Below are 57,135 nucleotides of genomic sequence, written 5' to 3'. Positions count from 1 at the left end.
ACGATGATCGGAAATGCAGCAGGCGGTGTAATGGCCGTCTACTTATTAATGAAGGGATTGCCGAAAAAAGAGTTTGTTGGAACAGGGGCATGGTTCTTCATGTTCGTGAATTTGATTAAAGTACCGTTTTATATCAGTTTAGGTTTGATTACCTTTGATTCCATTACGTTTAATATGTGGTTGATTCCTACTATATTAATAGGAGCTGTGATTGGAATAAAAGTGGTACCACTTATCCCGCAAAAAGCCTTCCAAACTCTTATTCTTGGATTTGCCTTAATCGGAGCCCTGAGACTTATATTAGTTTAATCGTTTAAAAAAGTAACCAATCCTTCGGTTGGTTACTTTTTTTCTAAGTATTTTTCCATTCATAAAGTATATCAGGTAAATCTTCTTCGTTTTCATACCCTCTGCCAATGATAATAAATCCATGTTTTTCATAGAAGCGTTGTGCTTTCTTATTGACTTCAAATGTATATAGTATTAATCGCCCAGCTGATTGTTCTTTCGCTCTAGCTAATAAAGTTTGGCCAATACCGTTTCCTTGAAAGTCTATATGAATGTAAAGCTGGCTTATTTCCCCTTCGTTATAAGCAATCATTCCGACTATCATCTCATCCATTAATACTAGATCTACTTGATATTGTTTTGCTAGGATTTGATTTAGAAAATCAACGTGACTATCAAAGCTGTGTATTTCCTTCTGACCAAGTGCCGCTTCCTTACTATTCCGCCACATTTCAACTGTTTGTTTCGCATAGTTGGGTTGATACTTAATGATTTTTACTTTACTATCACTCACAACAACAACCCCTGCCTGGTTACTGGTAATAGTTCTTCACCATTTCACCCATAACCCAATTCGTTCTGGCACCTGACATTCCGGTGCTAGGACACGCGCTACTTTCACTGGTTAGGTCTAAAACAATCGTTTCCACTAAGGGTTGATGAACATGCTGAGGCCGTTCGAAACTCCACTCTTCTGTACCCTGTTCTGTGGTCAATCGTATTGGTTCGTTCCCAAAGGTGGAGAAGGTAATCTTCCCTTCGCTACCGATAATTTCATTAATATCCTCATTTTCAAAGGCAGTAAAACACCATTTCCCTACACCATGAACGCCCGATTCAAACAAAAATGTACCTGAAACAATATCTTCAGCCGAATAATAGCCTGCTTGGTTTGAAGCAATTCCTTGAACAGACTTAATCGGCCCCAACAAGAAGTCGAAAATATCGAGAGTATGACTGGCTAAGTCAAAAAACAAACCTCCACCCGCTAATTCAGGTTGAACACGCCAAGAGAGCTGCTCAGGTTGTTTACCCGCTTCAAAATCCTTTTGATACTGCGTGGCAGATACGAATCGAACCTCGCCGATTGCCCCTTTTTCTAACAACTCTTTTATTTTAATAAATCGAGCTTGTGCTCTGCGATAATAAGCCACATATAATGGAACTCCTGCTTTTTCGCATGCAGCAATCATTTCTTGGCACTCCGTGTAAGTGCGTGCCATCGGCTTTTCTACATAAACAAGCTTCCCTGCCTTAGCTGCCTTTAAGGTATACTCCTTATGTGAACCAGGAGGTGTAGCAATATAGATAGCATTTACATCTGGATCGTTTATGAGTTGGTCTGCATCGTCATACCATCTGGGAACTTGATGGCGTTCCGCATAGTCCTTCGCAAGCTTCCCTGTTCTCCTCATTACCGCAACAAGCTTGGAGTTATTAATTTTTTGAAATGCCGGGCCGCTTTTTACTTCTGTTACATCCCCGCAGCCGATGATGCCCCAACGAACTTTATCCAACTTCATGATGTTCCCCCTTCCACGAAACTACTCTACTTCTCTATAAATGTTAACTTCTGTGCTTTCTCGTAGTTTCCTAAGCTCAGGGACAATTCTGTTAACATGGTCCGTTTTATTGTGTTGATTCAAAGCCTCTTCATCCACCCATTCTTCAAGCATAGTAATGATAGAAGGATCATTAATATCTTGATGAAGAGCATATGTAATGCACCCTTCTTCTTTTCTTGTTTCTGCCACTAATTCCCTAGCATCACGTAAATATTCTTCTACCTTTACATCTGATTTCAATTTGCATTTTGCCACTACTTTTATCATTTCATTAACCCCCATTTAGTTTTTGGCATTTCACATTACTTCCAAAAAATCTTATTGCGAGCAATTACCTACAATCTTATTTTACCATTTTAACACTATTAACAACATATTCCATCTTTGGACCAGACTCTGTTTTCCTGCTTTCTACATAAAAGATTAATAGATTTGCCTAAAGTGGTCCTTCAGTTCTTTTTCAGAAAGTATAATTTTTCCGTCTAAATTCTTGGTTTGTAGAACGAACTCTTTTACACCAATAAATTCTGATTCGGATATAACAAAGAAAGTAGTACCCTTCTTATATATACCTTTATAATCTTTCATTAATCGATATCTTTTCATATACCTACCTCGGTCTGTGTGATTGATAAATATTTTACAGACCGTTATCGATTGATACAAGAAAAGAGCAGTAGCCACCGCTCTTTTCTAAGAAATCTTTCTCATTTCGCAGCTTCAAATTGAGGAGGCTGCTCCAGCCATTTTCTTTCAATCATTAAATTCATTCCATCTTCCCCAAAAGTTCCGGTTTTGGTAATAAAATTTGCATACATGGCGCTAATATCTCTGCGCATGGTAGTTCCTAAACCAGCACCGTATGCTGCCATTCCTAGATTTGACAGGACCCCAATGACATATAGCATTAATTGTTCCGAAAACGGAGCAACCGTTGAATCGGTGACGCCGTAATCCCATGAGTTGGCCGCGGGGACTTCACTTTCCTGTAATACATCATGAATGGAGCCTAAGATGTGTTTGCACAAGTTCTTTCCCCGAAGGAAATATTCACGAAGTTCACGATCCTGTGATACTTGTGAAAACGCGGTGCACATTTGCATCCCCATTTCATTTTGGATAGCATTTATCAATAAATGTGTGCACTCAATTCCTAATAGCGGACGTCTGCGTCCTAGCCAGCCTGTCAGAAAAATTTCTTTGTTAACGAAATCAATTTCTGTTGGGTAATTCATGTAAGGCATTCGCACATAAATTCCTTTTTCCTGCATTTTGCTTACTGCATTATGGTATAACTGAGCCACATCATCCATGAGGGTATTAAATAACTTTCGCACATCTTCCCTCGCGGAAACGGTTAAACCCGCAGCATGAGAAGCAAGCCCAAATTTGCTCATTTGAAGGATGCACTGTATGTAATAGAGATCAGAAAAAAGTTTGACTGCATTTGGGACAACATGTTTCTCCACCTTGAAACCTTCAGGGATAACAATTTTTTCTTGTATAAATAACTGTTCAATCTGATTCTTATGTGTCTCAGCCAAATGCTTTGATTCTTCTAAAAGTGTTAGAATCTCAGGATCTTTACAGGTTTCTATAAAGTGAGTCACCATGCAGAAAACTACACTGATATTTACACTGGCTGTCCAAAGAGCTGATATCTCAGCACTCGTTAATTTAACAATCTCTACTTTATTATTCATGACATATCCCTCCATAACTTTTAGAATTCCCAAATTAGAGTTAGGATATTTAATGTTCCATTTTATAATTACAATATGAATCCCACTGTCCGCCTGAGGTGGACAGTGTCCATGAGCGGTGCCTGTCACCATTTTTGTGTCACCAATATTGTCATCACTAATTATATCACCTAGCTCTTCCTCGCCTATTTTCCGCCCCTTTTACTGGATTTGTAAAACATGCTTTTCACCCCCTGCATAGTATGTTATTGAACTACCATAGTGAGGGGGTGAATTACATGAGTAATGGTCATTCTTCCTGTGGCATTTTGGGACTTTTCCTAGGATTTTTAACAGGTGTTATTTGGTTGCTGCTTGTCACTTTAAATGTTTTTACCACTTTGCTTGGTCTCCTGACTTTAGGTGCCCTTGCCCCTATTTTAAACTTCGTATTTGGATTAATCGGCTTCCTGGTTATCATTGTTTTTGGTTTACTCATCTTTAAGAAAGTTTGGCGCCACTATAAAAAGTAAAGTGTGTCTGTTTTATAAACCAAACTTTATTTTACGAACAGTCTCTTTAAAGGGACTGTTTTTTATTAATTTTTTACCTTTCTCTAAACCTTTCAACAATAATTGATATTCATGCTATTTCTGTTGATATATGGTAAAATAGAACTAATATCTTCCAATAGATAAAGGGGCTTGTCCTCTTTATTGTACAGGAATACAGATAACCCCACTTTTACGGTGGTTATCTTATTTTCTGTAAGGAAGGTTTATTTTTTATATTTAGGAGGAGTTATTAATGAAACAATCAATGAAGTTTTGCAAAAAGTTCAATCCAAGTTTGGGGGTTATCTACTATGAACCATAGTCTACACCTCACTAAGAATTACTATGTTCAACAGTTAAATTATATAGACGAAAACATCAAGGAATTAACAAATCTCTATCTTTCTTCCACTCCTGTCCAAGAACGATTAAAACACTTTTTTAATTTATATGTCATGGAAGTTGAGGAGTTATTAAAAACAAATAAACGAAATGAAATCATTTCACATTTCCCAAAGGTTTTTATCGGAACAAAGGCTACAGTTTTATATGATGATGAAAATGAAACAGAGGATTATGTAATTTGTTACCCAGAACAGTCAGATCCAGATTTCGGCTATATATCCTTTTTATCTCCAGTAGGCAGGCAGCTGCTTTTTAAGAATCTCGGTGATAAGGTATCCATAAAAATCCCAACCGGAGAACTACTGGTAACCATTAAAGAAATTTCATTTGTCGGCGAACTAATAGAATATGTAAATAAGTCAAAAGAGGCCTAAGAAATGAAAACAGACCTTCCCCCAATGGTGGAAGGTCTTTCGTTTATTTACGTTCCGCTAAGAGTAGCCTCAAACATTTCTATGATTTCTATAAATCTTGAAGCTTCCCTAAATGTATGGTCAGCTAAGAGAGGATGTATAATGCTCTTAATTCGGCATTCTTCGATTAAGTCTCTTGCTGTTTTCTTAAAATCCCTTAATGAAACTACGGATACTTTATTTTGGTTTAAAAACTGACCGAGCAATGGTTTGGTTTCAGATTGTGGCCGCATATAGTCTAGATCTACTGCCTGAAACAACAATTTATCAAAATCATTACTAAACTCTCTAGCCTGATCTACTAATTTTCTTTCTGAAGGATCTAAAAGGTGTCCGATAAACTTTGCGTGGTCAGCCATGATTTTTAAGAAAAATACATTTTCTTGAATAACCGTATCTGGTGTCGGGGCTAATATCCCTTCATTTAATTCTTTTAACCGATTTGCAAAATACGCTGCTTCTCTGCTAATATGGTCAACTAATAAAGGGAAATTATTGTGTCTGATTTGACAGCGCAGCGTTAAATCTAATATCTTTCTTTTATACGCATAAATCGCTGCAGCTGCTTGATATACCTCAGTATTAAAAGCTTGAACTTGACGAAGATCCGAATTTACTGTAAATCTAGAAAGCTTCTCCTCAATCCGCTCGAATAAATCCATAAACTGCTGGGCTTCTTCAATCAATTGTTTCTGTTCATACGTGAAGCCAAGACTTAAGAATAAAGAATGCTCTTTCATGATCCGAGACCAAAATTTAATTTCGTCTAATGACCGAGCAACAATCGGGTTTGCCATGTTGTCCCTCCTTAACTATACACTTCCCTCCTAAATATATGTATGGATTGTTAGTCCCTATTACCTAATTTTCTTTATCCATATTTTTGGGTGTACAAAAAAAGCTAAGGCATTCACCTTAGCTTAAGAAAATCAATTATTAATAGCTTAATCCATGACCAAGCTTGTAGACATTTCCATCACTATCTTTATAAGAATAAGAAAGTCCTTCAGGCATATATTTGTCCTTGTCATAGCCTGGTACATCGTTTGGCGACACACAATCACCATTTTCATCGACAGCAATTACTTCTTCACTTGCTGGCAAAGATATCGGCAGGACGCCCACTGGTTGGAACTGGCCAGCGATTACCTCAAATTGCGGCTTAAAGATGGTATCGTAACCAGCAATCACTGCATCCGCTAATGGTTCAGCATTTCCAAGAATCCATGGCAATGTCACATTTATACTGATTACAACTTTACCACCACGATTACGAATCGTATTACACACTTCTTTTAGGTGTTCAATTTCACTCAAAGTCGTTTCTTGATACTCCGAGCCATCTAAAGCTTTAATCGTTTTATTCTCGCATAATTCAAGTTCTAACAGTCCAGGTGTCGCATTGAAATAAGATCCGGATTTTGGCTGCAAGAACAAAATCGCTACATCTGCTTCCTCATGATTCTCCGTTAAAGTAAAAACTCCAATTTCCTTACATTCTTTCCTAGCTTGGTCTGTATAAGTAGCTGCAAGTTTTGGATCCTTATGGAAAACTTCGACATAAACATTCTTATTCGTAAGCTTTTCAACTGTTAACGGTAATGTCTCATTTGAATTTTTAAGAACCGTTACGGATTTCTTGTGTGCTTCGTATGCAGCCTCCCAGTGCGCTGGAGTACCAACCACTTCAGTTGCATTTTCAGGTGAAACGTAGGTACGATCATCAAAAATTCCTAATGTAAACATTTCAGTAAGAAGTCGTACATTGGCTTCGTTAATACGCTTTTCACTAATCCAGCCTTTTTCAATTGCAATTTTCAAATTTTCGATGTCATTGGTATCGGCAACAAGATCGGTCCCGGCATTGATTGCTTTTGCAAAACGTTCTGCTTCGCTCTTATCTTCAACGCCCCAGCTCATTTTATTTGTGATGCCGCTATCACTGTTGATATAGCCCTTAAAACCTAGTCCTTCTCGAAGGATACGTTGTAAGAAATAATGATTAAATGTAAAGCCGACCTCTTCAAACGGAATGTCTTCACCCTCGAATTCTTGGACGACACTCTTGCTGATACTTGGTATTGAGTAATATGGCATAATGGAGGAAGTTCCATGTTCGACCGCTGCTCTAAATGGCGGTAAGTGATACTTTTCTAAACTTCCTGGAGTTGGGTACAGATTCCATTTTCCTTCTGCATAGTGAGGATCAAATCCATTTTCCCTTGCACCACCGCCTGGAAAATGCTTCGTTGTCATGGCAATACTGTGTTTCCCTAACTCTTTTCCTTGGAATCCGTCTATGATACGGCCAATTGCATCTGAAATAAATTCAGGATCTTCCCCAAATGTACCATAGGTACGCTGCCATCTAGGATCTGTGGCCGTATCAGCCATATACATGTAACCTTTTCTTATCCCTGTAGCTTCCCACTCATCGTGTGCAATTTTTGCAAATTCGCTAATCAGCGTGGCATCGCCGCCATTTTTGATCTCTCCCATAGCTGCAGCAGCAAGCCCTAACGTTCCTGGCCATGTTGAAAAAATCCCAACTGCATCATTCATCCCAAAGATGGATTCACCATTTTCGTTTCGTGAATTGGAGGCGATTAAACAAGGAATACCAAGACGAGTACCCTCGGCTACTTCATTCATTTTATTGATCCACTCTGCCATTTCAGCTGGACTATGGTTGTCTCTATGAATAAAGTGACGTAAATGCATATTTTCAATTGTGTGAGTAGTTCCATATATTTTTGCTACCGCAAATATGTTTTCACCTTTTTCAACGATTGCTTCATCAAGTACTCCATCATGACTTGTCTTAGTCTTATCTTCTTGAGAAAGACCCATTTTACGAGTATTAATCAGCATCATACCGATCTTTTCATCGATATTCATCAAGGAGACTAGGTTCTCAGCCCGTTCCTTGGGACTTAAGCGCCAATCTTTATACGGTTCTAGTTTTCCGCTATTATTTAAATCTTTAAATTTTAACCCATCGACCTCGATGATATTTTTAACTCTGACCTCTAAATTCGGTTGTTTCTGGTTACTTTCCAATGTAATGCCTCCTAAACTTGTTTAAATCTCCTACTGTTAATATTAGCAATTTGACGAAGCATCCACACCCAATATTGTTGTCTTTTATACGATATTGCGACTATCTTAAAAATAAATTTATATTTTGCAAAAAAAATCATTTCTTTTTAACATTGAAAAGAGGCAATGCCTTATGCATCTGCCTCTAATTCTACTTGTTTGTTGCGTTTATACTCGGAAGCTGTCATACCTGTTATTTCTTTAAACACTTTACAAAAATAATTATAACTACTAAAACCGACCTGCAATCCAACTTCTGTTGTCGATAACCGACCTAATTCAATTAAAAACTTTGCTTCGTCGATTCGCTTTCTCTGGATGTAATCAATCACTGAAAGATTCATTTCTGATTTAAATTTTTTCGCGAGATAAGTCCGATTAAATCCTATTACATCTGCTACGGTTTGCAAATTAATCGATTCATGAAAATGAAGATTTATATACATTAACGCTTTCTTTACAACAGAGCTATACCCTTTGATTGCGTAATTTTTTACTGCTTCACAGTATTCATCAATCATGCTTACGTCGATTTTATTTAATTCGGACATTGTCACTGCGGATTCAATCTTAAGCGCAAATTTTTCCGAAATTGCATGTAAATATTGTGGTTCTACACCGCCGTTTCCAGCAGCAATTCTGTACATGGTATTACCTGAAAAGGTAATATTTTTTCTCGCTCGTAATGGATTACCAGGCACTCGATATAAAAAATCTCCAGTATGATGATCAAGCATCGCTTTCATTGCATTTTCTACATCACCGTTTTCAATGTAATGTAATAATTTCTTTTCTGCCTCATACCTTTTTTTTATCTCCACCCCACTCTGGTCATAGTCGTTAGGCTCGACATCTAGACGGTATTCCTCACTACTATGTTTAGAGGCAATGATTTGGGCTTTAACATGTGGGTTCATTACTATATTGACTACTAAATCACCTATTGCCAAGTAGGACTGTGCTAATAGTGGTAATGATCTATAATAGGTTTCTAATTTTTTTAACCAATTATTCTCAAGATTGTTTTCCTTTATTACGTTCCAGATCATATGATCAGAAACCCGTTCATTTAAAAATGGACCAACAACAACCATACCCATATAACGTTTATCCTTGTTTATAGGTACAGCCAAATACGACAATTGAAAAGTATCGGTTTGATAACAAAAACTACCTTTATTTGCTGGAACTAACTCTTTTTGAATCTCCCCTAACATACTTTTTCGGGATTCGATCACCATTAAGGGTTCATTATCATCCGCAATATGTATGATTGTCTTCATTTCTTCATCTAGTGCTTGTACACCTATTTGAAACGCTTTATTAATTTGCCAACACTTACTAATCAGTTCTTCCAAATTAATCACCTAAACAAATGATATCAAATCAGTATCTCCGCTAACAAGTTGAAGGTCGTCAAAACAAAAAAGTTGGTTCCTACCATTAGTAGTGAACCAACTTTCCTGTCACAAAACCACTTACATTATTTCTGATTCTAAGGTGAATCCTTCCACGACTACATCATCTTCAATTTCCAGCATTAAGCACCGTTTTCCTTGGAACATAATATATTTTACATGTTTCAGGTCTTTCGGACTTAGTGATAGATTTGCAACCTTTGTTTCAATTTTTATTGTTTTAGGAAGTAAACTACTCGCTTTAAGTTCATGTTTTTCATCATCCAAGATAGCTTTGAAAGCATGTTCCACTTTGGCGGTATCTACATTTTCAACCCCGCTGACCGTTAAAATTCGTTCGATATCACGAGAATCCAATTTCGGGGCTTCACTTTCTTCATTTTCTTTGCTCTCCTGGACTACCCTGTCAATTTCCTCATAGACATTCGAAATAACCTGGGATTCTACTTTGTCACCGATTACTTTATTAAGAATGATTTCGAAGCTGTCCTTTTCTTCTAATGCCGTAATAATTTCCTCGCAATTGAGTACCTCTTCCATAAATGTCTCATCTGGTTGATTCGCTTTACCTGCACAATAAAGAATGTGGTTCACATCGGCAGCATTGTCATTGAAAGCAGGAAACAAAAATCCTGACATCGGAGAAGCTAAATTAATGATGGGATCAAAGGCGTTACTCGATCTAAATTCTCTTTCCACATAATCGAAAACCAAGGCTCTTTTCGGCTGATCCGTTCTATTCAGACTGCACAGGATAAACTGGTTTGAATAAACTTCATCATCCCCGCCTTCTTCGGATTCTGGGTCCCGTTTCTTAGTCGCTTTTCGATATTCACCTCGTATGAACGTCACCACTGTATCAAACTCATAAACAGTATGAGCAAACATCTTACCGACAATTTGATGCATGCTGTCGATCCAATCATCGGTGGTTGCTGCCTGTAACCCGTCGAAGAGGATGATTTGAGTGCTGTCTTCCACATCCCGTTTAAATTTCAGTTCAAATAGTTTTGCATCGAGCTGTCCCGTTAACACCTTTTTGAAATTCATCAAAAATAATTCTTGGGACTCTTGGTCTAACATTTCAAATGGTGAAATGACGGAATGGTAGATTTCACCTGATTCTTTCTGAACATACACATTTAAAATCTCTCGTATTTGCATGAGATTGTTGTTTAACTTAAATTGTTTCCGGATATTAGCTATGTCTTTAGCATTCATTTATCTCAACTCCCATCCCTGATTATACTGTTCAAAAAGAAAAATAGTAATACTTGACAATTTATCCTCTTTATATCAGAAAAAACATAGCGGGCGCAAAATCGACATTATTTTTTATTAGAGAACAGTGTTTTATTTGTGTTAAGCTAGTGTTAAATATAGATGTATGCGATTACAACATGAAGAGAGGGACTTAAACATGCAGGTAAGAGACTTCATGATCAGAAAAGTTTTTACTGTGAAACCATCGAATACTGTCAAAGAATTGCTAGATATCCTCAATTCCAATCGAATCGGCGGTGTTCCGGTTGTCGATGATAAAGGTCAATTGGTCGGAATGGTATCTGATGGTGACGTATTACGCTACCTAGCTCCAAAACCCCTTGGAATTGCGGGTCTTGTTTATATTATAGAAGATGGAGAAATTGAGGATGTATTACAAGAAAAATTGGATACATCCGTAAAAGATATCATGACAAAAAGAAATCTTCTATTCGTATCTCCTGATGAAGAGTTTGATAAGACCATCCGTTTATTATCCCGTCATCATTTCAAAAAACTACCTGTCGTGAATGGTGCGGGCCGCGTTATTGGTGTGTTAAGCAGAGGAGACATAATCCATAATATATCGAAAAAAATTATTTCATCAAAAAAGTAACCATTCGCTATGAAAAGACGAATGGTTTCTTGATATTTTCATAGATTTTGGGAATTTGCTACTACCTGCGGACAGGTTCTGCTGTTTGCACCATAGCTGGTGACTTTTCTGTTACTGCACTAGGTTTTTTTACAAAGAATGAAACTATTAATCCAACTACAGAAATCCCTGTAATAAAGTAGAATGCATATTTCACTCCAGCAGCTAAAACTTCAGGCTGAGTGGCATTCGGAAAGTCCATTACATAACTGTTTTGTCCACTTGTAAATACCGTGATTGCAATCGCAGTACCAGCTGCCCCAGCAACTTGATTTAATGTGTTCATTGCTGCTGATCCATCACCATATAATTCACGTGGTAATTGATTCATTGCATTTGTTTGGGCTGGCATCATCACCATCGTTAAGCCAAAGAATAAAATCATAAACGCTACGACTACTTGCCATGCTGGTGTTTGACTTGAGATAGTGGTAAGAAAAACGATATTCCCAATTAAAACTAAGATAAAGCCAGCAATAGTGAAACTACGCGCTCCAACTTTATCGAAAAGCGCCCCTACAATCGGTGACAAAATGAAGTTAACTGCATTTCCAGGCAGTAATAATAAACCAGCCATCGCAGCACTAAATAATAAAGCACCTTTTAAATAAAGTGGCAGTAAAATACCCGTGGATAAAATGATTAAAATACCAAGGAACATCGTTAATGTTCCTAATGTGAACATTGGGTATCTAAAGACTCGTAAATTTACCATGGGTTGAGCCATTTTATTTTGACGAAGACCAAAAGACAGAAGTGCGATTATACCTACTAGTAAAGGTACCCATACTTTAGGTGATGTAATAGCTACTTCAGCCATTGTACTCAAGGCAAAAATTAATCCACCAAATCCGATTGTTGATAAAAGAATGGACGAAACATCGATTTTAGGTTTCGTAATTTCTGAAACATTTTCGATTTTAGCTACTGCAACGAGGATCAATAACACATAGGCAATAGCGCTAAACCAGAAAATATATGGCCAGCTTAACGTACTAATAATAACACCTGAAAGTGTTGGTCCTAAGGCTGGAGCTAGTGTAATAACAAGACCCATAAGCCCCATTACCACTCCACGTTTCTGAATGGGGAAAATAAGCAGCATTACACTAAGCATGACCGGTAATATTAGACCGGTTCCGACTGCTTGTACGACACGGCCAAGCAGCAAAACGCTAAAACTGAAGTTTAACGCTGCTAATATTGCCCCTAGCATTGAAATAACAAGTCCTCCAATTACTAGTTGTCTTGTCGTAAACCATTTCATTAATAGTGCTGAAATCGGAACTAAAATCGCTAATACTAATAAATATCCTGTTGTAAGCCACTGTGCGGTTGCTGCTGTGACTGAAAATTGTTCCATAATATTTGATAATGCCATGTTTAATGCCGTTTCACCAAATAACCCGGCAAAAGCGCCTAACATTAAAATAAATGCCATTGTCTTAGGATTCTTAACTTTGATTTGTGTACTCATATAAATCTCCTTTTATATTAATCTATAGTGCTGAAATGATTGTCGTAATTTCAATGATCAGCCATTATCCAATCCCCGTTGTACACCCCCACTTACGAACGAACCAGTTAACTATATCAAAAAATTTTCCTCAACGTCAACCTAGTTGACAAAATATTTTCCCTGAGTTATTATCAACTAAGTTGACGATAAATATAGGAATAGTATATGTATAATATGAGGTGCCTTGTTGTATATTCCGCTCATGGTATATGTAAAATAATATCAAAACCCCCGCCTTGTGCGAACAAAGCGAGGGTTTTGATTTCATTGATTTATATCCCAATCTAATTTTAATAAATCTTTAAGAATTTTTACATTCTCTGTACCTATTTTTCCGGCGATTTTATTCTCAAGTTTAGCTTTAAGCGCCTCGTTTTTTTCATAGCATTCTTCACCGAAAGCTGTTAACTGGATACACTTTTCCTTCTTGTTGTTTTCAACATTATCGATTTCGACTAATCCCTTTTCAGCAAGTTTATTGATGAATTTATGAATTGCTTGACGAGAAATTTCTACATTTTTTGTGATATACGATATAGTAGGCTTCTTTTTATAAATTCTAGCCATGATATACCATTCAGAATTAGAAATATGAATCTCACTTTGATTGTTCCAGGCTTTCTCTGAGATTTTTCGTACTAACGAATGACGTTCGCTCAATAAGTCAATCAAATCTAATTTTTGTAATTCAGAGGTTGGGATCAACTGATTCACTCCAATCATAATCTACACCCCTTACTATACAAAATCCAATATTGGATGTCAATTTGGTTGACATTGAATTATTGACAGTTACTGTGGCGTTGATGATTCTAATTCAAGAGTGTTTTTCGTGCTGAGCACTTTCCACCAAGAATTAAGTTCGGGGAAAATTCCATTTAAGATAACCGTTTCTCCTATATTGGGTGCAATCAAATTTACTTTTTTATGTTTAGCGGCACCTATTGCTCTTTCTACTGGATCTGTCCAGCTATGATACGCCAATGTAAAAGCACCCCAGTGAATCAGCATCATGTTCTTACCTTTTACATCAAGATGAGCTTGAACGGATTCCTCTGGCTGCATATGGATTTGAGACCAACGTTTATCATATTGGCCGCCTTCCATCAACGTGAGGTCAAAGGGACCATATTTTTCACCGATTTGCTTAAAATGCGGTCCATATCCGCCATCCCCACTCGTATAAATTCTAAGGTTTTCTCCAAGAATGACCCAGCCGTTCCATAAGGTACTATTACGATTGAACAATCCCCTGCCGGAAAAATGCTGTGATGGAACAGAAGCTATTGTCAATCCATCCCACTGTTTCTCCTCCCACCAATTACATTCTGTTATTCGTTCTTCTTTTACGCCCCACTTCATTAAATGTGCAGCTACACCCAGAGGGACGAAAAAATGACCCACTTTATCTTTTAACCTAATAATAGATGGATAGTCCAAATGATCATAATGGTCATGTGTGATTAACACAACATCGATTTGTGGTAATTTCTCAATCACATATAATAGATCCTCGCTGTAACGCTTGGTGCCAACAAATGAGACCGGTGAAGGAGAAGGTCCAAACATGGGATCAATCAGAATTTTCTTTTTGTCTAATGTAAGCATCATCGTTGAATGCCCAAACCACGTCAGGCTGTCTTCGACATTATCGATTTTGTTCCAATCAATAGAAATCGGAATAGGGTTTTGTGGACTCCGATTCTTTTTTCCTGTTAAGGAGTCTTTCATTAATGAAAGAATGGTAGATACATCCATCTTCATGTCCGTAGGACTTTGATTGACAAATTTCCCATTTTTATAATGGTTAAAATTTAGATACCGTTCAATATCCTGTTTACTAGGGCTGCCTCCAAACGTCGGGTGTATGGTAATAAATAGAATGATTCCAATAGCTAGCACGCCCAAAATAATAAGTAAATATTCCATTATCAGTGTTGGTCTCCCCTCAAATACGCTTAACTCGTAGGAACTAAGCAAATTTCATATGGCTCCTTCCCTTATAATATCTAACAAGGTTGTATCTATCAAATTTGGCTTCCGAAAAAAATAAACACCGCCAAATTTTGATGGCGGTACTAAGGTTTCTTACTTTATTTCTGTTACAGCAAAGTAATTTTCTTCATTATCTGCAAAGTTAAACACTCTTCCGTCAGGAATATTTACGATTTCTCCAACGGTTATATTATTATCTTTACAGTCCTTGTAGATCCATTGCTTTAAACGCCAAAGAAAATTATTTAACCATTCCTCTTGCGTCGACTTTCCAAACGTCAATTACCTGTCCATTCTCATGAAACACATATTCTTCGAACTGATTGACGACAGTACAGGCATGGTTCGGAATGATTTGGACTTTATCATTTAACTTTAAATGCGTTTCTTGTACAAAAACTCCAATTCCGTGCTCTTCGGATAAACGTTCAATCAGTACTTCAGGATGCCCGATAATCTCGCCGAACCCGCTAACAGTCTGATTACCATGTGCACCTTTGTCTAAACATAAAGACTTGCTGCCGGTATCGAAAATAATCCGATCTTTATAGACACCAACAACCGATGCTAGTATAGTGACCGCACAATTCTCAAAGTTTGTTACACCTAGACCAACTTGAATGGCGTCAAAAAACACCGCATTACCAGGTCTGATTTCTGTTACGCCGGGTACTTTTCCTGCAATCTTGAATGTTGGTGTAGAACCAACACTTCGAACTGATATCGGAATGCCTGCTTGTTCACATGCATTTGCACTTTCAACCACTGCTAATCCTTCCTGTAAGCCTATGCTTTCAATTTCTTCGTATGTTTTTGCTGCATACGAATGTCCAGCATGTGTAAAAATCCCACCGAGTTTAAGCTTGGAATGAGTCATTATTGCCTTTGCTAAAAGAAGAGCTTCCTTCCCTGGTTCCACTCCACACCGATTGAGACCAGAATTGACTTTTATCCATACTTCTAGTGTAAATGGTGTATGTTCTAGTCCTCTTTGTAGATAACCCAATGATTCAGGATTGTCTACGGCAACTTTCAGGCGAACCCCTTTTTTTAATAGCTGTATCAATCTATTAATCTTGTCTGGATTTGAAATGGGATAGGCAATTAATATATCCTTAATTCCTCCGGCCGCCATTACTTCTGCTTCACTAATTTTAGCCGTTGTTATTCCAACTGCTCCCGCTTCCACTTGGAGCTGGGCTATTCTCACAGATTTATGTGTTTTGATATGCGGGCGATAAGAAACACCCTGTTCATTTGCAAAATCAGCAATGTCACTTATATTCTTTAACAGTTTTTGATGGTCTAACAGCAAGGTTGGAGTGTCTAGTGTTTTTATGTTGGTCATAATTCATACATCCTTTAATAAATACTTTTCCATTCGGATATCAAACCACATTTTATCAGCCCAGTAAGTGAAATTTTCGATACGTCCAATCTCTTTGTATCCTAGCTTTTCATACAGCTTTCGAGCCTGGGTGTTAAATTCAAACACACCCAATTCCACACGGGTTAATCCAGCCTTCTTTATTTCTTCTTCTAGAAATTGAATCGCCTGATACCCAATCCCTTTCCCCCTACCTGCAGATTCTCCAATGGTAATGCCAATCCATGCAGTTCCTGCTTCATTCTTATAAAGGTGCTCGGGGTCAACCATATAGTTCATTTCACCGACCAACTGGTCATCCAGATAAATCAGGTACGTGTGATGGTGTTCCAGTCTTTGTTTTAATTCTTCCAGTGTCAAGGTGTCACGTCGTTCCAATGCTACCTTGTCTTGGTTAGGGCGGGTTAACGGGATTAAATCGGGATTGTTTTCCCATTGGTTAAATACGTCAACAAGCGATTGGGTAGGTTCCGTTAATTTCAAAAAATTTGTCTTCATGATGGTCTCCTCTTCTGGAAATCAAATATAAATATATTTATAATTGAAATTTATCTTTTATGACTTTCGCTACTTCTTCCGGACTCATATTTGTATTATTAATTCTGATATAATCTCGTCTTGTAATTTCACCCTCGAGAGAATTAAACCGGTATTTTTCCATCGACTTCTTTAGGTTATTTTCTGACCATTCAATATTCCTTTTGGTCGGTTTATGAAGAAGGCGGTGTGGACTTTTATTTCGCTGTAGTCTTTCATTCAAATCTGCTTCAAGTTCGACGAAATAAACGTTGCCTCCTCTTGACTGGAATATCTGGCAGACTTTGTCTACATATTCCCAATCTGAAGGATGATCAAAGGCCCAGACATAGGTGAAAATTAATCCTTCCAAATCACTCTTTGCTACGGCCTCGAATATTTCCTGCCGAAACAAGCTTACTAATCTTTGTCCTTCCTTCGTACCGAAGTCAAAAATTGGCGTAACCAATTCAATCGTCATATGATTATGAAAAAGTTTTAAACCAGTTATTTTCGCTAGTTCTTGACCCACCGTCATTTTTCCAACAGCCTGTGGACCAAATATCAAAACAAATTTCATAAAATCCTCCTAAAACTTTCTATACACTATGAAGATAATAAATTCTCTTTTTGTTACAAAATTCCTTCATTGATACATACAAAACTTGGTGTCAAAAAAGCAGTCGAAATGGGATTAACAGCTTTTATTTGTTAAAACTTTGATCCAATTTCACCATATCGGAACCACTTTGAAGAATGTCTTTTTACTTTTTGCAAACAATAATTCTAGTGTTATTTCTAACACAAATAAATCGATAGAGGTGACTACTATGAAAAAAGATAACAAATCAAAAGGGGAACCCACTCTTGCAGAAGGAGTTAATACAGAGGATATCTTAAATCAAGAGGCTACCCAGGAAGAAATCGAGAACGGAGAATCAACGAATGTTACGGTTTTAACATTAGATGAAAATGACCCAAGTTAAAAGTAATCCTGTAAAAAAGCGATGCCCATTTCAGCATCGCCCTTTTTTACAACTTATACCATATGGCCTTGGGTAAAATTCCCGACCAACCAAACCACTATAGATCACGACTGATTCAACCTTCCCATTAAAATGGTATTATAAAAATTTCCGTCTGAAAGCAATTTATCATCTCTTAACGTACCTTCCACTTCGAAGCCATATTTTTGATAAAGCTTAATGGCTTTATCATTGGTCTCTAGAACATTCAAGCTGATTTTCTGTATACCACTAGTATCTGCCCACTGAATCGATTCTTCTAAAAAGCTTTTTCCTATGCCGTAACCCCAGTAGTCGTTTAACACACAGACCCCAAATTCTACTTTATGTGAGGAGCGTTTTAATTGATTCCCCACACATCGGCAAAAACCTACTATTTTACCATTTACTTCAGCTACCAAAAATAAGTTTTTAGCCCGTTCTGTATCCTCTTTAATAACCTGTTTAAAACCTGATTCATCTATGTATGCCTCGCCTGGTTCCCTATCCAAATTCTCTGTTTCACCATCAATCTGCACTCGGACTTCAGACAAGCTTTTCGCATCCTTCTCCATTGCTGACCTGATAATATACCGTAAACCATTTATCGTGAATTCTTTGGTATCAACAAGCACTTAAGGATCCTCCCTATGTAAAAAAAATATACTGAAGACTCATTCATTTATTCTAATCTTTTATAAGTAGACTGTAAAATAAAAAGCGCAATGGACCAAAACTCATCCATTGCACTAGATTTATTTTAAATACTTATTGATTCATGCTGTGGCTGTAACGCTTTTTTCAATGCTTGAACATATTGATTTTTTGCTTTCTTCCCTATTTCGGAAGTTGGATTTAATAGTTCAAAACCATGGTAAGCACCTGGATACAGGTGGAATTCCACTGGAACTCCTGCTTGCGCCAATTTTGCTACATATTCTATCGTTTCATCACGGAAAGGATCTAACTGACCTACACAAGTATAGGTTGGCGGCAGGTTAGACAGATTTTTTGCACGGGCAGGTGCTGCATATGGTGAAATTTCTCCGTTTGCATGTTCGCCCAAATACATTCTCCAGCCTGCTAGATTATTTCCACGGTTCCAGATTGCACGTTCATCCGTAATTTCGTAGCTGGAAGGTGTTACATTACGGTCATCAATCATTGGGTACAACGGCATTTGGAAAGAGATAGCTGGTCCCTTTCGATCACGGGCTAACAAACTTAACGCGGCAGTCAAGCCTCCTCCTGCACTTTGACCCGCAACAGCGACACGCGACACATCGATATTCAACTCATCAGCTGCCTTCGTCATCCATACCAATGCAGCATAACAATCTTCGAGTGGTGCCGGAAATGGATGTTCAGGTGCAAGACGGTAATCCACGGAAACGACAACACACTGAGCTTCCTGTGCAAACTCTTGGCAGTCTCCGTCCGAACCATCTGCGTCTCCTAATACGTAACCTCCTCCATGGATAAACAATAGAGCTGGAAGCTTTGTTCCATTCCGAGGTGTCGGTTCATAAATTTTAACCTTCATATCCTGGCCGTCACCGCCAGCTATGCTGCGTGTAGTAATGTTAACGCTTTCAAGTTTTTCAATTGAAATAGCTGGTGCTTGTCTTGCTGCCTCCAAACCCTCAGGAAGACTAAGCGGCGGGAAAACTGTAAGTATTTCTTTTAATTCTGGTGCTACTCTGCTCATAAAATCCATTCAAATTCCCTCCTATACAAAACTTCTTTTCTATGAATAATCATAGCTCGTACAGTAATCATATGCAATTACATATAAAGATATAACAAATTAATAGACTGTTAGACCTATTTTTTCCCAAACTACTTCTTTTTCTTCAATTCTATAAAATCCATATTTTCTACTGAATGGTTCTTTTCCATCCAAATAATAAATAACAGAAGTTTAGAGTCTTTATCATGATAATTACAATCATCTTCACATTCATATAAGTAATAGCCATTTTCATCTAATGTTGGCAAACCAGTTTCATAATGAGGATGAATATTAAAATTAACAAGTTCAATATTTTCGTTCCCTTTATATTGAACTTCGAGGCGATAGCTGCTATTCAATTCGACTATTGAAGCGTTTATTTTTATCAACCAATTCTTATCCTCACCTACATTTGTGACGGTTTTTGTTCGAAACATCACATCATAAAATGCAATCAAAAACACAAACACAATAATAGACCAAATGAACTTTTTTTTCATTAAAAAAACACCTCTTTATAAGAGATGTAAAATATTCTCAAGTATGACTAATAAAATTATTTTCTCAAAATGATAGACTGGAAATGAAAAGGTCCAAACCTCCTTTTTCTAAATCCTAAATAATTCACTTAATGAGTATCGCTGGATATCCTTTTGCTTTCAACTCTTCGACCAAGACCTTTGCATTATTGATATCTGCAAATGCCCCTACTTGGACGCGATAAATTACATTAGCTAATGGAGTTTCAACTGATTTCTTTACTAGCTTATACTGAGCAGTAAGCCCCTCCACCACTGCTATCGCTGCTTTTTTCTGGTACTCCGTTGTCCTCATTTTCATAGCTTCATTATGGTTCGTCATAAAGGCGAATTCGATTAATATTGCCGTTATGTTGGTATCCCTTACTATCTGAAAATTAGCTGTTTTTACGCCGCGGTTCCTAAACCCTAATTCTTTCACTAAATTGACTTGTATCTTTTCGGCTAGTTCGGCCGCCTCTATTGGCTTCGTCTTGTACGTGTACGTTTCAGTTCCGCCCGCATGATTCCAACCAGCTCCATACGCATTGAGGTGGTAATCGATATGAACATTAGCTCCCCATGTATTTATTAATTCACAGCGTTTGTTTAGCGGAAGATCACTACTCCCAGTAGGATCATCAATCCGTTTTTGACTTACTCCTTCATAGTTTTCAAGTTCCATCATGACAAGCTTCACAATCTCATTGGTAACCTGCCATTCTTTATATCCATCGGGTGACTGTTTTCCTGGAGTGACAAGTGCATGTCCTGCAGCGTGAGATATTTTCAACATAAAGTACCCTCCCTTTTTTGAAAAAGGAACTTTTTCAAGATTTTTGGACCATCACAGCCCATCCTTTAAGTTCCCTATCCATTCACCCTTTATATATGGATAAGAAACCATAATGGACAGGGTCAAAAAAGTCCACTAAAACAAAAGTTTGTATTAAGTAACAAAATTTAATAGCGAAATCCTTTACCCCCTGTTATTTTTATCACATCTTCCACTTTCCCACGAATGTAAAATAATACTGAATCAAAAATTAAAGGAGGCTTTGTATTGTTAAAGTTATTTATTTTCGTAGTAATCCTTATTACTTTGGTCGTGTTAAGTATGTTTATTGATGGAGTACTGGAGTTACATAAGCAAGAGAAGGAAGACAAAAAGAATATCGTCAGAGATGGAATGGAAGGATATTTAGACAAGACGTTTGGATTTGGAAATGTAACGATCTTCAAATCGATCCTTGATGCGGATGGCAATACTAGATACCTAGTGTATATGCCAAAGTATGAATGGTTTAAATCTCCCCAATACGAATGGTATGAAATCTATGCCACCCAGAACGGTTTCAAACATGATGCAATAAAAGGATAATGCAATAGAGCACCTCCATTTTCTCGAGGTGCTCTTTTTAATCGAATCCTTTACATATTATTTTTCTATAACCATCCCTCATCTATTGTACTATTGTCGGCGAGTAAAAACGCTGCATTGGTTATGGCTTGTGCTAGGCTTTTACCACTCGCGCAAACATCATTAAAACAAACCTCATGTTCGCCTGCTGCTGAATATGTATAGCCGAAACTTTTTAATCGCTGAACAATTAAAAGTGCGTGTTCAAGGTTTTCCACCGGCTCAAAATCATAAATAAATTCCTCTTTTTCTGCATCATACCATCTGTCATACCGATTTAATTTCCATCCAAGTATTCGACGTGCAATGACCTCTGTTTTGTTCATATCTGACTTACCTCTTTTATTCTCTAGATTATTATATTTTATCATTCTTCAATATAACCATCTGTTTCAATATTGTGTCACAGGTTTTCTCATAGGTGCAAAAAAAGGACCAATACGGCCCTTTCGGTTTAAGAATTATTTTAATAACTTCTCAATTTCATTTTCTATCTCTTCAGGCAGGGTGCTTGGAAAATAGCGTTTAACAACATTTCCATTTTGATCAATTAAAAACTTAGTAAAGTTCCATTTAATATCAGCACTCTCTAGAATCTGTGGAAAATTGTTACGGAGATGCTGGTATAATCTACTGTCAGTATCTACGTTACTATCCTCTGGTGCCTGCTCACGTAAATACTGATAGAGCGGAAGTGCATGCTCCCCGTTTACATCTATTTTTTTAAACATAGGGAAACTTACATCATAGTTGACGGAGCAGAATGCTTGGATTTGCTCATCCGTACCAGGTTCCTGCCCGCCAAATTGATTACAAGGAAAGGCTAAAACAGAGAATCCCTGATCTTTATGGGTCCTAAATAATTTTTCCAAACTCTCATATTGCGGGGTTAATCCACATTTACTTGCAGTGTTAACAATGAGCAATACTTTTCCATTAAAGTTTTCTAAACTAATATTATCACCATTTGAAAGCTCAGCCTGGAAAGCATAAATTGACATATGTATACCTCCATTTTTTTCTTAGATTTTTAAAATTTCAATACTACTATTCCACACTAAACTTGTATAAACCTGCAAAAAACAAAAAGTTGTTCAATCTCACTAATCAGAATTTCTTTTCACAAGTTAAATTTTCAAACTGATACAAAATGGAAAGGAAATTCAGCTTTATCTTCACTAATATAATCTTTTAGCTTTCCTTCATAGACGAATTGAAATCTGGATGTATTTTGCAAATCATGAGGTGTAATAAGTGAGAGCGGCTTATCAAAATCGATGATGTTAGATTCCTTAAGGAGAAAAGCAACAAATTGAGAGCAGAAGAAGGCATTTTTTCTTTTTATCGGTTTATTAAACATAACGCCAAATAATCCTAAAAAATTATATCGATAATCCTTCTTTTGTAATACGAATTCTTTTAAAACCTGGTTCATCTTTTGAATTTGGCCCTCAGATACGGTAATAGAATAAATGACACAGTCTGCATGTTTAAATAAACCTGCCTTCACATTTTCCTTAACAAAGCCCCCAATAAAAGGGTTTCGGACAGTTTTTCTCCCAAAGCTATATACTTCTGATAACTGGCTATCAAAGGCTATGGATGCATGATTGTATGGTTTTTTTGTATATAGCTTTATACATTTTGTTAAAAATGAACCCGTATTCGTTAAAAGAAGGTACATCCTTTTTTCTACCATAATTAGCCTCCTCAGTAATTCCTCAAGAAAACTTCTATGTAGTTACTATACAAATCAAAACTTAAGAAAAGTTTCATAGAATCCTTAAGATATTCTTAACTTTTAGGAGTGTTTATTTTATATGTAATGCAAAATCTTTTTTGATTTCTACTTTTTTAAACAATAAAAATCACCTTTCCTGTGGGAAGGTGATTACATTGCTTTTTACTTTTATACTAGGTCAACCTCTTTCCATTTTCGGACACTATTTATAAACCAGACTCTTGTTGCTTTTTTTAAATCAGAGTGTGTGAGTACTTTTTCGTGTATTTCTCCATTTTGTTGTAAACTGTCACGAAAAGTCCCAGCTAGTAAACCGCTGTTTACGGGCGGAGTCCATCGTACACCGTCAATTTCCAGGGCAACGTTGCCATTTGTAAATTCGGTTATTTCTCCGTCTTGATTCCAAAGCAGGACATCAAAAGCTTCTGCTGGCTTCTGTTTTTGAAACTTTTCGTAGATTTCGCGATTGGTGGTTTTATGGTACAGAAATGGATTGGTTTTATCGACTGGCTCATCTGCTATGACCACTTTTAACACTGCATCCTGTTGGGTGATAGGTTGACCTTCGATCATTAACTCTCCATCTTTAGCCAATAATAATCGAATCTTGATCATCCCGTTATGTTGTTTATCTCTATACTCGTTTAAGAATCCTTTTATCCTTTCAACTTCGATAGGATACCCAAAATACCGGGCTGAATTCTCTAGGCGTTTAAGGTGCTCTTCAAGCAAAAAATAATCCCCATTGTCCAGCAGCAAACTTTCTAACAACTGGTATTCCGATGGTTTTTCCTCTAACAGCTTTGCTTTTGCAAGAATTTCATTGTATTCCCCTTCTGATGTGGAATCCCATGTAACTCCTCCGCCAACACCATACACGGCGCTTCCAGTTGAATGGTCAATCAGCACTGTTCTAATAGGTACATTAAAAATCGCTTCTTTATCTGGTGTAATATAGCCAATAGCACCGCAGTAAACATCACGTGGTTCATTTTCTAAGTCTGCAATGATATTCATCGTGCTAACCTTTGGTGCACCTGTAATGGACCCACATGGAAAAAGTGCTTTAAAGATATCTAAAAGGGTCGTGTTTTCTGTTATCTTTGCAGAAATGGTGGAGGTCATTTGATGAACCGTCGGGTATTGTTCAATTTCAAACAATTTCTCAACCTCAACACTTCCTGATTCAGCAACCATTCCGAGGTCATTTCGGAGCAAATCAACAATCATAAGGTTTTCTGCACGATTTTTCTCAGATTGAAGCAGCCAGTTTGCGTTTCTTTCATCCTCTTCAAATGACGCCCCTCTTTTAACCGTCCCTTTCATTGGCCTAGTCGTAATTTTTCCATTATCCAAGTGAAAAAACAACTCCGGCGAAGCAGATATAATACTATGTTCACCCGTATGTATGTAAGCGCAATAATTAGAGCTTTGTGCTTTTTTTAGCCTATTATAGTATGCAAGACTGTCACCGCTAAATTGTGAATGGAGACGGATGGTATAATTGGTTTGGTATGTATTCCCGTACTGTATTGATTTTTTAATAGAGGAGATTGCTTGATTATACTCCTCCATCGTAATAGACGGTTTCCATTTAGCCACGGAAAAATCTCCATGACTGCTTATTTGTTTTTCCTTAGGTGTTGAGAATATACCAAACCAGAGCAAAGGCAAAGAACCCCCGCTTTTAACGTTATAGGCTGGATCAAATGCGGGAGCACTTTCGTATGATAAAAATCCTGCAGCATAATACCCATTTTCCACAGCTTCCTGGACAAGCTGAAAGCTCGGCAGGATATCCTCCACTTTATGTGCGGCAATCACTCTGACCGGATGTTGAAACGTAAATGGTTTTATATTTCCGTTTGAATTTGCAAATTCAAATGCTAAAAGAGGTTCTTTTTGTTTCATGATCGATGCTTTCACCCTTAAGTTTTCTGATTTTTTTAAAAGAAAAGAAACCTCTTTTAGTTTATTTATCATTGTTTCTTTCGTCAACTCTTTCAGCTATTTCCTGTGCTAACTCTGTGGCGTAGTTTGGATGGAACTCCGGTGACGTTTCTCTTTTAGTTGTTTCATTTCCTCTAGTACGTCGCATGTAGCTCATGACAAAATAAATGAGCGAGTAAATGACTACCATACTACTTCCAGTTATGAGCCCAGCTGTCTGACCCGGAATAAATGGCATACATAGTAGAACAATGATTAAGCTTATTAAGGCAATCCAAGATGTAAGAGGAAACCCTGGCATTTGACAAATCCCGCCCGGCGGACACCCTTCTCTATTACGGAAGCGGATATGACTCGCCATGATTACGGCATAGGTAAAGATTAGAGCGAATCCTCCTGATGTAATTAATACAAGATAGGCTCTCGGAAATAATAGACCGAAAAATAATCCAATCAGCATGGAAAGACCGGAAAATATAATACCTTTGTAGGGAACATCTCTCTTGTCCTTCAGCCAATGGGGTGCATGACCTTCATCAGAAAGGGAGCGGATCATCCTTCCTAATCCGAAAATACATGCCAGCATCGCTGAGAGAATGGCTGAAATCAATACCAAATTAAGAGCTGTACCGGCCCAGCCAATCCCCCATCGATTTAGTGAAGCAACCATGGGACTGACGTTTTCACTTAGTTCAGCTGTAGGAATAAGTGGCAGAAGCACTGCCGCATAAAGGATATATAATCCGACCAGTGAAAAGACGGTATAGCGAATCGCTCTCGGGATCGTCTCAGTTGGATTATCGGCCTCAGTTGCCGCTAATCCTATTATTTCAAAGCCTGCATACGCAAAAACAACTAGCAGCATACTTCCGGCAATGCCCTGTACCCCACCCGGCATGATTGGTTCCCTTGCCAATTCTCCTGCACCAATCGCAGGGGTTCCAGGCATTAAACCTGCAATCAATACAATTGCCGTAAGAATAAAAAAGATAATCGCAAATATTTTAACCGCAGATAACCCGCTGGCAAGCTTCCCTATTTTATCTGCACCTAATAAATTAAGCAGAGTGACAGCTACAATAATGGACCCACCTAACAAAGCGATTGATACATTGGGGACCCATTCACGAACTAATAATGAAATCGCTGTTGCCTCACTCGACATCGATAGAACAGTTCCCGTCCAATAAAGCCAGCCCACCACAAATCCTGTACCTTGTCCAAGTTCCCTTGCGGCAAATGTACTAAAGGAACCTACTGTAGGTGCACCTATGGTCATCTCAGATAAGGCATATAAAATAAGATAAACAAGTCCGCCGGCTATAACATACGATAGTAAAATAGAAGGACCAGCTGCGTTAATTGCTACCGAAGATCCAAGGAAAAAAGAACCTCCAATAACACTGCCTAACGCCATCATCGTTAGCTGCCACGCCGATAATCCCTTTCGTTTACTCTTACTAGCTTTTTCACCCATTTTACATTCTCACCCATTTTCTAAAATAATCTAACGTTATTATTTACTTCATTAAGAAAAGGATTCTATGGGATATCCTGCTAGTATTTGTAAACACTCTTTGTAGGGTTGAGAATTGACATAAAATTTACAATTCACCAACTGTGTCTTAACAATTGTCTCCTATAATGAGTGTAACAAGGATCAATTTATGAGGAGGATGTTGCATGCGTGAGTTCATGTTTAGAATCGTCATCTTGATTCCAATTTGTACCTTTATGTAATAAACCTTAATTATTCATCATAACCTGCGCAAATACTCTTCTATACCTATTTCAACGAACTTGGCAGCTGTTGATAAGCTAATTTCATAATGATTTCCTTGTGTTGCGGGTAAACTTTCATTAGTTCTTCCTGTGTAAACATTTCAAAGTCTTGAAATTCAAAACCAGGGGAAACCATACATCCCACTAGTGAACAAGTATCCTTCTCCGAAACCGAAGACCCAAATATCGAATTTTTCTTCACTAAGACTTGGGGTACTTCACCTGCGTCAAGATTCATCCCTAACTTTATTTCCTTATATTCGCCACTTTTTTCAATAACATGAATACTTAAAGAACTTCCACCGTGATAATACCAAAGCTCATCTGATTTAAGCCGGTGAAAATGGGACACATCATCTGAGGTTAAAAGGAAATAAATACTGGTATAAAGCTTACGTCTTCCCTCGAAGGTAACCGATAATTCGCTATCACTAATCTGTTCTTCTGACTGAAAGGTTTCTTTGTAATAACCGCCTTCAGGGTGTGGTATAAGACCAAGCTTTGAAACCAGGTTATTCAAATCATTAATATTCATGACATTATCCTCCATTTCTAATGTTTTTGTCATCTTTAATTTAATATCCTTTATTACAGAACAAGAAGAAAGCTGCCTTCATGGCAGCAATATTTTCACCAGATTATCCTCTTGTTCAACAAATTTATAAAAAATCCTTAAAAGTCAACCTTATTTTTTTTCTAACTTTTCAAAGGAATTCAATCGGCTAAACCAGTGTGCCAATAAATAGAAAGAGGTTAGGATCAAGAATGAATATGTAAAAGCCCAATCAATTTTCTTGTATAAATCAAATTTTTCCAATGCAGGCATACCCACATAGGCACCGAGAACTCCAAAAAAAACTGCTTTTAGAAATGGATTAAAGTTAGGCTTATATTGCAACAATAGCATTACAAACACAGGTAAAACAGAAAGTCTGTATGAAAAATTTATTGTAGCTACGGGAACTACCTTTACCGGATAAGCCCACTTTCCGAAGCTAACTCCAATCGTATCAAGGATTTCTGATAATACCATCACCAATAAACCTGCAGAAAATAAACGAGCTGTACTTTCACGATTTCGGAATATCCCCCAAATAATCCAAGGGGCAACAATCATAGCAAATGCTGTCCACCACTGCCAAGTAAATAAAAAGGCATTCATAACTGTATCAACAATTAACTGGTTTGCCTCATTGATCATTTTAGTTGCTTTATCTACTTGTTTTAAGCCCTCTTGGTAAGTCATCGACTACCCACCTCATCACGATTTCATGTGGTGTTAGTTTACACTGACGCTTCTTCAACTATTCCCCTTTCATAAGTTAATATAGGTACAAACAAAAAAAACAAAACACCACCTATTAAAAGCAGTGATTATTTTTTACTAAAATAGTACTCTCTTCAATACCTCAATAAAGCCAAGTACATCTTCCTCTTTTGTTGCCCACGATGTTACGAGACGAATTGCAGATGAATCAGAATCTACCTTCTCCCAGACATGAAAAGCATAGTTGCTTTGAAGCTCGGTGATGACTGCATTTGGCAGAATCGGAAAGATTTGATTGGAAGGTGAGTGGGTCAAAAACTTGATTTCAGCTTTTTCAAGCTCATCTCTAATCCTACCTGCCATTTGATTCGCATGTGTGGACAAATCAAAGAACAAATTATCACGAAAGAGTTCAAGAAATTGTATGCCCATCAATCTTCCTTTTGCAAGCAGCGCCCCTTTTTGCTTAATATGGTAACGAAAATCTTCCTTTAAAGTATCACGGCATATCACTAATGCCTCACCAATCAGAGCGCCATTTTTTGTCCCGCCAATGTAAAAAGCATCCACTAGGTTAGGGAGATCGCTCAAGTCGAGGTCATTTTCCTCCGAACACAACGCAGAGCCAAGCCTTGCACCATCCATGTACAAAATGAGTTGATTACGCTGACAAAAGTCATGTAACTCCTGAAGTTCGCTTTTAGAATAGATGGAGCCAATTTCAGTTGAATTCGATATGTAAACTAATTTCGGCTTTACCATATGTTCATCAGGATGACCGTCAAGAACTCCCTGCAAATCTGCTGGTGATAGCTTTCCATCTTTGCCCTCAACTGATAGTATTTTATGACCGGTTGCCTCAATGGCACCAGTTTCATGCCCAAGAATATGTCCGCTGCTAACCGCAATTGCCGCTTCATGCGGTCTAAGGAAAGCTGAAATCGCGATAAGATTGGTTTGTGTTCCACCTGATATGAAGTGAATATCTACGTCGTGATTTCTGATTTTCTCCTTTATCAGTTCCATTGCCTCTTTTGAGTATCTATCCTCCCCGTACCCCTCATCCTGTACCAGGTTGGTTTCTAGTAATGCATTTAGTATCCTAGGATGTGCCCCTTCGCTGTAATCATTCTTAAAGCTGTACATTTTATTGCCCCCGTTTTTCACTTTTTCAAATCATCGTATTATATCTTACCAAGTTTTTTTACAACCTGCCAAAATAAAGACATTCATATTTTAAAAACTAAAAAGAAGTAAGATTTTCACTATCACTTACTGGCCTCTATTTGGTATTATTACCAATAACAGAATTTCAATATGGATTATCAAGGGAGATTAAAACGTGGAGACCTATAAAAGAAAAGGAAATATAATTACAATGCACCCTGCCCAAATCTTGGTTCTGGGCTTCGGTGGACTTATATTATTGGGGACTTTTCTTTTTATGCTGCCAATTGCTACTTATGAAGAAGGTCGTGGACTAAACTTTATTGATGCTTTATTTGAAGCAACCTCAGCCGTTTGTGTAACCGGTTTGGCTGTTGTCGATACAGGAACAACCTTTACTTTGTTTGGAGAGATTGTTCTCCTTAGCTTGATTCAGGTTGGCGGATGGGGATTTATGACCACAGGAATATTTATGTTCATTATCTTAGGGAAAAAAATTGGATTAAAGGAACGCTTACTGCTCCAAGATTCCTTAAATGTGTTTTCTATTGCAGGTGTTGTCACCTTAGTTAAGCGAATCATTCTTATTACATTTATTGTGGAATTGATAGGAGCTACTGTCTTAGCAATCCGCTGGTCATTTGAAATGCCAGTGAGGAAAGCCATTTATTATGGAATCTTCCATTCGATTTCCGCATTCAATAATGCTGGATTTGGGCTTGAACCTGATAATTTAAGTAAATGGGTTGGTGACCCTACTGTAAACCTTGCCATCACTTCTCTTTTCATTACTGGAGGTATTGGATTTACTGTTATCCTTGATATATGGGCTAAAAGATCTTTTCGCAAACTATCTTTGCATTCAAAAATTGCGTTACTGATGTCGCTCTTTTTAAACATTATAGGATTTCTAATGATTTTGCTTTCGGAATATAGCAATTCAGCAACGATTGCAAACCTTTCGTTTGAAGATAAGCTCTGGGCATCCTATTTTCAAGGAGTCGTAACCAGGACTGCTGGTTTTAATACGATTGACATTGGAGAGATGAACCTGTCCTCTCTAGTTTTTATGATGGCACTGATGTTTATAGGTGCATCTTCAGGTTCGACTGGTGGTGGAATTAAAGTAACCACCTTCGCCATTATTACTTTAGCTTTTTGGGCAGTCGTGACCAATCGGGACAATGTGAACCTCTTTAAAAGAAGAATTCCTTGGGAATTGGTAAATAAATCGCTATCGATTGTTGTGGCAGCCATATTTTTTATCTTTCTTATATTCTTTTTATTAACTTTTACTGAAAAAGCGGATATGAGTAAGCTTTTATTCGAAACCATTTCAGCCTTTGGGACAGTGGGATTGTCAGCGAATTTCACACCAGAACTCTCCCCTTTCGGAAGGATATTGATTACCATTATGATGTTCATAGGAAGACTTGGTCCACTAACCATGGCATTTGCTTTATTAAATCCTAAAAAAGAAGCTAAGGTAAAATACGCAGAAGAAAAAATATTAATTGGGTAATTGAAATGGAAAACACACCGTTTATGTTTTGAACGGTGTGTTTTGCAGGTTTAACGATTATTTTCTAGAATTTCTTTAATTTTTTTTAAATCTTTCATGTTGGCTTTCTTCATCATAGAAGACATAAACGGCGAGATTATTTTTGAAAAGCCAGTTGGATTTCCTTTATTTCTTAAAGTCATTCGTGTTTGATTATCATTAATCGCTTGCCATGTATAGATAGTCTCCATTGGAAAAGGTCCTTGGGACGTTCTCATCACTAGTTTCTTTTCAGGAATAAGTTCTACAATTTCATACACATAGGCAAGATCACGGCCAAGAAATTTTGCATTAAACGCAATTTGTGAGCCTAAAGTAAGCGGTTTTGGTGTTCTCCATTCAGCAGAATCAATATTTATATACCATTCAGGGGCATTGTCAGGGTTCGCTGCATATTCTGAGACCTGTGAAATAGGACAATTTATGGTTATTTCTGTAACGACATCTACCATATCGAATCCCACCTTATTTCTTTTCTACGTAATTTTTAAGTAAGTTTCCGAGAAGGTAATCCCAGCCTTTTTTGTGCTCTTGTTCCCATTGTTCCTGGATGACACCAGAGGCTGTATGTGAAAGCTGCAGTACCGTACCCTTCTCTTTTTCAAGAAGACGATAAGTATAGGCACTATTTACTGCTCCTTGCATACCAAGATGACCGAACAGGCGAATTTCTGCAGGGGCGTTCACATAGTATACATTGCCCCAAATGGCACCCTCGTTTTCACCCCATGTTTCAATAAATTGTCCTCCTGGAACAGGATCAAAAGTAAAGTGAGAGGTTACACCTTTAGGAGCGATTCGAAACTCCCACCAATCCTCCACTTTTTCCGTTAAAGCTTTGAACACCTCTTCACGTGGTGCGTCAATAAAAAGCTCCTGTTCAATACGAAATTCACTCATTTTTTCTTTTCCTCCTTTTTGTCTTACTGTCGACCGTAGGTTTAATAGAGAGCTGGCAGTTGTTTGCATATATTTCCCTACCCAGCGGTTGTGCATTTCCTGCAGAGGTACCGCATTGAGAAAGTTTCGTTTATACTTCCCTTCACGCCTGACCACTACCAAATTGCCTTCCTCTAAAATCCTTAAGTGCTTCATGATGGCATATCTAGTTACATCCGGAAAGTATTCGTCTAATTCACCCGTGGTTTTAGGTGACTGCTTAAGGATATCCAAAATCTGCCTTCGGATCGGGTGACCTAATGCTTTAAATACCGTTGAAAGTTCTTCGTCCATTACTAAAACCCTTTCTTCAAGGATTTAAAAAACATGTTACCAAAAAGTCACATATATTTCATGTGACCTTATAGTAACATGTTAAATATCAGCGGTCAAGCCGACTTAATATCATAAAAAATCTAATATTATCATTTTAGTTGTTTCTTATCTTGTACTCTCATTATTTAATAAAAAATAATTAATAAATAGTTCGATGGACAAAATAAACACCGCCCTATTGGACGGTGTTTTGTTTAATGGCTAATTATTCAAGTCTAATGACATAATTGCAATCCATAAATTCTACTTATGCAATAAAACCTTTACTAGCTGAATTAATGTGAGCTTTTTGTCTAAGTAATCTTAACTTCTGTTTTTTGGTTAATCTTCTCCAAATCCTTACTTTGAAATACATAAAAAGCCCTCCTAACTATGATTGGAGCCCCCAAATACTTCTACACATTTCTACTTTTTTATCTAATGAACACTAATTTTAATATATTGTAATTGTGTTTTCATTTTATCAAATATATTGTTGATTGAAAAATTAAAAAGGTCGACCATTTCTAACGTAATATTACAAAATTCATTGTTAAATGCATGAAATTCATCCTATGAAATAGATTAAAACTAGAAATTATCCAATTCTTGTCGAAATGTATTTCGAAAATTGCGAAAATATATGTCAATATTGTGAACGTTTAAATATGAAAATAAACCCTCAGTTATGTAACTGAGGGCCATAAGTTGATTATTCTTCCTTTTCAAAAAGAAAACTTTGTCCAATTGTGCAAGTGATAAAATAGAACTCTATTCTTTTTTAGAGGTAACTGGCACCCAAATTTCACTGCGAAAAGCTGGAGAAGTTACGTCTTTATGCTCGTTCCACAACATTTCAGGTCCAACTGCAAGTTGATAGTTTGACGAAGGAAACCATTCTGAGTAGATTCGACCCCATACATTCTGAAGCGTATCAGGAAATGGTCCGACTGCTTCAAATACTGCCCAAGTCAAGGCAGGTACTTCCAGTTTCGTTAAATCATCACGACATTCCATCGTTGTTGCTACTCCGATATAGTGATCTAACTCCCCTTTTTCCTCCATTCGCCATTCTGAAAAGTTCGTGGACGCACTAAGGAGCCCAATTGGCTCGACATTAGAAAGCTGCATAAGTCTGTTAATTTTGGTCATATCTAAACTTTGCCACATTGCAGCAATTTCCGGATTTACACCATTAAATATAATGGGAACTCTCTTTTTAATTCCTACTAGGTTAAAGTGTCCTTTTTCCACTATTCGGTAGTTCATTTCACTAGCTCCTTTTATCGATAGTTGGAAGGTCATCCTTGGGAAGGCTTTCAACGATTGACCGCCGTTTCTTGCTTCCGAGGGTGTAATTCCATGCAGGTTCTGAAAAGCTCTTGTAAAGGAGTCTGGTGAGTTATATCCATATTTAATGGCTATGTCCACTATCCTTGCTTTACTGTTCATCAATTCAAAAGCTGCAAGTGAAAGGCGTCTCCGTCGTATATACTCAGACAGTGATACACCAGCTAGATAAGAAAACATTCTTTGAAAATGATATTCCGAGCAATAAGCGAGTCTAGCCACTGCTTTATAATCAATATCGCCCAGCATGTTTTCTTCAATATATCCTATTGCTTCGTTCAATCTTCTTAGCGAATCCATGAATGACCTCCTCTCATTAAAAGAATAGCAGAATCGAAATGAACACATCCGACTAATCCTGCACAGATTTGCAGGATTATATTCCGTCTATTAACATGCTAAGCCGCATGTACATTTATTTTTTCCAAAATACAATGAATAAGCCGCAGGAAATTCCTGATTCACTCGCTGGACCTCTTTTGCAAATTCCTCTTCTGTTTTCGGGACCGCTGCTAATGAATTCGCCTTTTCCTGGGTATCAATGTTAGCTCCAGGCGGTACAAAGCTGTTTGGTTTCAGCTCTACTCCATTGGTAACCACTGCTCCAGAGGAAATAAAGCTTCCCTTCCCAATAATAGCATTATAAACGATTGCCTTAAAGCCGATAAATACGTCGTCATCCACTCGGCATGGTCCATGTACCAGGGCACCATGCGCAACAGAAACCCTGTTCCCGATATAAATAGAATACCTTTTATCGTCCTTTTCAAAATACTTATTTTTTAGGCCGTGTAGAATCACGCCGTCTTGAAGATTACTATTGCTCCCAATATAAAAAGGAGTTCCCTCATCAGCTCTGATACTTACAAATGGTCCGATGAAGGTATTAGTTTGAATGGTTACATCACCAACCACATACGTAAAAGGACTTAAAAATGCTTGATTGTGAATAATGGGAAACCGAGGATATGGATTTACTGAAGTTGGTGGATTATAGCCGACATAGTAACTGTATAGGTTAAATGGTCCATTTTGATACCCTTGTAGATTCCACATGACTGCCTCTCCTCTCAAACTTATTCAAGTACCTTTAAAATTTTATGTTTTCTGTCATAAAAAAGACCGTTGTATTGCATACAGGATTATTACTTAAATTTATCAAATGCTAGAATCTAAAACATCTTTATAAATCATTGACAAAATTATAGATATTCCTTATTCTAAAAAAGCATTTACTTAAATTTAATATTGTCCTCATCAGCGTGATGAGGTAGAGGTCGCGAAATTCAATAGTAGATTGACAGAGAGCCAGAGAAGCTCTATGAGGTCAAACCGAAAGGGAATTTTGCCGAAGCGCTATAGGTCTCTGTCTATAGCAGCTGGGACTGCATTTAATAGGTGCAGGACTGTCATAGCTTTTTTATGGCTATGTTGAACTATCCATTAATCTGATGCGGTTTTTAGGAACACACCGTATCCAAGATAACGGTGTGTTTTTTTATATACCTATCGGATAGCCTCTATCCATAATATGAGGGACACGAAGGAAGGGATATTATTATTATGGGAAAACAAAATAAACTAGGATTACTAATCTTAACTGCATTAGTAGTTGGAAATATGGTGGGCTCGGGTATTTTTATGCTCCCACGTTCATTATCTGAAGCAGCGAGTCCTGCTGGAGTTATTCTTGCGTGGTTATTCACTGGAGCTGGTGTACTAGTGACAGCTCTCGTGTTCGGTAATTTAGGGATAAGAAAACCCAATCTCTCAGGCGGCCCACAAATTTATGCGAAAGAGCTCTTCAAAAAGGATTCTCCATTATCGGTTTTATCTGGATTTATGGCTTCATGGGGTTACTGGATCGGAAACTTAGTTGGAAATATTGCGATTATTACAACCTTTGCTAGTTATCTATCAACCTTCTTCCCTATCTTAACAAGCACTGCACCGCTATTTACCATTGGCTCCTTTACATTAAAAGTTGGGAATGCATTAACCTTTACAGTATGTACCGCTTTACTATGGGGGACTCATCTTATTATCTTAAGAGGACTCGAAAATGCTGGTAAATTAAATTTTGCTGTGACTGCTTCTAAAATAGCCGGATTCTTTATCTTTATTATCGTCGCACTGTTTGCCTTTGAAACTTCAAATATATTACCGATGGTTGAACCCCGGTTGGATGAAGGCGGCCAAGCCATTGGTCTAGTCGGTCAAGTAAGCAATGCCGCTGTTGCCACTCTTTGGGCATTTATAGGAGTTGAGTCTGCAGTCGTATTTGCTAGCCGTGCAAAAAGGCAGGTTGACGTTAAGAGAGCAACAATCCTAGGATTGTTCATCGCCCTAGCCATTTATATTGGTGTTAGTACACTTGTAATGGGTGTTTTAAGTCAGGGTGCCTTAATCGCTTCTGAAAAGCCATTAATTGATGCAATCGTGTCAATCTTAGGACCAAACGCAGGCAAAGTTTTAGCGGGAATTGGATTGATCAGCTTATTCGGTTCAACTATTGGCTGGGTAATGTTAAGTGCGGAAGTACCATACCAAGCGGCAAAACAAGGACTGTTCTTACCTTCTTTCTTAAAGGAAAATAAAAAGAACCTTCCAGTATTCTCAATGATTATCACGAATTCATTGGGTCAGTTATTTATCTTCTCAACCATTTCGAACTCAATCTCAGCAGCATTTGATTTCGTAATATACATTGCTACCTTATCGTATTTGGTTCCGTATCTAATCGCATCAGCATTCCAGCTGAAACTTGTCCTTACAGGTGAAACCTATGCAAAACAACCAAAACAAAAAATAATAGATGGTATCATCGGAACACTCGCAACCACCTACTCCATCTGGGTCATCTACGCCGGAACAGCAGACATCAAAACCTTCCTATTCGGAGTCGCCCTGCTCGCAAGCGGTATCTTCTTCTACGGCCCAGTAGCAAAGCAGCACAAAAATCGCCGCCATACAAAAAAAGCAGCATAATCGAGTAAAAATGTATAAATGGTGCCTGTCACCAAAACCAAACAGCCAGAGTCCTATTCGGACTCTGGCTGTTTGGTTTTTGGTTCTATTTCTTTTGTTTGCTGCTGATTGGTTTTGAAGATATCTTTTGATACGGCGTTTAGTTTGTTTACGAAGCGGTTGAATCCAAATCCTACGAAAAAGGCGAAGCTTATTTGCGCATAAGGGGTTTCATCGAAGTCGACGAATTCGATTAGAAAGATTCCGCTTTGGATTAAAGTGACTGCTACTATTGCGGTACCTGTTGCAAATATCGGATAAAAGATGTACATAATCCATTCCCTATAGTCATTTAATTCATCTTTCATGTAGTGAGAACAGAACATATATAAATGTCGCAGTGAGCCTCCAATGGATCCAGCGAAGAAGTAATACAAAAAGATTTTTATGTCACCAATAAATGGCAGTGATTCATCAAGTGCTCCAGTCCATACGATCCCTATTGCTATAAAACTCCCAAAAAACAGCAGCGAAAGATATAGTAAAATACCGGCTTTCAACCAATTATTCACCCAAATCACCCCGCTTGTGATAATCCATCCTATGAGGGAAAGGATAGGTGCGTGACTAATTTAGGTTACATAAGCCCAATCATTGTTATTTTACGAAATACGAAGATCACAAAAAAAGATGACGTTAGTTTCACGTCATCTTTTTCTATCTACCTTAATTATGCCCCAAATTCTAATAACCAAGTATTCGGCAACTCAATCATGGCTAGAAGGTGAAGAATTACTTCCCATCCACCACTGCTTTAAATAGTTCGTAAGAACGTTTTTGCTTCTCAACATCATAAATATACGACACTGCCATAATTTCATCAACTGCATAGTAGTCTTGGAAGCTTGTCAGCTGCTGGCGGATGGTTTCTTTGCTTCCGATTAAGGTAACACTTGACATGGACTTTGCCATTTCTTCTTCCATTGGAGTCCAAATTCCATCCATACTTTCAACTGGTGGCTGCAACGGATTACGTGACCCCCGAACAACATTTAGGAAAAACTGGTGCATCGTGGTTTGTTGGATTTTTGCCTCTTCATCCGTTTCCGCGCCGATGACATTTAAACACACCATCATATATGGTTTGTCTAGGTACTCAGAAGGCTGGAATCGCTCACGATAAATCTTAATTGCCTCACCCATGAATTTTGGTGCAAAGTGTGATGCAAATACGTATGGCAGACCTAGGCTTGCCGCTAAATAAGCGGAGTCTGTGGACGACCCTAGAATATAAATTGGAACATTGGTATCCACACCTGGATAGGCTTTAACATAACCTTGGTGCTCTTCTGGTCCAAAATAAGTCAGCAGTGCCTGAACATCATCTGGAAACGTATATACGGAGTCATTTTTTGAGCGGCGCAGCGCACTGGCAGTCATCATATCTGTTCCAGGTGCACGACCAAGCCCAAGTTCCACTCGATTTGGATAAATGGTTGCCATTGTTCCGAACTGTTCTGCTACGACTAGCGGCGAATGGTTTGGCAGCATAATTCCACCAGAACCTACCTTGATTGTTTTGGTATGCTCCAATGTATGTTTGATTAATATGGCTGTGGCCGAACTTACAAGTGTTGGGGAGTTATGGTGTTCAGCAATCCAATAGCGCTTATAGCCCATTGCCTCTGTAGCTTGCGCAAGATCCACCATTTCCTCAATTGCTTGCTGAGATGTCCGTCCTTCGCGGATTGGAGCTAGATTTAAGACGGATACAGGTATATTAAAAGTTCCCATTTTATTTATTAGTCCTTTCTTTTTAAAGGTGTATTTCTATAGTAACAATAGAAATAGAAGAAACAAACTTATATGCTTTTTTTAATAATTCTAAATTTATCATGTATCACATCTGATAAAATGATTCACCACATGAATTCAAATTTCCACTTCATGTTTATCTCTTCCCCTACGTTTAAGACGGTTCGCCAATTCTACTAATTTGGAATATACTTCCACCATTCTCATAGACTTCAAATTGTCTTCTCTATGTAACTTAACTGTAATACTATTCTATTTTTTCAATTCATAGTAATAGATTTAAATACATTAAAACCAACTTGGAGGACTAGATTGATGAAAAAAATAATCACATTCTTAACACTAGCCGTTTCACTACTTTTTGCTTCCCCCGCATTTGCTTATTCAGTTAAGCCTGGAGACACGATGTCAAGTATTGCTAGAGAACATCATTTAACCCTTCAGGAATTAGCTGATGAGAATCCCCAAATTTCCAATTTAAATCTCATTTATCCTGGTCAAGAGATCAATACAAATAAAACGATTAGGTCTAATGATCCAAAAATAGAAGAACCTGTGAACCTAAGTCTATCAAACCAAGAAATAGATTTACTTGCACGATTAGTTAGGGCTGAGGCCCAAACGGAACCCTTAGAGGGGAAGATTGCCGTCGCTTGTGTAGTTCTTAACAGAGTCGAAAGTCCCCAATTTCCTGACACTATTAAGGAAGTCATTTATGCCCCTGGTCAATTCCAACCAGTACAAAATCGTCAAATTAATAAGCCAGCGGATGAAGAATCTATTAAAGCGGTAAAGGCAGCCCTTTCTAATCAAAGGCAATTAGTTCAAGGGGCATTATTTTTTTACAATCCTACTATTGCTACCAGCCGTTGGCTTGATTCAAGAGCCACCACACATGTAATTGGCCAACATGTATTTAAACTGTAATCCCATAAAAAAACAGAGAAAAAACGTTTAAATACCATGCTAAATAAATTTCAAACAAAAAAAGGTGCTAATCTTTTGAGATTTGCACCTTTTTGTATTTCACCGGTTGATGATTTTCTTATCTTGACCATAAATAGTCAGCTCATATGGATCAACCACCATATCCCATACTCTTCCATCAGCCAACGTAGTTGATCTTCTTTTGTTAACACATGGATTTCTATTGGTGATGAAGTTGTTTCTTTCTTTTTCACAAGCATTCATACCCCCCCTCTTTCCAAAAACTTAGACGTAGCAATCCACTCATCAGTTCCGTAATAAAAATCTTTTTTCCTAAATTATGAATGAGTTGTATACAATTCTCGAATAAAAACACCTGTCATGGTAACAAAATAGAATGAAAGGATGTGCGGGCATGTCGAATGAAGTAATTATAGAGGAGTTAAATACTCTATTAAGGGGAACATATATGGGGATTCGGTCTTTTGAACACTATATCCAAAAGGCTGAAGATGATGAATTAAAAAGGGTCTTTCAATGTATGCAGCAAGAGGTAAAACTGAACGCTCAAAAACTTGCTGAGCGGATTCAAAATCTTGGCGGTGTCCCAGCTGACGATGAAGGCTTCTCTGGTACCATGCATAGTTTTTTGCACAAAGCCATGCTTCCAGATGATTCAAAAGAAATAATTGATGACGCCTTGAAAGGCTTAGATCATTATGGAGTTCAATATTCTGAGGAACTCGTCAGGGGTGACCTCGACCCTGTAAGCAAGCAGCTTGCCGAAGAAGTCATTGACACAAGCCGTAAACAAATCGAACAGCTGCAACATTTACTACACTAGTTTTGAATCGAAAAAAAATGACGTGTGCTTTATACACGTCATTTCTTGTATATTGACTTTTCTGTAAACACAAATTGTTCATTCGATCCACCTCTGTCTTCACACTAACGAAAGGATTTATAAATAAATGAAGCTATTGCTAACAGGACTGAACCACTTATAAAACAGCCAACAAACAATAAAAAAAACGCATGATCATGATCTTATTTTACCTTTTCCCTATAGGTTCTCTGGATTTGTCTTTGCTTTAAATCGAACCAACCCTTATCCTTTTTCATTCTTTCACCAACCTAATGGCTTTTTATTATTAGACGGTGAAAAGGATACTTTCGTTTCAACTTTCTTCCAATCCCAATGCCAACCATTAAATCTAACTTTTTGGCAAAAAGAAAAGCCGTCATGAGACAGCTCCTGTTAGATTAATCTATCAAATTTTATTAACTAGTAATTGTAAAACCTAAAACCATATCCTTTTATAATAATCATACTCATATAGATCCATGTTTTCATCATTATCTTTATTTGGGGCACACTCTTCACAAGGTTCTTCAGACTTGTTATGTTCACATTGTTCGAATAAAAGTTCCATGGTTTGTTTCCCCTCCCCTAGTTCTTACTATTATTATAATGTAAACGGTTACAAATGTCTCCTATTAAATACTGGAAATTAAATAATATAATAGTAAAAATTGTCTGAGAGGGTTTAAAAAACCCCTCACTTTTATAGATTCATTTTGTAGTATTCTTGTGAATGATAGCTTCTAAATCCACATGATTCATAGAGCCTTAACGCATGGGCATTTTTAGCCTCAACTTCTAGAAAAATAGAAAATCCTTTTTCGACTTCCATTTTTACCACATTCGATAATGCTTTTCTGCCGATCCCTTTTCCCTGGAGTTCTGGAAAAACAGCAAATCCAAAAATCCAGGCTTCACCATTCATTTCGGAGAGTCGCATTTTCCCTGCAATTTTTCCATCTGTTTCAATAATTAATCTTAAATCGGTTTTAAGGTCTTTATTTTCTTGCTTATACTGGCGTGCTTCTTTTTCATTTAACCCAAAGCATTTTACATCAAGTTGAATTTCCGCTTCAGTATCCTCTACCGAAATAGACGGTCTTACCGTAATCGTGTGATTTTCATGCAACTCCGTTTTCTGCCATTTCATTTGATACTCTACCATAGATAATTCGCAAGGGATAACCTTTAAAAACTCCTTTGCCGATTGAGATTCGCTTGGAGCATTTAATAAAATGGTTCTAGCCTCATGTTTCTTTGCTTCCTCAAGTGCCTCTTCAAGCAGCCTTGAAAAGATTCCTCTCCTTCGGTAATCCGGGTGCACCATTCCACAAATTTCTACCTTATTACCGAAATAATAGCTTCCAAGGAAACCAACAAGCTTGCCATCTTCATACCGGAAGAAGTCTTCCTTACGCTTTCCTGACCTGCTTTCAAGCATATCAAAATTAAGCTTCAACTGAAGCTGTCCTTCTTCCTCACAAATTTGCTGAAGCACTTTTATATTTTTCAATTCTTCTTTCGTCAGCATTCCTTAATGCTCCTTTTAGCGTAGTTATATAGTGTTTTAGATGGGATTTGTTTTTGGATTAAATCAATCCAAGGATGTCCTTCTGGAAATTGTTGCTGTAAAGATAATGTTAGCCATTCTTTTTCTTGTGTTGACAGAATTGGAAGCATGGTTTGAAGGTCAAAGAAATCTTTTTCTCGAACCTTTGATGAACCTCCCTTATATAGAAGTTGGATTTCTGGTCTTAGATAGGGAGTCCACTTATTTGTCCTTGCTATTATTTCGTTCAATGGCTTTTTGATTGACTTTTCTCCTCGATAAATCCATTGGTTTTCGAAAGCATCTACTAACATTACCTGAAAAGCCCATGGTGAATCTTGATTTTTACTAACCCAAACATCGGTCGTGTCAGTTAAGAACTCTCCCTGAACCCAAGGCATAAGAACGCCGTCCTGAGCTTTATATAATTTCCATTCCCTGCTTAAAAAATCATACGCGGATACTTGTTCGTCTCGAAGAATAATTACATCGATATCACTATGTTCCCTGCTCTGTTTACCTAAATGTAAATCTAATGCCCATCCCCCTGCCAAACACCAGGTAATAGGAAGATCAGTAAAGAGTGCAACTATGTTCGAAACCGTTAATGGCTCCCAATTCTCATAATCTGTTCGCAAAAAATAATCACCTCTATAGTTGATTTCCATGGAACACTTTTAAAATAAATTCACTCTCAGGGACTTGCAGGGTGTGATATGATTTTAAAAAGGCAGTTTTATCGTAGACGGATTCTTTCAAATTCACTTCAACATCATTATTTTTCACCGTTACGATTGCATAAGGAGCACGTGATTTATGATTACAACCCAGTGATCCTGGATTAAGGTATACTGTATGTTTCCCTGTAAAATAATGAAGCGGATGGTGATGACCGAAACAAATCAAATCAGCCTTTTTATCATAGAATAATGTCTCCATGTTTTCCGTACTAGGTTCGACAATTGAAGAAAAATGGTCCCTGCTTATCTGGACATCTAGTTTGCTATTTTCAATCTGGTAGTGAATCATTAGGATGGAATAACGATCGATAGAGACATTCAGAAGCCTGGGCAGCTGCTCTAATTTCGGTATAAAAGACTGGTCTAGTCTATCTAGTAGCCATTGATGATGTTCTTTAACATGAATATGACTCTGCGGATATTCCTCTCCCTTGGCCAAGGCTAAAATCGCTTCATCATGATTCCCTGTAATCATCGAAACGTCCTTTCTGGCAAAAAGCATACCCAGTACCTCATTGGAATCAGGGCCAATTCCAAGCATATCTCCTAAACAATAGATATGGTCTACATCACTTCTTTCGTCAATTTCCTCTAGTACCGCTTTTAAAGCAGGTGCGTTTCCATGTATATCTGTTAAAACTGCAAAACGCTTCATAATTACTCTCCCATTTAACTATTCTAATCCCCCTAGGTACATAAAACTATTATAATTGTATTATTCTAAATAATAAAATAAAAATCTAGCGTTATATGGAAAAACGCTTATTGATAAAACTCCATGTGTGTTTTCTCTTTTTTATAATAATTCATTCTGTCTTCCAATGTCCCTGTATGGAATTCAAATTTATGACCGTCTGGATCTGTGAAGTAAATAGAATTTTTATCTTTACTATCTCTTGAGCGGCCAGTTAGTATGTTGATACCCAATTTCTCTAATTTCTCATACATTCGCTCAAAGTCTTCTTCCTCAATTGAAAAAGCAATATGAGTATAAGATTGACTTATTTCGTTTCGAGGTATATCTCTTTCAGCATTAAGCGCCAGCCATATCCCGTTAAGATCAAAATAAGCCGTGCTCCTCCCCTTAACCAACAACTTCGCCTCAAACACATTTTGGTAAAATTCAATTGATTTTTCCAAATCGGTCACAGAAAATAAAAAATGATTTAACCCTTTTATCATCCCTCTACCACCTTCTTATTCATATAAAAAAGGATAGATTTGGAATCTACCCTCCTTACCTAATTTACTTTTCCTGTATATTATTTTCAATACCTTCTTTTCTTCCTTTTGATAATGTTCTACGGTCACTGGCTTTCGGCGGTTCTTCCATCCAGCCATTTTCAATCATGAGATTCACACCATCTTCTGCAAATCGAATCAATTCAGCAATCATCGCCATATATTTTTCAGCAATATCAGCTCTCGATGTGACGCTCAATGCCGTCCCATAAAAGGCAATAGCAATCTGTGACGACAGTTGGACTTGATACATCATCCACTTATCTGAAAAGGGTGAAGTCGTCGAGCTGGTCACATGGGATTGCCAGGACACAGGAGAATTCAGCTTTTCCTCACGAAAGATTTTTTCAAATGCAGCAATATGTTTAGTAGAAATTTCCATTCCTCAATTGATATACTGCCGAACTTTCTTCGAAGCCGCTACTTGGCTAAAACCAACCTTTAATGCCACATGCATATGCATTTTATTCATATTAAAAGTAATATCTCCTATTTCAATCCCCGTTAACGGACGCCGCTCGCCAAACCATCCCGTTAAAAAACTTTGATGTTTAACAAAATCGATTGCTTCAGAAGGCGTCAGGACAGCTGGTCTTGAAAATAGCCCTTTCGTCAGCAAACTATCGATGAATTTTTCAAAAAGCAACATCGTTTCCGTGTTACATGTTATGTAGTATTTACGAAGATCTGCGCGTATGGAGGTACTGAGAGATAAGGAATACCCTGTCAGCCCTTGCAGGGTCATTATATACATATAATACAGATAAAATGGATCCTGAAACAAGCGGGGAGCATGTATATTCACATCCTCGTGTGTAAATCCTTGTGGGATGGGTACACCTTCTCCTACAAAGAACTCCCTCACATTTTGAGCATGTCCTTCGGAAAGCTCTAATGAATGTTTGTAAATTTCAATAATATCTTCGTCTTTTATGTGTTCAAGTGCATACTTAATAAAACCGATCGACATAGTATCAAACATAAATTGAGTCCATAAACTGGAAACCTCTGGAGCGGTTAAAGATATTCGGGTTGGTTCCATCTCATTCTCCCTTTACATTAAAAAATTCTCCATGGTCACTAAGTAAGAAGATTAATTAGAAGACAGTTCATCGCGATCAATGGCTTTTGGAGGCTGTTCCATCCATCCATTTTCAATCAAAATATTTGCCCCGTCCTCCACAAATAAAGCAACCTCCGAAAGTGCCTTCATATACATTAACCCAATATCTTTTCTTCCATTCAAAGACAATGAGTTTGCGAAAGAACGAATTTTAATCGAAAACATATCTACTTTGTGGAACACCATGATTCGATCAGAAAAAGGTGAAAAAGTCGACTCCGTAACTAGATGATCAATTTGGGAAGGAAACGGTAAATTTGCCTTGTGGAGTTTATCCTGAAACTGCTGAACTTCCCGGTCAGTAATTGCTTTCCCTCTTACAAGAAATTGTCTCACTTTTTCCCTTTTTGCCACTTGGCTAAAGCCTATTAAAAGAGCTTTACTCGTGATGTTGTTTTCAATATTATCATATAGATGCGTGATTTCGAGTGCATGTAATTCTCTTATATCGCCGAAAAAGCCGTTCAAATAGTTTTCCTTCTTAATAAAGTCGACTTTTTTCGGTACTGGGATCGCTGCCGGTTTCAAGATATATCCTTTTTCAATCAACACGTTGTTGAGTTGCCCCAACAATATCGTGGTCGTATCATTACAATGAATGAAAAATTCTCGTACGTCTTCTCTCATGACCAAAGGAATGGCAATCGCATATAAACTAAGTCCCGCTTTTGCTGCATACTTCAAATAATGTACATAAAATTGGTCTTCGAATAAGCGAGGGGCACCAAGATTTACGTCCTCATCTGTAAATCCTACAGGAATTGGGAAGTCTTCCCTTTTAAAAAATTTCTCAATGGTTTGCATGAAGTCAACAGTAAGAGAAAGACCATTTTCTATCAGAGTCTTGATATCCTCTTCTTCAACATGCTTTAGAAAATACTGCAGGATCTTATTAGACATACTATTCCCTACATAGGTAGCCCATAGCTTTCCCATTTCGACAGCCGTAAAAGGATTTTCTGGTGCTAATTTATCTGAACTAATGTTAATCGGCTTCATTAAATCCATGTATATTCCCCTTATCCTTATTTTACCTTTAGTTTTTTCTAGATTCCGTAATATATTCTCATTTCTGTTAATAAATCGGTACTTTTAAAAAAATGACAAAGAATATAATGATAGGAATGGAGAAAATTAAAGCTGAAATTGGGCGTTTATAATGTAAAAGCAGCAAAATTTCCCGGATAAATTGACACCTTAACTAGATAAGCTACAAACATGATTAATAATGAAATAGTTAGTTGAATAGGCAAGAGATTTTGACTAAATATTGATTCCTTGTACAGGCAAAAGAAAAACGTCTCTGCTTTGCATGGAGACGCTCGCTTCACTAATTAAGAAATTTCACAAAGACCGTTGTGCCTTAATAATTTCTAAATATTGTACATCACCCAATCCATACTTTTTAAAATTTACTAAAAGGTGATATACAAGTTCTTTCTCCGACATATTTTCGTGATTTTTAATATATGTTATTAGGTCACTATCCTCTTGAAGATATGATAAATATAACTCAACGCCCTTCTTTAAAGGAGCTAGATTGATTGAGTCAGGTAACGTTTTATGTATCATTACCTGTTTAAAAAGTTCATAATAACCTGTTGCTAATAGCGTGTAGCTTTCGATAGGTTGAAACTTATCCCCAACAATATGAAGGTTAATGGGTTTACTGTGACCGTTTTTGTCGAGCCAAGCAAGAATCGTGAGTATATTGATTTGACAAAACATATCCTCGTCAAACCACAGTTCTATGTGAGTAAAATCTTTACTAAAGAGTGGCTCTAACGGATTCAATGTAATTTCAGTATATTGTTCCGTGGTAACATGATGAACACTGGCACGTTTTTCGACAAAATCCTGTGTGAATAGCTCATCTGATATGTACCCAAAACACATCGCTTCATTAAAAGGAACCATTATTTCATCTATGAGGAAATGCGTTTTTTTAAAATAATCAAACATAGCCTGTCCATTTAAAATATGTAAAGTATGTTCCCTAATCATGTGTCCACTCCTTTTAATGTAAACCTCAATGATCAACAAACTATTAAGTTAGAAACTTTTCTTTAAAATTTGGACTCAGTTCACTCCACACATCAAATTTATTTCCATCTAGATCATAGAAAACAAAGTTTCTGCCGCTATGTCCTCTGTTCTCTATTTCTTCCACTTTTATTTCTTTTTCTTTAAATTCTCGATAAATGGTTTCTAGAGAGTATAATCCATTCACTTCAAATGTGAGAGAAAAACACTCTTCACCATATATATTATAGAAGTTGGCACTTTGATTTTCCTTTGCCTTTACCAAGAAGAAACTTTGGTTGGCAAGGTTAATTATTGCTTTGTCTTCATCTCTATAGCTTAGCTCTGCACCTAGATTGTTTACATACCATTGTGAAGATAACTCAACATCTTTCACAGGTAAATAAGTGGTTCCAATCCTTAATAATTTGTTTTCCATTCTATTTTCTCCCTCCTTATATCAAGAATGTCTATATTCGACAATCTCACTGAAACATTGTCCATTCAAAGTATAAAAAACAGATACTTGGCCGTTTCAAATCCTCTCTTAACTTCATATAAGTGTAAAGAGAGGTGATAAGAAATGGGTCTTCAAAGATTTTGTATTTATGAAGTCCTATGTACTGTAGGAACAATACACATCGTTGTGTTTCCAGCAAAAAAACATCCCCTTGATACTAATTCTTATCTAGGACCATAGCCTCCTAATCAATATCGTTACAAAAGTCTAGACTATTTACTGTTTTGTCTCTTTTGATAAGACTCTCCAATAAAAAAAGTGACAATAATCGCGATGATAAAAGGGATGACAGAACCACCCGTCGAGAAACCTGTTGGAGTTTCTTCATAATACTTAAAAATTAACCATTTGATCTGAAACTTATAGCCAATTGAAAGCAGCAAGAAACTAATCAGAAAGAATGATATTAAACCTAAAATAACTGTTTTCGCCAAAACAGCACAGCCCCTCATGATTTTTTTATTTTAGATATAAGTTTAATGCAAACTTAGAATGAAATACATAAAAGAAAAAATAAAAAAGAAGGTTAGAATCGAACCCAAGATCGTTTGATTATGAGTACTTTTTTCTTCTTTTGTGTTTTTACTAAAATATACAAAATTAATAAACAACAAGACTCCAAGTAGCGATGTTACAAACATAGGAAGAAATATCTCCAAAACATTACTACCTCCTTTTTTGCCCAATCTATATTTTATTCGCTTCATTACTGAAATTTTCCTTTTTCCACCATTTAAAGAATAGACAAATGGTATTTAAACTTGGTAAGATGTCTAATAACATAATTCATTTATTGAAAAAGGAGCTACACATAATGTTTTTGACAAAGCTTCAACAAGAGGAGAAAGAAGCGTTTCTTGAGTTAGCCTATTTAATGGCCACTGTTGATGGGAAATTCTCGGTATTTGAAAACCCAGTTATCGCGAAGTATCAAAAGGAAATGGATCTTGAGGATTATAAAATCAAAGGCTTAGCAATAGATGATATTCTTAAGGTTTTTAAAGAAGAACGCTCCAAACATATTGTTCTAACTGAAATCCTTCGCCTGGTTTATTCAGACGGAATTGTTCATGAAAATGAACTAGAATCCATCACTTTAATTAAAGAGCACTTTGGTTTCGACGCAAACAAGTATGCGAATTTCAAAGATTGGATTGAAGGAATTAAAGAATTAGCTAATTACCCAGAGCATGAATAGATCATGAATGAGAAGCAGCAACGTTTAATAACGTTGCTGCTTCTCATTTTCGACCTTTTCGCAAAAGATAAAGGTTTTTCTTTATTTCTTTTTCCACACTCAGAAAAAATTTCTCTATTCCCTTGTTTGCTCCTCCACTTATGACTCGCTCTGCTGTACCAGACAGGATCCCAGTGACTTTTACGTCTGCGTGAATAGTAAGCTGTGTGCTTCCTTGTTGGTCTTTGAAAAATAAATCAGCATTGCCACTGATTTCTCCTAAATTACCTTTTCCTTTCAAAAGCAGATGATAATAAGACGGTGCCTGTTCTTTTTCCAGCTTAACCTCGAGTGTAAATACATCTTTTAATGGTCCTATGTTAATGTCGATTTCAGCTTGATATACCCCATTTCTGCTTTTTACAAATGTCCTGCAGTTTGGAATTGTATTACCAAGAACTTTTTCATCCTTAATGTACTTCCAGACAACCTTTCTCGGCAAACCAAAAGAATGTTGGTATTCAATTTTCAAAGGATCCCCTCCATTTTGAAGGTCTTCAAGTTAAAATACCTACCTCATTAATATTCATTTCAGACATGAATATTCAAAATATATTTTCAAGTCAAACTAAAAAGACGATGACCCCATGTCACCGCCTCTTTACCGATATTCAATTTCTTCGTCTGACCGATACATGATATAAAATGGATAGGATCCATCATAATAGTAGCCCGTTTCATTTTGATACCTTTTGGTTAAAATCATGGATGGAATTCCTTGCTGTACTAATTTCCTGCGTAGTCTGCTTACATTGGTGATATACGTGTTGGGAATAATGGTATCCACGACCGAGAAATCATGCCTTGTGGCTGGCACATCTTCTGAACTATTCAATAGAAAGTAACTCAGCATATTTCCTTGATCCTGAGTAAGTGAAGCTTCCTTCCCGTTAAAAAAAGCCATAATTGTCCGATCACTAAAATAAACCAGCAGGGTGTCATGCGGCGGACTGGCAATTAGTTTCTCACATTCTGCTTTAGAACAAGTCGTTCTTCCCTCTTTATTTACCTTATAAAACGCATGGCGCATTAAATATTGTTCATTTTCTATTAAACTGCTAAACAATGGAGATAACTCCTGTTTCGGTATTTTCTGCGTCTTCGCTTGTGGTAATTGATTCATTTTTTCATACGTTTCCTTGGCAATATGCAACGCACAATTGGTTAAGTACAAATGGGCATTTAACTGCTGCTGTTCATTTAAATGATAGAGATGCTGTTTATGGTAATGGTCATTATCTAATGCATTTTGAAAATATTGAATCGCTTTTGTATAATCATTAAATTTATAAGACAAGAAACCTAGTCGATAGGCTGCCAATGGATTGGTTTTATCATACTTTAACGCTTCCTCCAAGCAGCGAGTTGCCAAGTAATCATCTTTTTGATATTCGGTCTTCAAATACGTTCCATAATGAATGAGACAGTAAATCAATTTCCTTTTTACATAATCTAGCGAACTTTGAACATCCTCATTGCGGCTCCGGACAAGCTGGGAGAGTTTTCGGTACATTTCCTTGTACACTTCAATTTTCATAGAATAATTAGAAAAGCCATGATCCTCTTCCTGCTCATTCAGCTCTTCTTCAATCTCTTCTAATTCTTCAATGGTTTTATCTTTTAAACTCATTATTGTCCCTCCCCCAATGAAAGATTAGATCCACTCAAGTATTTCTATACGATTGCCAAAGGGGTCAGCTGTATAAAAACGATTGGCCCCCGGAAGGTTATTGTCATCCATCACTTCTACTCCGTTAACTAGTAAATGTTTTTTTAACGCTTCAAGATTTTCCACCTCAAAGGCAGGATGCGCTTTTTTTGCTGGTGCAAATGGTTCCTCAACACCAATATGTATTTGTGTACTGCCATTTCGAAACCAAACGCCGCCGCGCTTTTTCAATTCTTCTGGCTTCTCCATTTCCTCAAATCCTAGAATATCTATAAAAAACTTCCTGGCAGTATCTTCACAACCTTTTGGAGCAGCAAGTTGAATGTGATCAATGGCTTTAAAACGATACATACAAAAACTCCCTTTCAAAAAAAGTTTTATAATATACATTTTTCGCCACATCTTGATAAATTCCTTCTATTCCCTACATTAAAACATTTTGCAATTATTCCAAATATTTTATTTGAAGATACCAATGATGACGATGAGATGAAGTTGTCTGTACTCAGCTGCTGATTAATATTGACGCGGAGCAGAATATCTTAAATAATTTCAGTAAACTCATCATCATTCTTTATATTACTATCGATTTCTGCCAGCTATTATTTATCAAAAAAGATGATGAAACCGACTATTCAGTCCTGGAACAAGCAAGCCGAGTTTGTTGAAAATGCCTCCCATGAGTTAAGAACGCCATTAACCATTATTCAAAACAAATTAGAGTTAATGCTGACCACACCTCATGAAAAAATAGCGAACAAATTTGAAAATATTGCCTTAAGCCTATCTGAAACTAGGAGACTATCGAAGCTGACAACTGACTTGTTGACGTTAGCAAGGGCCGACTCTTCTGAAACTCAGCTGGAGAAAAAAGTGGTTCATGTTGACAGTTTTGTTAAAAGAGTATGTTCACCTTATATCGAAATCGCTGAATCACAGGAAAAGCATTTCTGGTTAAACTTAAACAGCACCCATACAATCAATGCAGATGAAACCCGTCTTCATCAGCTGCTTGTCATTTTGCTCGACAATGCATTAAAATACACTTCCGAACATGACAGTATTGGTGTGAAAACATATGAGGAAGACCATAAAGTTATACTGGAAATCAGTGACACGGGGATCGGAATCAAAGAAAAAAATATTCCCTTTATCTTTGATCGTTTTTACCGTGAAGACAAAGCACGGACCAGAGAATCAGGCGGAATAGGGTTAGGTCTTTCTATTGCCAAATGGATTGTTTCAGCTCATGATGGCAGTATTAAAGTCAGCTCCAATGAAAATGGAGGCACGACATTTAAAATAAAACTACCCATGTAAATAAACAATGTAAGAATAGCCGAACTCAGAAAGAGTTCGGCCTTTCTATTTTTAATATGGATCTGCTTCATGTCCCATTTGTTTTACCTTATCTGTCGCCTCATCTGCTTCAGCACTGCTTGTATGTGTGGTATCGTTTCTCATTTCCATTGCATTTGCTACGCCTTCTTTGACACGTCTTCCATAATCCTCGTCTGCATTCGTAAAATACTCGATCATTTTATCCTGGATTTCTGGTCTACATACTTTGAGTGCGTCGACAAGATTGCTGATGAGCTCATCTCTCTCCCATTTCTCAAAACTCCTATATGTTTCACCAGCTTGTCCAAAATCATTGGTGCGGTCAATTTTTTCACGAACCAATTTGTCATTATAGTGTGGTTCATGAACTTTCCCTACCTGTTCAGCTTCTTTTAAACCTCCAATAACGGAAGGCTCATAATTGGTGTGCGGACTTTGACCTGGTGCCAAATCTACGTGATAGGACATTTGCCCGCCCCGCTGGTTGGTTGCCACCCGCTTTTTAGGTGCATTAATAGGAAGCTGTAAATAGTTTGTTCCTACGCGATATCGCTGTGTATCTGAATAGGAAAATGTTCTGCCTTGAAGCATTTTATCATCGGAAAAATCCAATCCATCCACCAAGACTCCTGTACCAAAGGCAGCCTGCTCTACTTCATTAAAATAATTTTCCGGATTTTTATTTAATACCATTTTACCGACTTTTAAGAATGGGAACTTATCTGTTGGCCATAATTTTGTATCATCTAATGGATCAAAATCCAGCTCAGCATGGTAGTCATCACTCATAATCTGAACGCAAAGCTCCCACTCAGGGTAATCACCACGCTTAATTGCCTCATATAAATCTTGGGTAGCATGGCTGATATTTTTAGCTTGAATTTGTTCAGCTTCCTTTTGAGTCAGATTTTTAATACCCTGTTTTAACGGTTCCCAGTGGTATTTGATGAGAACAGCCTCTCCATCCTTGTTCACCCATTTGTATGTATTTACACCTGATCCCTGCATTTGGCGATAATTCGCCGGAATTCCCCAAGGAGAGAATAAGAAAGTAACCATATGTGTAGCTTCTGGTGTACGTGAAAGAAAATCAAACATCCGCTCAGGGTTACTTAAATTTGAAACCGGGTCGGTCTTAAACGCATGAATCATATCAGGAAATTTCATTGCATCGCGGATAAAGAATATTTTTAAGTTATTCCCAACAAGATCCCAGTTGCCATCCTCAGTGTAAAATTTAACGGCAAACCCCCGCGGATCTCGCGCTGTTTCCGGTGATTCCATTGCGCCTGCCACTGTAGAAAAACGAACAAACAGCGGTGTACGCTTTCCTGCCTCTTGGAATAGCTTTGCTCTTGTGTATTTTGCAATTGGTTCATCTCCTACTTTTCCATAGGCTTCAAAATATCCATGCGCACCCGCTCCTCGTGCATGAACCACCCGTTCTGGCACTCTTTCACGGTCAAAATGAGAAATTTTTTCAATGAAATCATAATTTTCAAGCGTGGATGGTCCACGATTGCCAACCGTTCTGATATTTTGGTTATCTGTTACAGGATGGCCCTGGCGATTGGTTAAGGAATCAGAACTTTCACCAGTACCCTTCTTGTCTTGATTTTCTTCCACTTTTAGCCCTCCATTGCTAGAAATAATACTATCTAATTATTACCATTTGAAATCATTGTATGTATTTTTTCTCTTTCTTTATAACATTTAAGGTTTGTTTAAGGTTTACCTAACATAATAGGTTTCAAGAAGTTGTTAACAGATTGGAGAGAGAAAAGTTGAAGGCGATGAGCTTAAATGGAGTGAAGGGCAGGAGAGAATTAAAGCATGAAGTGACTTCATTGGATTGCTATCTGCTTCGACATAAATTAAAGCATTTTATGAAATCGGACCCTCATGCGAAAAACAATGGAAAATACTTAATTTGAAGTGTCTACTTCGATAACTTTGATAATAAGGTTTTGTCGCAGAAAAAAGAAGGTTTACTTGATCGAGATAAGTTTAGAGTCAGGTTATATGATTACAACATGGATTATCTTAATCTTGAAAAAAAGAGCAAACGTGATAATTTAACCTTTAAACAAAAATGCCGTTTAACGGCAGAGGAATATGAACGGATTCAATTTGGTGACATTGAATGGATGGAACATGACACAAGACCTCTCGTTAAGGACCTATACGTCCAAATGAAACTCTATCAATTAAAACCGATGACGGTTGTCGACTATCAACGTGAAGTGTTCATTTATGAATATGGCAACGTCCGGGTCACATTTGATAGCTGCATAAAAACGAGTTTTCGCAATAACGATCTTTTAAACCCAGATTTAGCCATGGTTGAGACTACTCCGAATGTCGTGGTTCTTGAAGTGAAATTTGATGAATATTTACCTGAAGTGATCAAACAATTACTTCAAGTTATCGATCGACGAAAAGGCGGCTATTCAAAATATCAATACAGCAGAATGTTTGGTTAATTCACACATAAATGGAGGATTTACAAATGGAAAGTTTAAATTTCAAGGATATTTTCAAATCAAGTTTTTTAGAAAAAACAAGTAGTTTTTCGATAGTAGATTCATTGATTGGATTGTTGGCCGCTTTTGGACTAGGTTTGCTTATTTATTACGTCTACAAGAAAACTTTCACGGGTGTTATCTATTCTCACACTTTTAATATTTCGTTAATTATCATGGCAATGGCAATGGCAACGGCCCTAATCATCATGGGATTCTTTTCTAATGCATTGTTATCACTCGGGATGGTAGGGGCTTTATCGATTATCCGTTTCCGAACACCTATTAAAGACCCTATGGACATCGTATATATCTTTTGGGCGATCGTGGCAGGAATTTTGTGTGGAGCTGGATTTGTCCCTCTTGCTATTATTGGATCCATTTTGATTGGAGCCGTCTTACTTGTCTTTATTAACAAGATAAAGATTGAAAACCCTTATTTATTAGTTGTGAGATACAGCAGCACTTCGATTGAAAAATCACTTGAACATGTTATTTCTGGACATGCCCTAAAGAATTCTCTTAAATCAAAGTCTGCGATGCCAGGCAGCGATTTTGAAATAACCTATGAAATAAGAGTCAAAGATCATGACCTAGATTTTATTAATCATATTTCAAGTATAGAAGATGTTAAATCAGTGATTATGTTAAGCTATGACGGCAACTTTACTGCTTAATGATTATTAAAACAAAAAATAGAATGAGCAAAATCAAACGACTAGAGAATTATAGCTCTGAGCGTTTGATTTTAATTATTTATCGTGACTATTATTAATTTTTTTCCATCCGTTTCACACATGATAAAACTTACATAGACTAATGATGACTTTCCAAATTATTTATCTAGGGAGATGACTGTAATTTGTATAACCCTTACCAATACAATCCTTATCACTTTAATCAAACTCAGCAATATAACCCAAACCCAAATAAACACACGGTATTAAGAACTGTCGAGCCTTTTGTGCAATATGGATTACATGAAGCAAAACACACTTCTTATGCCCATGCATTACGAGAGGTTGCAGCTATTACCTACCTTATGGGTATGGGATATGATCCTAACATGGCCCACAGGATCGTTGAGTCTTGGGAAATCAACGAGGTATTTTACCCGGGGCAAAGGTTTAATTCCTAACCTTTCAAAAGGTAATAAAAAAGACCAAATCGGATGTGATTTGGTCTTTCAACTTATAAATACAGATGATGTTACACCGCAATCGAGGAACTACTCTCGCATAGCCTTTTAAACCACTAATTAACCTTTATTCATCTTCTTCATCTTCTTCATTTTCATCTTCTTCATCTTTATCTTTTTTCCCCTTGTTCTTTTCCTTATTTCCCTTTCCCTTTCCATTATTTTTCTCTTGCTTTTCTTTTTCCTTTTCCTGCTCTTTCCTTGCTTTTTCCTTTTCTTCTTTTATCTTTTTCATTTCATTTTTGTATTTTTTCTCAATACCTGATAGTGCAAATTTCTCATCTGAAAGCTCTGATTTTGCTTTCGATAAAATTTCTTTAAAAATAACAGGTGTGGTTCCACTGCTTGATGTACCTAAGTAGTGAGTTTCATCCGTCTGATCATACCCAAGCCATACAGCTCCAACTATGTTAGGCGTATAACCAACAAACCAATGATCCTTTGTACCCGCTTCGTTAGCAAAAGGCAGCTGGGTGGACCCTGTTTTACCAGCGATATCAATGCCATCCATAAAAGCCTTCTTCCCAGTACCCTCTTGTACGACACCTTTTAGCATGTAGGTGATTTTTTGTGCGATTTCAGGATCTGTTACTTTCGTAGACTTGTTCTTCCATTTCGCAATTACCTTTCCATCAGCATCTTCTATTTTTTGAATGGAGTGTGCCTCTGCCATTGTTCCATCATTTGCAAATGCTGTGTATGCTTGGGCCATCAATAAAGGCGATGTTCCCTCATGCATTCCACCAAGTGCAATTCCAAGAGAACGATCTTCTTCTTGTAAAGGAATACCGAAACGCACTACTGATTTTGTCCCCTGTTCCAGACCTATTTCATTTAATAACCAAACCGGAGGAACATTGTACGAATTCACGACAGCATCATACATCGTTACCTCGCCACGATATTGTTTATCAAAATTCTTTGGCTGGTAACCTTCAATATTAAGTGGACTGTCTTGTAATAAATCAAAGACTTCGTAGCCTTGTTCTAATGCGGGTGTATATACTGCCAGAGGTTTCATCGTTGATCCAGGCTGTCTCACTAAATGTGTAGCCCTGTTAAAGCCAAGTAAAGTATGTTCGCCTCTTCCACCAACAAGCGCTTGAATTCCTCCACTTTCAGGAGCAATAAAAATCGCACCGCTTTGAAGAAGTTGATCGCTTTGACTAGCTGGAAATAGATTATCATTCTGATAAACTTCTTCTGTCGCCTTCTGGATGGTTGGATTTAACTCTGTAAAAATATGAAGTCCACCTGAAAGAACTTCGTTTTTTGTGAGCTTATATTTCGTCATTGCTTCTTCAATAATGTGGTCCACATAATAAGGGTATTTTCCATCATACTCGTCTTCTACTTCTTCCTCTTTTAACACCACCGGCTGTTCTTTAGCCTTTTTAACATCAGATGCACTAATATATCCTTCCTGTTCCATCAAAGATAAAACAAGATTTCGTCGCTCTATAGATTTTTCCATATTCTTAAATGGTGATAGGATAGAGGGTGCTTTAATTAAACCAGCGAGCATGGCAGATTCACTTAAGGTTAGTTCACTTGCTTCTTTCCCAAAGTACGTTTTCGCAGCTCTTTGGATTCCCCATGCACCCTCACCGAAATAGATTTGATTTAAGTATCTCTCCATAATTTCGTCTTTTGAGTAGGTTCGTTCAATCTTTTTTGTAATGATGAGTTCCTTTATCTTTCGAGTATAGGTTCGTTCATGAGTCAAAAATGCATTCTTAGCCAACTGCTGTGTAACGGTACTACCGCCTGCAACAATATCTCCACTTAACATATTTTTGACAAAAGCCTTCATAATCGCAAAATAATTGATTCCACCATGCTTGTAAAAACGTTGATCCTCGGTAGCGACCACTGCATGTATCACTTCTTCCGGGA

64 protein-coding genes, 2 pseudogenes and 1 riboswitch (2 of these 67 running past the window's edge) are annotated in these 57,135 nt (G+C 37.4%); of the genes and pseudogenes, 16 read left to right on the top strand and 50 right to left on the bottom strand.

The window, feature by feature from the left end; all coding sequences use genetic code 11:
• On the top strand, nt 1-309 hold the 3' end of the coding sequence (locus F4694_RS17885) for a sulfite exporter TauE/SafE family protein (protein ID WP_308806365.1). It extends 390 nt beyond the left edge of the window; the window shows 309 of its 699 coding nt (coding positions 391-699); the start codon falls outside the window, past its left edge; it ends in the stop codon at nt 307-309.
• Between the two features lie 43 nt (nt 310-352).
• On the opposite strand, the gene F4694_RS17880 is transcribed toward F4694_RS17885, so the two are convergent.
• The 4 genes from F4694_RS17880 to F4694_RS17860 all read right to left on the bottom strand — a co-directional run bounded on the left by F4694_RS17880 (nt 353) and on the right by F4694_RS17860 (nt 3,556).
• Nucleotides 353-739: a GNAT family N-acetyltransferase gene (locus F4694_RS17880; RefSeq protein ID WP_218895731.1), complete on the bottom strand. Its 387-nt coding sequence runs from the start codon at nt 737-739 to the stop codon at nt 353-355.
• Nucleotides 740-821: 82 nt separating this feature from the next.
• Nucleotides 822-1,811: a Gfo/Idh/MocA family protein gene (locus F4694_RS17875; RefSeq protein ID WP_179600401.1), complete on the bottom strand. Its 990-nt coding sequence runs from the start codon at nt 1,809-1,811 to the stop codon at nt 822-824.
• A gap of 21 nt (nt 1,812-1,832) precedes the next feature.
• On the bottom strand, nt 1,833-2,120 hold the full coding sequence (locus F4694_RS17870) for a putative quinol monooxygenase (RefSeq protein ID WP_179600399.1): 288 nt from the start codon (nt 2,118-2,120) through the stop codon (nt 1,833-1,835).
• 440 nt (nt 2,121-2,560) lie between these two features.
• A complete protein-coding gene (locus F4694_RS17860) occupies nt 2,561-3,556 on the bottom strand; it encodes a DUF3231 family protein (protein WP_179600395.1) in 996 nt (331 codons plus the stop codon).
• A 278-nt stretch (nt 3,557-3,834) separates the two neighbouring features.
• Between F4694_RS17860 and F4694_RS17855 the strand changes: the two genes are divergently transcribed.
• Nucleotides 3,835-4,068: an ABC transporter gene (locus tag F4694_RS17855; protein WP_179600393.1), complete on the top strand. Its 234-nt coding sequence runs from the start codon at nt 3,835-3,837 to the stop codon at nt 4,066-4,068.
• Between the two features lie 332 nt (nt 4,069-4,400).
• On the top strand, nt 4,401-4,868 hold the full coding sequence (locus F4694_RS17850; RefSeq protein ID WP_179600391.1) for a GreA/GreB family elongation factor: 468 nt from the start codon (nt 4,401-4,403) through the stop codon (nt 4,866-4,868).
• A 47-nt stretch (nt 4,869-4,915) separates the two neighbouring features.
• Here the strand turns inward: F4694_RS17850 and F4694_RS17845 are convergent, their stop codons facing one another.
• The 4 genes from F4694_RS17845 to F4694_RS17830 all read right to left on the bottom strand — a co-directional run bounded on the left by F4694_RS17845 (nt 4,916) and on the right by F4694_RS17830 (nt 10,645).
• Entirely contained in the window at nt 4,916-5,704 is a 789-nt protein-coding gene (locus tag F4694_RS17845) for a DUF2935 domain-containing protein (protein WP_179600389.1), read from the bottom strand.
• Between the two features lie 139 nt (nt 5,705-5,843).
• Nucleotides 5,844-7,967, bottom strand: coding sequence for a glycoside hydrolase family 3 protein (locus F4694_RS17840; RefSeq protein ID WP_179600387.1), 2,124 nt, complete (start codon nt 7,965-7,967; stop codon nt 5,844-5,846).
• 170 nt (nt 7,968-8,137) lie between these two features.
• The gene (locus F4694_RS17835) at nt 8,138-9,373 is read right to left on the bottom strand and encodes a helix-turn-helix domain-containing protein (RefSeq protein WP_218895715.1); all 1,236 of its coding nucleotides are present in this window, start codon (nt 9,371-9,373) and stop codon (nt 8,138-8,140) included.
• A gap of 111 nt (nt 9,374-9,484) precedes the next feature.
• Nucleotides 9,485-10,645: a DUF4317 domain-containing protein gene (locus F4694_RS17830; RefSeq protein WP_179600383.1), complete on the bottom strand. Its 1,161-nt coding sequence runs from the start codon at nt 10,643-10,645 to the stop codon at nt 9,485-9,487.
• 217 nt (nt 10,646-10,862) lie between these two features.
• Here F4694_RS17830 and F4694_RS17825 point away from each other — a divergent pair, with 217 nt between their 5' ends.
• Nucleotides 10,863-11,303, top strand: coding sequence for a CBS domain-containing protein (locus F4694_RS17825; RefSeq protein ID WP_257029287.1), 441 nt, complete (start codon nt 10,863-10,865; stop codon nt 11,301-11,303).
• A gap of 61 nt (nt 11,304-11,364) precedes the next feature.
• Here F4694_RS17825 and F4694_RS17820 read toward each other — a convergent pair whose 3' ends face one another.
• From F4694_RS17820 to F4694_RS17790, 7 genes and pseudogenes are all read right to left on the bottom strand, one after another.
• Nucleotides 11,365-12,819 (bottom strand): DHA2 family efflux MFS transporter permease subunit, encoded by a 1,455-nt coding sequence (locus tag F4694_RS17820; protein ID WP_179600379.1) that lies wholly within the window; start codon nt 12,817-12,819, stop codon nt 11,365-11,367.
• Nucleotides 12,820-13,125: 306 nt separating this feature from the next.
• Nucleotides 13,126-13,584 (bottom strand): MarR family winged helix-turn-helix transcriptional regulator, encoded by a 459-nt coding sequence (locus F4694_RS17815; protein WP_179600377.1) that lies wholly within the window; start codon nt 13,582-13,584, stop codon nt 13,126-13,128.
• Between the two features lie 69 nt (nt 13,585-13,653).
• Nucleotides 13,654-14,790: an MBL fold metallo-hydrolase gene (locus F4694_RS17810; protein ID WP_179600375.1), complete on the bottom strand. Its 1,137-nt coding sequence runs from the start codon at nt 14,788-14,790 to the stop codon at nt 13,654-13,656.
• Nucleotides 14,791-14,949: 159 nt separating this feature from the next.
• A pseudogene (locus tag F4694_RS17805) lies at nt 14,950-15,072 on the bottom strand (VOC family protein); the annotation flags it as partial.
• 25 nt (nt 15,073-15,097) lie between these two features.
• Nucleotides 15,098-16,204 (bottom strand): D-TA family PLP-dependent enzyme, encoded by a 1,107-nt coding sequence (locus F4694_RS17800; protein ID WP_179600373.1) that lies wholly within the window; start codon nt 16,202-16,204, stop codon nt 15,098-15,100.
• Between the two features lie 3 nt (nt 16,205-16,207).
• The gene (locus F4694_RS17795; protein WP_179600372.1) at nt 16,208-16,741 is read right to left on the bottom strand and encodes a GNAT family N-acetyltransferase; all 534 of its coding nucleotides are present in this window, start codon (nt 16,739-16,741) and stop codon (nt 16,208-16,210) included.
• 37 nt (nt 16,742-16,778) lie between these two features.
• Entirely contained in the window at nt 16,779-17,339 is a 561-nt protein-coding gene (locus F4694_RS17790; RefSeq protein ID WP_179600370.1) for an AAA family ATPase, read from the bottom strand.
• Nucleotides 17,340-17,589: 250 nt separating this feature from the next.
• On the opposite strand from F4694_RS17790, the gene F4694_RS17785 reads away from it, so the two are divergent.
• Nucleotides 17,590-17,745 carry a hypothetical protein gene (locus F4694_RS17785; protein WP_179600368.1) on the top strand — a complete coding sequence of 52 codons (156 nt, stop codon included), beginning with the start codon at nt 17,590-17,592 and terminating at the stop codon, nt 17,743-17,745.
• Between the two features lie 104 nt (nt 17,746-17,849).
• Here F4694_RS17785 and F4694_RS17780 read toward each other — a convergent pair whose 3' ends face one another.
• From F4694_RS17780 to F4694_RS17765, 4 genes are all read right to left on the bottom strand, one after another.
• The gene (locus tag F4694_RS17780) at nt 17,850-18,398 is read right to left on the bottom strand and encodes a GNAT family N-acetyltransferase (protein WP_179600366.1); all 549 of its coding nucleotides are present in this window, start codon (nt 18,396-18,398) and stop codon (nt 17,850-17,852) included.
• A 125-nt stretch (nt 18,399-18,523) separates the two neighbouring features.
• Complete coding sequence (locus F4694_RS17775) at nt 18,524-19,480, bottom strand: alpha/beta hydrolase (RefSeq protein WP_179600363.1); 957 nt, start codon at nt 19,478-19,480, stop codon at nt 18,524-18,526.
• A gap of 122 nt (nt 19,481-19,602) precedes the next feature.
• Entirely contained in the window at nt 19,603-19,995 is a 393-nt protein-coding gene (locus F4694_RS17770; protein WP_179600361.1) for a hypothetical protein, read from the bottom strand.
• Between the two features lie 124 nt (nt 19,996-20,119).
• Nucleotides 20,120-20,809, bottom strand: coding sequence for an N-acetylmuramoyl-L-alanine amidase (locus F4694_RS17765; protein WP_179600359.1), 690 nt, complete (start codon nt 20,807-20,809; stop codon nt 20,120-20,122).
• 267 nt (nt 20,810-21,076) lie between these two features.
• On the opposite strand from F4694_RS17765, the gene F4694_RS17760 reads away from it, so the two are divergent.
• Nucleotides 21,077-21,394 carry a hypothetical protein gene (locus tag F4694_RS17760; RefSeq protein WP_179600357.1) on the top strand — a complete coding sequence of 106 codons (318 nt, stop codon included), beginning with the start codon at nt 21,077-21,079 and terminating at the stop codon, nt 21,392-21,394.
• 65 nt (nt 21,395-21,459) lie between these two features.
• Here F4694_RS17760 and F4694_RS17755 read toward each other — a convergent pair whose 3' ends face one another.
• The 8 genes from F4694_RS17755 to F4694_RS17720 all read right to left on the bottom strand — a co-directional run bounded on the left by F4694_RS17755 (nt 21,460) and on the right by F4694_RS17720 (nt 29,319).
• The gene (locus tag F4694_RS17755) at nt 21,460-21,759 is read right to left on the bottom strand and encodes a BC1872 family protein (protein WP_179600355.1); all 300 of its coding nucleotides are present in this window, start codon (nt 21,757-21,759) and stop codon (nt 21,460-21,462) included.
• Between the two features lie 135 nt (nt 21,760-21,894).
• Complete coding sequence (locus F4694_RS17750) at nt 21,895-22,434, bottom strand: glutathione peroxidase (protein ID WP_179600353.1); 540 nt, start codon at nt 22,432-22,434, stop codon at nt 21,895-21,897.
• Between the two features lie 134 nt (nt 22,435-22,568).
• The gene (locus F4694_RS17745) at nt 22,569-23,132 is read right to left on the bottom strand and encodes a hypothetical protein (RefSeq protein WP_218895714.1); all 564 of its coding nucleotides are present in this window, start codon (nt 23,130-23,132) and stop codon (nt 22,569-22,571) included.
• A gap of 210 nt (nt 23,133-23,342) precedes the next feature.
• Complete coding sequence (gene pabB, locus F4694_RS17740; RefSeq protein WP_179600351.1) at nt 23,343-25,085, bottom strand: aminodeoxychorismate synthase component I; 1,743 nt, start codon at nt 25,083-25,085, stop codon at nt 23,343-23,345.
• A gap of 61 nt (nt 25,086-25,146) precedes the next feature.
• The gene (locus F4694_RS17735; protein ID WP_179600349.1) at nt 25,147-26,601 is read right to left on the bottom strand and encodes an amino acid permease; all 1,455 of its coding nucleotides are present in this window, start codon (nt 26,599-26,601) and stop codon (nt 25,147-25,149) included.
• Nucleotides 26,602-26,910: 309 nt separating this feature from the next.
• Nucleotides 26,911-27,441, bottom strand: a complete 531-nt coding sequence (locus F4694_RS17730; protein WP_179600347.1) for a cupin domain-containing protein — start codon at nt 27,439-27,441, stop codon at nt 26,911-26,913.
• A gap of 150 nt (nt 27,442-27,591) precedes the next feature.
• Nucleotides 27,592-28,152, bottom strand: coding sequence for a CBO0543 family protein (locus tag F4694_RS17725; protein WP_179600345.1), 561 nt, complete (start codon nt 28,150-28,152; stop codon nt 27,592-27,594).
• A gap of 138 nt (nt 28,153-28,290) precedes the next feature.
• The gene (locus tag F4694_RS17720; protein WP_179600343.1) at nt 28,291-29,319 is read right to left on the bottom strand and encodes a threonine aldolase family protein; all 1,029 of its coding nucleotides are present in this window, start codon (nt 29,317-29,319) and stop codon (nt 28,291-28,293) included.
• Between the two features lie 232 nt (nt 29,320-29,551).
• On the opposite strand from F4694_RS17720, the gene F4694_RS17715 reads away from it, so the two are divergent.
• Entirely contained in the window at nt 29,552-30,862 is a 1,311-nt protein-coding gene (locus F4694_RS17715) for a TrkH family potassium uptake protein (RefSeq protein ID WP_179600489.1), read from the top strand.
• A 50-nt stretch (nt 30,863-30,912) separates the two neighbouring features.
• Here the strand turns inward: F4694_RS17715 and F4694_RS17710 are convergent, their stop codons facing one another.
• From F4694_RS17710 to F4694_RS17695, 4 genes are all read right to left on the bottom strand, one after another.
• Entirely contained in the window at nt 30,913-31,353 is a 441-nt protein-coding gene (locus F4694_RS17710; protein WP_179600341.1) for an SRPBCC family protein, read from the bottom strand.
• A 13-nt stretch (nt 31,354-31,366) separates the two neighbouring features.
• Complete coding sequence (locus F4694_RS17705) at nt 31,367-32,134, bottom strand: SRPBCC domain-containing protein (protein ID WP_179600339.1); 768 nt, start codon at nt 32,132-32,134, stop codon at nt 31,367-31,369.
• 792 nt (nt 32,135-32,926) lie between these two features.
• Nucleotides 32,927-33,805, bottom strand: coding sequence for an AraC family transcriptional regulator (locus tag F4694_RS17700; protein ID WP_179600337.1), 879 nt, complete (start codon nt 33,803-33,805; stop codon nt 32,927-32,929).
• Nucleotides 33,806-33,895: 90 nt separating this feature from the next.
• Nucleotides 33,896-34,561, bottom strand: coding sequence for an LbetaH domain-containing protein (locus tag F4694_RS17695; RefSeq protein WP_179600335.1), 666 nt, complete (start codon nt 34,559-34,561; stop codon nt 33,896-33,898).
• A 207-nt stretch (nt 34,562-34,768) separates the two neighbouring features.
• Nucleotides 34,769-34,952: riboswitch (Lysine riboswitch) on the top strand.
• Nucleotides 34,953-35,068: 116 nt separating this feature from the next.
• Here F4694_RS17695 and F4694_RS17690 point away from each other — a divergent pair.
• Entirely contained in the window at nt 35,069-36,493 is a 1,425-nt protein-coding gene (locus F4694_RS17690; protein ID WP_179600333.1) for an amino acid permease, read from the top strand.
• Nucleotides 36,494-36,546: 53 nt separating this feature from the next.
• Here F4694_RS17690 and F4694_RS17685 read toward each other — a convergent pair whose 3' ends face one another.
• Together F4694_RS17685 and F4694_RS17680 are read right to left on the bottom strand one after the other, a co-directional pair.
• A complete protein-coding gene (locus tag F4694_RS17685) occupies nt 36,547-37,044 on the bottom strand; it encodes a hypothetical protein (RefSeq protein WP_179600331.1) in 498 nt (165 codons plus the stop codon).
• Between the two features lie 220 nt (nt 37,045-37,264).
• The gene (locus F4694_RS17680) at nt 37,265-38,266 is read right to left on the bottom strand and encodes an LLM class flavin-dependent oxidoreductase (RefSeq protein WP_179600329.1); all 1,002 of its coding nucleotides are present in this window, start codon (nt 38,264-38,266) and stop codon (nt 37,265-37,267) included.
• Nucleotides 38,267-38,602: 336 nt separating this feature from the next.
• On the opposite strand from F4694_RS17680, the gene F4694_RS17675 reads away from it, so the two are divergent.
• Entirely contained in the window at nt 38,603-39,214 is a 612-nt protein-coding gene (locus F4694_RS17675; RefSeq protein ID WP_179600327.1) for a cell wall hydrolase, read from the top strand.
• 137 nt (nt 39,215-39,351) lie between these two features.
• Here F4694_RS17675 and F4694_RS32295 read toward each other — a convergent pair whose 3' ends face one another.
• On the bottom strand, nt 39,352-39,474 hold the full coding sequence (locus F4694_RS32295; RefSeq protein ID WP_257029286.1) for a hypothetical protein: 123 nt from the start codon (nt 39,472-39,474) through the stop codon (nt 39,352-39,354).
• 155 nt (nt 39,475-39,629) lie between these two features.
• Between F4694_RS32295 and F4694_RS17670 the strand changes: the two genes are divergently transcribed.
• Nucleotides 39,630-40,058, top strand: a complete 429-nt coding sequence (locus F4694_RS17670) for a DUF2383 domain-containing protein (RefSeq protein WP_179600325.1) — start codon at nt 39,630-39,632, stop codon at nt 40,056-40,058.
• A 457-nt stretch (nt 40,059-40,515) separates the two neighbouring features.
• Here F4694_RS17670 and F4694_RS32290 read toward each other — a convergent pair whose 3' ends face one another.
• The 11 genes from F4694_RS32290 to F4694_RS17620 form a co-directional block, all read right to left on the bottom strand.
• Nucleotides 40,516-40,647, bottom strand: a complete 132-nt coding sequence (locus F4694_RS32290) for a hypothetical protein (protein WP_257029285.1) — start codon at nt 40,645-40,647, stop codon at nt 40,516-40,518.
• Between the two features lie 132 nt (nt 40,648-40,779).
• A complete protein-coding gene (locus F4694_RS17665) occupies nt 40,780-41,607 on the bottom strand; it encodes a GNAT family N-acetyltransferase (RefSeq protein ID WP_179600323.1) in 828 nt (275 codons plus the stop codon).
• Nucleotides 41,601-42,263, bottom strand: coding sequence for a nucleotidyltransferase domain-containing protein (locus tag F4694_RS17660; protein WP_179600321.1), 663 nt, complete (start codon nt 42,261-42,263; stop codon nt 41,601-41,603). The genes F4694_RS17665 and F4694_RS17660 overlap by 7 nt, the downstream gene beginning before the upstream one ends.
• 13 nt (nt 42,264-42,276) lie before the next feature.
• Nucleotides 42,277-43,020, bottom strand: a complete 744-nt coding sequence (locus F4694_RS17655; protein WP_218895713.1) for a metallophosphoesterase family protein — start codon at nt 43,018-43,020, stop codon at nt 42,277-42,279.
• 107 nt (nt 43,021-43,127) lie between these two features.
• On the bottom strand, nt 43,128-43,547 hold the full coding sequence (gene fosM, locus F4694_RS17650) for a FosM family fosfomycin resistance protein (protein WP_179600319.1): 420 nt from the start codon (nt 43,545-43,547) through the stop codon (nt 43,128-43,130).
• Between the two features lie 64 nt (nt 43,548-43,611).
• The gene (locus tag F4694_RS17645) at nt 43,612-43,989 is read right to left on the bottom strand and encodes a DUF3231 family protein (protein ID WP_179600317.1); all 378 of its coding nucleotides are present in this window, start codon (nt 43,987-43,989) and stop codon (nt 43,612-43,614) included.
• 3 nt (nt 43,990-43,992) lie between these two features.
• A complete protein-coding gene (locus tag F4694_RS17640) occupies nt 43,993-44,649 on the bottom strand; it encodes a DUF3231 family protein (RefSeq protein ID WP_179600315.1) in 657 nt (218 codons plus the stop codon).
• 51 nt (nt 44,650-44,700) lie between these two features.
• The gene (locus F4694_RS17635) at nt 44,701-45,738 is read right to left on the bottom strand and encodes a DUF3231 family protein (RefSeq protein WP_179600313.1); all 1,038 of its coding nucleotides are present in this window, start codon (nt 45,736-45,738) and stop codon (nt 44,701-44,703) included.
• A 336-nt stretch (nt 45,739-46,074) separates the two neighbouring features.
• Nucleotides 46,075-46,734: a hypothetical protein gene (locus tag F4694_RS17630; protein WP_179600311.1), complete on the bottom strand. Its 660-nt coding sequence runs from the start codon at nt 46,732-46,734 to the stop codon at nt 46,075-46,077.
• A 43-nt stretch (nt 46,735-46,777) separates the two neighbouring features.
• Complete coding sequence (locus tag F4694_RS17625; protein ID WP_179600309.1) at nt 46,778-47,191, bottom strand: VOC family protein; 414 nt, start codon at nt 47,189-47,191, stop codon at nt 46,778-46,780.
• 293 nt (nt 47,192-47,484) lie between these two features.
• The gene (locus tag F4694_RS17620) at nt 47,485-47,706 is read right to left on the bottom strand and encodes a hypothetical protein (RefSeq protein ID WP_179600307.1); all 222 of its coding nucleotides are present in this window, start codon (nt 47,704-47,706) and stop codon (nt 47,485-47,487) included.
• Nucleotides 47,707-48,086: 380 nt separating this feature from the next.
• On the opposite strand from F4694_RS17620, the gene F4694_RS17615 reads away from it, so the two are divergent.
• Nucleotides 48,087-48,470, top strand: coding sequence for a hypothetical protein (locus F4694_RS17615; protein WP_179600305.1), 384 nt, complete (start codon nt 48,087-48,089; stop codon nt 48,468-48,470).
• A 43-nt stretch (nt 48,471-48,513) separates the two neighbouring features.
• On the opposite strand, the gene F4694_RS17610 is transcribed toward F4694_RS17615, so the two are convergent.
• The 3 genes from F4694_RS17610 to F4694_RS17600 all read right to left on the bottom strand — a co-directional run bounded on the left by F4694_RS17610 (nt 48,514) and on the right by F4694_RS17600 (nt 50,529).
• On the bottom strand, nt 48,514-48,981 hold the full coding sequence (locus tag F4694_RS17610) for a CoxG family protein (RefSeq protein WP_179600303.1): 468 nt from the start codon (nt 48,979-48,981) through the stop codon (nt 48,514-48,516).
• A gap of 129 nt (nt 48,982-49,110) precedes the next feature.
• Complete coding sequence (locus tag F4694_RS17605; protein WP_179600301.1) at nt 49,111-50,139, bottom strand: hypothetical protein; 1,029 nt, start codon at nt 50,137-50,139, stop codon at nt 49,111-49,113.
• A gap of 24 nt (nt 50,140-50,163) precedes the next feature.
• Nucleotides 50,164-50,529 (bottom strand): VOC family protein, encoded by a 366-nt coding sequence (locus F4694_RS17600; RefSeq protein WP_179600299.1) that lies wholly within the window; start codon nt 50,527-50,529, stop codon nt 50,164-50,166.
• Nucleotides 50,530-50,799: 270 nt separating this feature from the next.
• On the opposite strand from F4694_RS17600, the gene F4694_RS17595 reads away from it, so the two are divergent.
• Nucleotides 50,800-51,498 (top strand): sensor histidine kinase, encoded by a 699-nt coding sequence (locus F4694_RS17595; RefSeq protein ID WP_257029284.1) that lies wholly within the window; start codon nt 50,800-50,802, stop codon nt 51,496-51,498.
• A gap of 51 nt (nt 51,499-51,549) precedes the next feature.
• Here F4694_RS17595 and F4694_RS17590 read toward each other — a convergent pair whose 3' ends face one another.
• Nucleotides 51,550-53,145, bottom strand: a complete 1,596-nt coding sequence (locus F4694_RS17590) for a catalase (protein ID WP_179600297.1) — start codon at nt 53,143-53,145, stop codon at nt 51,550-51,552.
• Nucleotides 53,146-53,312: 167 nt separating this feature from the next.
• Between F4694_RS17590 and F4694_RS32695 the strand changes: the two genes are divergently transcribed.
• The 4 genes and pseudogenes from F4694_RS32695 to F4694_RS17575 all read left to right on the top strand — a co-directional run bounded on the left by F4694_RS32695 (nt 53,313) and on the right by F4694_RS17575 (nt 55,179).
• Complete coding sequence (locus tag F4694_RS32695) at nt 53,313-53,453, top strand: hypothetical protein (RefSeq protein WP_306458486.1); 141 nt, start codon at nt 53,313-53,315, stop codon at nt 53,451-53,453.
• Nucleotides 53,454-53,465: 12 nt separating this feature from the next.
• Nucleotides 53,466-54,002, top strand: a pseudogene (locus F4694_RS17585) (polyphosphate polymerase domain-containing protein); the annotation flags it as partial.
• Between the two features lie 26 nt (nt 54,003-54,028).
• Complete coding sequence (locus tag F4694_RS17580; RefSeq protein WP_179600295.1) at nt 54,029-54,718, top strand: DUF4956 domain-containing protein; 690 nt, start codon at nt 54,029-54,031, stop codon at nt 54,716-54,718.
• A gap of 185 nt (nt 54,719-54,903) precedes the next feature.
• On the top strand, nt 54,904-55,179 hold the full coding sequence (locus F4694_RS17575) for a hypothetical protein (protein WP_179600293.1): 276 nt from the start codon (nt 54,904-54,906) through the stop codon (nt 55,177-55,179).
• Between the two features lie 127 nt (nt 55,180-55,306).
• Here the strand turns inward: F4694_RS17575 and F4694_RS17570 are convergent, their stop codons facing one another.
• Nucleotides 55,307-57,135, bottom strand: the 3' portion of a protein-coding gene (locus F4694_RS17570; protein ID WP_218895728.1) for a transglycosylase domain-containing protein. 262 nt of this gene lie beyond the right edge of the window; only the last 1,829 of its 2,091 coding nucleotides appear in the window; the start codon falls outside the window, past its right edge — the gene reads right to left on this strand; the stop codon is at nt 55,307-55,309.

This window comes from Neobacillus driksii (assembly GCF_013409995.1).
GTDB classification, from domain to species: domain Bacteria; phylum Bacillota; class Bacilli; order Bacillales; family Cytobacillaceae; genus Neobacillus; species Neobacillus driksii.
Note: the sequence above shows the minus strand (reverse complement) of the source record. Positions and strands in the feature narration are given on the sequence as shown.

Excerpts from the sequence above, each read along its gene's own strand:
- F4694_RS17880 (WP_218895731.1), bottom strand. The coding sequence starts at position 739 with ATGTGGCGGAATAGTAAGGAAGCGGCACTTGGTCAGAAGGAAATACAC.
- F4694_RS17875 (WP_179600401.1), bottom strand. The coding sequence starts at position 1,811 with ATGAAGTTGGATAAAGTTCGTTGGGGCATCATCGGCTGCGGGGATGTA.
- F4694_RS17870 (WP_179600399.1), bottom strand. The coding sequence starts at position 2,120 with ATGATAAAAGTAGTGGCAAAATGCAAATTGAAATCAGATGTAAAGGTA.
- F4694_RS17860 (WP_179600395.1), bottom strand. The coding sequence starts at position 3,556 with ATGAATAATAAAGTAGAGATTGTTAAATTAACGAGTGCTGAGATATCA.
- F4694_RS17855 (WP_179600393.1), top strand. The coding sequence starts at position 3,835 with ATGAGTAATGGTCATTCTTCCTGTGGCATTTTGGGACTTTTCCTAGGA.
- F4694_RS17850 (WP_179600391.1), top strand. The coding sequence starts at position 4,401 with ATGAACCATAGTCTACACCTCACTAAGAATTACTATGTTCAACAGTTA.
- F4694_RS17845 (WP_179600389.1), bottom strand. The coding sequence starts at position 5,704 with ATGGCAAACCCGATTGTTGCTCGGTCATTAGACGAAATTAAATTTTGG.
- F4694_RS17830 (WP_179600383.1), bottom strand. The coding sequence starts at position 10,645 with ATGAATGCTAAAGACATAGCTAATATCCGGAAACAATTTAAGTTAAAC.
- F4694_RS17825 (WP_257029287.1), top strand. The coding sequence starts at position 10,863 with ATGATCAGAAAAGTTTTTACTGTGAAACCATCGAATACTGTCAAAGAA.
- F4694_RS17820 (WP_179600379.1), bottom strand. The coding sequence starts at position 12,819 with ATGAGTACACAAATCAAAGTTAAGAATCCTAAGACAATGGCATTTATT.
- F4694_RS17815 (WP_179600377.1), bottom strand. The coding sequence starts at position 13,584 with ATGATTGGAGTGAATCAGTTGATCCCAACCTCTGAATTACAAAAATTA.
- F4694_RS17810 (WP_179600375.1), bottom strand. The coding sequence starts at position 14,790 with ATGGAATATTTACTTATTATTTTGGGCGTGCTAGCTATTGGAATCATT.
- F4694_RS17800 (WP_179600373.1), bottom strand. The coding sequence starts at position 16,204 with ATGACCAACATAAAAACACTAGACACTCCAACCTTGCTGTTAGACCAT.
- F4694_RS17795 (WP_179600372.1), bottom strand. The coding sequence starts at position 16,741 with ATGAAGACAAATTTTTTGAAATTAACGGAACCTACCCAATCGCTTGTT.
- F4694_RS17790 (WP_179600370.1), bottom strand. The coding sequence starts at position 17,339 with ATGAAATTTGTTTTGATATTTGGTCCACAGGCTGTTGGAAAAATGACG.
- F4694_RS17785 (WP_179600368.1), top strand. The coding sequence starts at position 17,590 with ATGAAAAAAGATAACAAATCAAAAGGGGAACCCACTCTTGCAGAAGGA.
- F4694_RS17775 (WP_179600363.1), bottom strand. The coding sequence starts at position 19,480 with ATGGATTTTATGAGCAGAGTAGCACCAGAATTAAAAGAAATACTTACA.
- F4694_RS17770 (WP_179600361.1), bottom strand. The coding sequence starts at position 19,995 with ATGAAAAAAAAGTTCATTTGGTCTATTATTGTGTTTGTGTTTTTGATT.
- F4694_RS17765 (WP_179600359.1), bottom strand. The coding sequence starts at position 20,809 with ATGTTGAAAATATCTCACGCTGCAGGACATGCACTTGTCACTCCAGGA.
- F4694_RS17755 (WP_179600355.1), bottom strand. The coding sequence starts at position 21,759 with ATGAACAAAACAGAGGTCATTGCACGTCGAATACTTGGATGGAAATTA.
- F4694_RS17750 (WP_179600353.1), bottom strand. The coding sequence starts at position 22,434 with ATGTCAATTTATGCTTTCCAGGCTGAGCTTTCAAATGGTGATAATATT.
- F4694_RS17745 (WP_218895714.1), bottom strand. The coding sequence starts at position 23,132 with ATGGTAGAAAAAAGGATGTACCTTCTTTTAACGAATACGGGTTCATTT.
- pabB (WP_179600351.1), bottom strand. The coding sequence starts at position 25,085 with ATGAAACAAAAAGAACCTCTTTTAGCATTTGAATTTGCAAATTCAAAC.
- F4694_RS17735 (WP_179600349.1), bottom strand. The coding sequence starts at position 26,601 with ATGGGTGAAAAAGCTAGTAAGAGTAAACGAAAGGGATTATCGGCGTGG.
- F4694_RS17730 (WP_179600347.1), bottom strand. The coding sequence starts at position 27,441 with ATGAATATTAATGATTTGAATAACCTGGTTTCAAAGCTTGGTCTTATA.
- F4694_RS17725 (WP_179600345.1), bottom strand. The coding sequence starts at position 28,152 with ATGACTTACCAAGAGGGCTTAAAACAAGTAGATAAAGCAACTAAAATG.
- F4694_RS17720 (WP_179600343.1), bottom strand. The coding sequence starts at position 29,319 with ATGTACAGCTTTAAGAATGATTACAGCGAAGGGGCACATCCTAGGATA.
- F4694_RS17715 (WP_179600489.1), top strand. The coding sequence starts at position 29,552 with ATGCACCCTGCCCAAATCTTGGTTCTGGGCTTCGGTGGACTTATATTA.
- F4694_RS17710 (WP_179600341.1), bottom strand. The coding sequence starts at position 31,353 with ATGGTAGATGTCGTTACAGAAATAACCATAAATTGTCCTATTTCACAG.
- F4694_RS17705 (WP_179600339.1), bottom strand. The coding sequence starts at position 32,134 with ATGGACGAAGAACTTTCAACGGTATTTAAAGCATTAGGTCACCCGATC.
- F4694_RS17700 (WP_179600337.1), bottom strand. The coding sequence starts at position 33,805 with ATGGATTCGCTAAGAAGATTGAACGAAGCAATAGGATATATTGAAGAA.
- F4694_RS17695 (WP_179600335.1), bottom strand. The coding sequence starts at position 34,561 with ATGTGGAATCTACAAGGGTATCAAAATGGACCATTTAACCTATACAGT.
- F4694_RS17690 (WP_179600333.1), top strand. The coding sequence starts at position 35,069 with ATGGGAAAACAAAATAAACTAGGATTACTAATCTTAACTGCATTAGTA.
- F4694_RS17680 (WP_179600329.1), bottom strand. The coding sequence starts at position 38,266 with ATGGGAACTTTTAATATACCTGTATCCGTCTTAAATCTAGCTCCAATC.
- F4694_RS17675 (WP_179600327.1), top strand. The coding sequence starts at position 38,603 with ATGAAAAAAATAATCACATTCTTAACACTAGCCGTTTCACTACTTTTT.
- F4694_RS32295 (WP_257029286.1), bottom strand. The coding sequence starts at position 39,474 with ATGCTTGTGAAAAAGAAAGAAACAACTTCATCACCAATAGAAATCCAT.
- F4694_RS17670 (WP_179600325.1), top strand. The coding sequence starts at position 39,630 with ATGTCGAATGAAGTAATTATAGAGGAGTTAAATACTCTATTAAGGGGA.
- F4694_RS32290 (WP_257029285.1), bottom strand. The coding sequence starts at position 40,647 with ATGGAACTTTTATTCGAACAATGTGAACATAACAAGTCTGAAGAACCT.
- F4694_RS17665 (WP_179600323.1), bottom strand. The coding sequence starts at position 41,607 with ATGCTGACGAAAGAAGAATTGAAAAATATAAAAGTGCTTCAGCAAATT.
- F4694_RS17655 (WP_218895713.1), bottom strand. The coding sequence starts at position 43,020 with ATGAAGCGTTTTGCAGTTTTAACAGATATACATGGAAACGCACCTGCT.
- fosM (WP_179600319.1), bottom strand. The coding sequence starts at position 43,547 with ATGATAAAAGGGTTAAATCATTTTTTATTTTCTGTGACCGATTTGGAA.
- F4694_RS17645 (WP_179600317.1), bottom strand. The coding sequence starts at position 43,989 with ATGGAAATTTCTACTAAACATATTGCTGCATTTGAAAAAATCTTTCGT.
- F4694_RS17640 (WP_179600315.1), bottom strand. The coding sequence starts at position 44,649 with ATGGAACCAACCCGAATATCTTTAACCGCTCCAGAGGTTTCCAGTTTA.
- F4694_RS17635 (WP_179600313.1), bottom strand. The coding sequence starts at position 45,738 with ATGGATTTAATGAAGCCGATTAACATTAGTTCAGATAAATTAGCACCA.
- F4694_RS17630 (WP_179600311.1), bottom strand. The coding sequence starts at position 46,734 with ATGATTAGGGAACATACTTTACATATTTTAAATGGACAGGCTATGTTT.
- F4694_RS17625 (WP_179600309.1), bottom strand. The coding sequence starts at position 47,191 with ATGGAAAACAAATTATTAAGGATTGGAACCACTTATTTACCTGTGAAA.
- F4694_RS17615 (WP_179600305.1), top strand. The coding sequence starts at position 48,087 with ATGTTTTTGACAAAGCTTCAACAAGAGGAGAAAGAAGCGTTTCTTGAG.
- F4694_RS17605 (WP_179600301.1), bottom strand. The coding sequence starts at position 50,139 with ATGAGTTTAAAAGATAAAACCATTGAAGAATTAGAAGAGATTGAAGAA.
- F4694_RS17600 (WP_179600299.1), bottom strand. The coding sequence starts at position 50,529 with ATGTATCGTTTTAAAGCCATTGATCACATTCAACTTGCTGCTCCAAAA.
- F4694_RS17595 (WP_257029284.1), top strand. The coding sequence starts at position 50,800 with ATGAAACCGACTATTCAGTCCTGGAACAAGCAAGCCGAGTTTGTTGAA.
- F4694_RS32695 (WP_306458486.1), top strand. The coding sequence starts at position 53,313 with ATGAGCTTAAATGGAGTGAAGGGCAGGAGAGAATTAAAGCATGAAGTG.
- F4694_RS17580 (WP_179600295.1), top strand. The coding sequence starts at position 54,029 with ATGGAAAGTTTAAATTTCAAGGATATTTTCAAATCAAGTTTTTTAGAA.